Below are 54,373 nucleotides of genomic sequence, written 5' to 3'. Positions count from 1 at the left end.
TGCCTAAGCCGTATTTTTTAATTTGGAGCGACACACGAGGTTCCCGATATTGTAAACTCAGGCGTGACCTCAACCTTGGCAAGGTTGCGCTCTACCAACTGAGCTAGTGTCGCATGTTCTCAAAAGAGAATGGAGGCGCGTCCCGGAGTCGAACCGAGGTACACGGATTTGCAATCCGCTGCATAGCCACTCTGCCAACGCGCCATTTTCGTAAAGAACCTAATCCTTACTTACCTTAGCAAGTCACCCCGCTGCGGTATGTGGTGTAATTTACTGATTTTACGGGCTGAGTCAACGAAAAATTATGACTTTTTATTTAAGTGGTTATTTTCCGTTACATCCACCTAAAAATCAGCCCATTGTTGATCAAATTCCACTCACCTAAAATTTCATGGGTGATATTGAAATATTATCAACGCATTAATTAACCATCTCTTTTATATAGTCAGTACTGATATTTATCATTATGGCTTAAATACCGATAACCTTAACTGTAATCGTAATTACACTCGCCCTTCTTTATTTTTCTTTAAATATAATTGATTAACAAAGTGAATTTTAACCTCTAATTATCTGATTTTAAAGCATACCTCTTTAGGGTTATTTAAAGTTCGACTTGATTTGTATCATATATATTCTAGTTAACACTCAATAAGCTTGTGGTAATTCACGATATTGTTAAGAGGATCTATGAGCAAAGTCAAAATAGCAATTATTGGTAACGGTATGGTTGGTCATCGCTATATCGAAGAGCTAATCGATAAAGCAGATATGAACAATTATGACGTTACTGTCTTTTGTGAAGAACCACGTGTTGCTTATGATAGAGTTCACCTCTCATCTTATTTCTCTCATCACACTGCAGAAGAATTATCTCTTGTTAAGCAAGGTTTTTATCAAAAGCATGGTATTAACGTCTTATTAGGTGAACGTGCCATTACGGTTAATCGAGATCAAAAGCTCATTTATTCTAGTAGTGGTCGTGAAATTCATTACGATAAATTGATTATGGCAACAGGATCCTACCCTTGGGTTCCACCTATTAAAGGTAATGAATCCAAAGACTGTTTTGTTTATCGAACCATTGAAGATCTTAAAGCAATAGAAGCAACGGCTAAACACAGTAAAAGTGGCGTTGTTGTCGGTGGTGGCCTTCTTGGGCTAGAAGCCGCTGGTGCACTTAAAGCATTAGGTGTTGATACTCATGTGATTGAATTTGCTCCAGTGTTAATGGCTGAGCAACTAGACCCTCATGGCGGCGCTCAACTAAGAAAAAAAATCGAGCAACTCGGTGTTGTTGTCCATACGGGGAAAAATACCCAAGAAATTATAGCTAAAGGCCAACACGCTCGCAATACTCTCATATTTGCCGACGGCACATCCCTCGAAGTCGACTTCATCGTATTCTCTACCGGCATTCGCCCACAAGATAAGCTCGCCCACCATTGTAATTTAACGCTAGGTGATCGTGGTGGTATTGCGATTAATAGCTTCTGCCAGACATCTGATGATGATATTTATGCCATTGGTGAGTGTGCATCTTGGAACAATATGTTCTTTGGCCTTGTTGCCCCGGGTTATAAAATGGCACAAATTGCTGCCGGCCACTTACTCGGCGAGACTCATACCTTTGAAGGTGCTGACATGAGCGCCAAACTAAAATTATTAGGCGTAAAGGTTGGCAGTATTGGTGATGCGAATGGCCGTACACCTAACAGTAAAAGCTATGTTTACCTTAACGAACAACAGGACGTTTATAAACGTATTATTGTTTCAGAGGATGGTAAGCAGCTATTAGGAGCCGTATTAGTTGGCGATACCACTGATTATGGTAATTTATTACAGCTTAAATTAAATAATATTGAATTACCTGAAAATCCAGACAGTTTGATTCTACCTACTCATACTGGCGCAGAAAAACCAGCAATGGGGGCAGATTCATTACCTGATAGTGCCGTCATTTGCTCATGTTTTGATGTTACTAAAGGTAAAATAGCTGCCGCCGTTGCTGAAGGTTATACAACACTTGGTGATATTAAAGCGATAACAAAAGCAGGCACAGGCTGTGGGGGATGTGTACCACTGATCACTCAAGTCCTTAATAGTGAACTTGCAAAGGCTGGCGTTGAAGTTAAAAATCACCTTTGTGAGCATTTTGAATACTCTCGTCAAGAACTCTTCCATCTTATTCGCGTTGAAGAAATCACCTCTTTTGATGCTTTACTGGCTAAATATGGTAAAGGTTACGGTTGTGAGGTCTGTAAACCCGCTATTGGTTCTATTTTAGCGTCATGCTGGAATGAATACGCCCTCAGTCCTAAAAATACACCACTACAAGATACTAATGATATTTTCCTTGGCAACATGCAAAAAGATGGTACCTACTCTGTTATTCCTCGCATGGCCGGTGGTGAAGTAACGCCTACTGGATTATTAGCATTAGCTCAAATTGCAAGTGATTATCAGCTTTATACCAAGGTAACTGGTGCTCAACGTATAGGTCTTTTTGGTGCCCATAAAGACGATTTACCACAAATTTGGCAACGTCTGATTGATGCCGGATTTGAAACAGGTCAAGCCTATGCCAAAGCATTACGCATGGCAAAAACATGTGTTGGTAGCACTTGGTGTCGTTTTGGTGTGCAAGACAGTGTCGGTTTAGGCGTCCAACTAGAAAACCGTTACAAAGGTATTCGTACTCCTCATAAAATGAAGTTTGGTGTTTCTGGTTGTACTCGAGAATGTGCCGAAGCTCAAGGTAAAGATTTAGGTATTATTGCAACAGATGCGGGTTGGAATATGTATGTCGGAGGTAATGGTGGCATGAAGCCCCGCCATGCTGATTTATTAGCCGCAGATCTTGATACTGCAACATTAATTAAATATATCGACCGCTACTTGATGTTTTATGTTCGCACTGCCGACAAATTACAGCGTACTTCAACATGGCTAACCAGCTTAGACGGCGGTGTAGACTATCTAAAAGATGTCATCATCAATGATAAATTAGGCCTTAACCAACAACTTGAAGCTGATGCAGAACGGTTGATTGCAAGTTATCACTGTGAGTGGCAAGCCACACTAACTAATGAACAGCAATTAAAACGTTTTTCTCATTTTATTAATAGCACAGAACGTGATAGCAATGTTGTTTTTGTACCCGAACGAGAACAGCACCGCCCTGCGGCTATTAGTGAAAAAACAATCAATAATGAACAAGATACAACCTTTATTATTTCATTGGAGGAAAAAGCATGAGTCAGTGGATCTCTGTATGTAATCTTGATGATTTGATCCCCGGCACAGGCGTTTGTGCCCTAGTTGGCGATCAGCAAGTCGCTATTTTCCGTCCAGACAATAGTGAGCAATTATTTGCCCTCAATAATAAAGACCCCTTTGCACAATCAAATGTCCTCTCTCGTGGAATTATTTGCCAACATCAGAATCAGCTATGGATCGCGAGTCCATTAAAGAAACAACGCTTTTCATTAGTTGATGGCCATTGTTTAGAACAACCTGATATCAAAATTACTTGTTATCAGATTCAAGTTCATCAGGGTCAAGTGCAGGTGCGCTTGTAATTAGAGCAGTAATGAGTTTGGCAGAGAGTGCCAAACTCTTCTTTGCCATAAGTTAATACGACAATTTCTCTATTAGCTTATGACAAACAGTTTTAATTTCTACAGGGAAAATGTATGTACGCTGATACCATCAAAAAATGCTCCGCTAATGCGGCACGTATTGTTGAATTTGCACAAAAAGAGAAACTCGGTTTTTGGTTAAGCTCTGCTATGGCTGGCGCTTATGTTGGCTTAGGTATTATTTTAATTTTTACACTGGGCAATATGGTCGACCCAAGTATTAGACCTCTTGTTATGGGCTCAACCTTTGGTATCGCCTTAACTTTAGTGATCATTGCAGGATCTGAGCTTTACACTGGCCATACTATGTTTTTAACCTTTGGTGTAAAAACAGGCCAAATCACCGTTGCTGACACATTACGTGTATTACCCCAAACATGGATAGGAAACCTATTAGGCTCGGTTGGTGTTGCCCTACTTTTCTTTTATGCCGGTGGTGGCAAACTTTTAAATGATAGTAACAGTCTATTAAATAATGTCGCGATGGCAAAAACAGCTGCTCCAGCATCGGTATTACTATTTAAAGGCATGCTATGTAACTGGCTTGTTTGTTTAGCTATTTGGATGTGCCAGCGCGTCGAAGGTTCAGCAAAATTCATTGCGATTTGGTGGTGTTTATTGGCTTTCATTGCTTCAGGCTTTGAACACTCAATTGCTAATATGACTATTTTTGCCCTATCTTGGTTTGGAGAGCATAAAGACACATTTACCCTTATTGGCATTAGCCATAACTTATTGTGGGTAACAATCGGTAATACGCTTTCTGGTGTGGTATTTATGGGTTTAGGCTATTGGTTTACAACACCAAAAGCACAACGTCCACTAATTAAGTCAACCACAACCGCGACTCAAGTACAGTAATCATGCCCACTATAATGACACAGCTTTGGAGTAAACTTATGTGCCCGTCAGACACTTTATATACGTTATCTACCCCAACTAAGATCGGCAATGTGATCCTTGTTGGTGCAGGCCCTGGTGATCCTGATTTACTTACAGTCAAAGCCCTACGCTTAATTCAACAGGCTGATGTCATTATTTATGATCGCTTAGTTTCACAAGAAATCGTTGAACTATTTCCTTCTTGTTGCCAAGCTATTTTTGTCGGCAAAGAAGCCGGTAATCATTGTGTACCTCAGCAACAAATTAATAATCTGTTAGTTAAACATGCCCTCGCGGGTAAACAGGTGGTACGTTTAAAAGGCGGCGATCCGTTTATTTTTGGCCGCGGTGGTGAGGAATTAGAAGCATTACAACCCTTTAATATTCCTTTTGAAGTTGTGCCTGGAATCACCGCTGCATCGGGATGTGCAGCATATGCAGGCATTCCATTGACCCATCGCGATCACGCTCAAAGCGTGCAGTTTATTACCGGACATTTAAAGCAAGGCCAAGATCAGATCGATTGGCTATCACTGGCGCGCGCTAAACATACGTTGGTATTTTATATGGGATTAAATCAAAGTAATGTTATTCGTCATAAATTAAGTGCTTACGGTATGCCATTAACAACACCTATTGCGATTATTGAACAAGGCACAACGCCCCACCAGCGCGTATTAACAGGGGAGCTCGCCAAAATAGAAGAACTTGCCCAACAAGCAGCTAGCCCCGCTTTAATAATTATCGGTAGCGTTACTCAATTATCACAACAACTAAATTGGTTTAATCAACAACCAGATGCACTAACCAATATAGAACAAGAGATGCAACGTTATGGTTAAGTTAGGCTAACTTACTAAGTTATGAATACAAAAAAGCGAGCTATGAGCTCGCTTTTTTATTTGTTAATCAATACGTAACGTGTATTAGTGATTGTCTGCGTTTAACAAGTCACCTTTTGCTGCTTTAAGATACTGCACCATTGACCAGTAAGTTAGCACCATTGCAATATAAAGTGATGCATAGCCTAGCCATACAACATATTGATGTGGATGCCATAGTAATAATAATAAGGCAAACATTTGTGATGCTGTCTTTACTTTACCAACCCATGAAACGGCAACACTGGCACGTTTGCCGAGTTCAGCCATCCACTCTCGTAGTGCTGAAATAATAATTTCACGGCCAATCATAGTAATAGCAGGAACAGTTACCCATAAAGTATGGTAGTGCTCAACAACTAGCACCATTGCAGTTACAACCATTAATTTATCAGCGACGGGATCAATAAACGCACCGAAACGTGTGGTCTGATTAAGCTTACGTGCAAGATAACCATCAAACCAATCTGTTACGCCTGCCACCCAAAAGATTAACGCAGTAGCAAACGCCGACCATTCATAAGGTAAATAAAAGGCAATAACGAAAAATGGAATAAGAATGAGCCGGATAAAACTTAAAATATTTGGGATTGATAAACGCATAATTTTATTCTTATGTTCAAGATCTGGGCCTAACATACAATCTAGACTACCCTAAAAAAGTAAAAGAGTGTGCCTTTTCTGTAAATTTAACCAATAAAGTACTGTAGCAATGATGACCTTCAAAGCGACAGACTAACCATGTTGCAATGCATCGACTATTTTTTCAGCTAAAGCTAAACTGATACCAGGTACTTTAGCAATTTCTTCTTTACTTGCTTTTTTTAGTTCTTGCATTCCACCCATATATTTTAATAAAGCCTGACGCCGTTTAGGTCCAACTCCCTCGACATCTTCAAGAGTACTACGTTTTCTTACTTTTGCTCTCTGGGCACGGTGGCCACTGATTGCATGATCATGACTTTCATCGCGAATATGTTGTATTAAATGTAACGCGGGAGAATCGCTTGGCATAGAAAATTCTTCACCAGTAACAAAAATTAGCGTTTCTAATCCAGGTTTTCGCGTCGTTCCCTTTGCAACACCTACTAACATTGGTCGTTTTGGCCAATCAGCGATATAAGGTTTAACAACATCATACGCTCTTGATAATTGACCTCTACCCCCATCAATGAAAATTATGTCTGGAATTTTATCTAATTCCATGTTTTTACTATATCTACGCTCTAATACTTGTGCCATCGCAGCATAATCATCTCCCCCCGTTATACCAGTAATATTATAACGACGGTATTCTTGCTTTAATGGGCCTTCATGATTAAAGACAACACAAGATGCCACGGTTTTTTCACCCATGGTATGACTAATATCAAAACATTCCATTCGAGAGATAGGTTTTAAGTTTAATGCTTGTTGCAGTGCAAAGAAACGCTCTTGAATTGTCATTCTATGATTTAATTTACTGGTTAACGCTGTTTCCGCGTTAGTTTGCGCTAATTGTAGATATTTTGCTCGTGTTCCTCGCGGATGATATTTAATCGTAATTTTACGACCAGCAAGGTCAGACAAAGCAGTTAAAATAGCCTCACTATCATCCCCAAGTTCTTCACTTAATAAAATAAGGCTCGGTATAACACGGCCTTCAGCTTGATTAAAATAAAACTGGGTGACAAAGCTTGATAGCACTTCGGTTAACGATGCATCAACAGGCATTTTAGGAAAATAACTGCGACTACCTAAAATCTTCCCCTGACGAATATACAAACCATGAATACACGCCATGCCGTTTTGATGTGCAATACCAATAACGTCTAAATCATCTTCATTATCTTGACTAACAAATTGTTGCTCTTGAATTCGACGTAGAGCTTGAATCTGATCGCGATATATAGCTGCTCGCTCAAAATCAAGCGCCATACTCGCCTGCTCCATTTTCTCCACCATGGTATTGATCACTTGGCGATCTTTACCTTGAAGAAATAAACGCACCCACTGAACTTGCTGTTGATAATCATCATCAGAGATTAATCCAGCGACACAAGGACCAGAACAACGACCAATTTGATACATTAAACAAGGACGACTACGATTAGCGTAAACCGAATCTTCACATTGACGAATTGGAAATATTTTCTGCATCAAGTGCAAACTGTCACGCACGGCAGAAACATCAGGATAAGGACCGAAATATTCACCTTTGCGACGTTTAACACCACGATGAATAGATAAACGAGGATGTTTACTGGCACTTAACAAAATATAAGGATAAGACTTATCATCACGTAACAAGACATTATATTTGGGTAAATACTGTTTGATATAATTGTGTTCAAGGATCAATGCTTCAGTTTCAGTGTGAGTTACTGTTACATCGACTTTACAAATATTTTTAACTAACGCGCGTGTTTTTTCGCCCGCAACATTGGTTCGAAAATAACTTGATAAGCGTTTTTTGAGATCTTTCGCCTTACCAACATAAATTACTTCACCGCTGGCGTCATACATACGGTAGACGCCAGGTTGGTGAGTTACCGTTTTGAGAAAACTTTGCGCATCAAAAACGGTATCATCGACATGATTAGACACTATAGCGTCTCAGTATCAAGCATGCCGTGACGAATCGCTAGATGTGTTAACTCAACATCACCACTAATATTTAACTTATTAAATAAACGATAACGGTAACTATTTACAGTTTTAGGACTTAAGCTTAATTGCTCGGATATATCAGTAACTTTTTGTCCTTTAGTGATCATCATCATGATCTGTAATTCACGCTCGGACAGCTCTTTAAATGGGTTTTCTGAATCTGGCGCGAACTGACTTAAAGCCATTTGTTGAGCAATTTCAGAAGAAATATATCGCTGACCACTGTTAACCATACGAATGGCATTCACCATCTCATCAGGCCCAGCTCCCTTGGTTAAATAACCCGAGGCACCGGCTTGCATAACTTTTGTTGGGAATGGATTTTCAGTATGTACGGTTAATACAATAATTTTAATCTCGGGATTGAAGCGTAATATTTTACGAGTAGCTTCAAGACCACCAATACCTGGCATATTCATATCCATAAGAATAATGTCGGCATGATTACTACGACACCATTTTACGGCATCCTCACCACTGACGGCTTCCCCTACCACTTTAATACCACGGACATCTTCAAGAAGACGTCGGATCCCTGTGCGAACCAGTTCGTGATCATCTACAAGGAATACATTAATCAAGCTGTATCTCCAATATGATTTGGCTCTGCACCCTGCCACTATGGCGGGACAGCTAACTTACTAATACTTATAATTCTACCTTAACTTAACCATGAACCTCATACTGATTCTGTGTATCAGCGCAAAGTTTCACATAAAGTTAAGACTTGACAGTTTACGGTTATCTATTTTTTACGAGCTGTAAAATAATGACCGTTGTTCGATTATTGTCTATTTTATAATAAAAATAAAGCCCCAAAAAATACCTATATCCAGAAGTGAGTTATACAATGATAAAAAATAACCAAATCAGTAAGATATAACAATTTATTAACCTTGTTTTGATAAGGTTAATTAATGCTGATTAATCCTTAGCCGTCTAGATGTAAAGCATTCCTTTCCGAGAAAGATTACGTTATCATAGCGCCGCTTTTGGTTTCACATTCTATATATACGACGTTTTCACATTAAAAAGACTTACACCGCTCTTGCTTAATAATGGATTATTAATGCTGAGTTACCACTAATGATAGTGATTACTATCACGGTACTCTGCAGATTGGCATGGTCTATCTAATCTGTAATACGATGATTATAACCATTAGTATCTATTATCCAATTATTGCATTGCATCGATGACAGCGTGTCTCGATGACTGAGTTAACAAGGTTAAGTTATGAGTCTTTCTGCTAAAACAGTTGTTGTTATTGCAATTGGTGCAGCCCTATATGGTATTGGTGGTTTGCCTATGTTTGGTATTCCTATCTTTGCTAACACCACACTTAAACCTGCGATGGCAGTCTTAGCCTTATTCGCCGTTCTCTTTGGGCCTTTAGTTGGCTTTCTTGTCGGTATTATAGGTCACTGGGTGACAGACCTTTTTGCTGGCTGGGGCGTATGGTTCACATGGGAATTAGGCTCAGGCATTGTTGGCTTAATTATTGGACTCTATCCGATGCTAACCCGTGGTCGCTTAGAAATGGGACGCTTTTCTAATCTAGATTTCAGTCTTTTTGTTGTTCTCGCTTTTGTTGCCAATGTTGTAGGTTATGGCACCTCCGCCTTTCTTGACGCTATTCTCTATGCCGAACCATTTATTAAAGTATTGGTACAATTAGTGATTATTGCACTCAGTAATACCGTTATTATTGCTGTCGTTGGCCATTTGATTTTAACGTCAGTGGCTAAACGTAAGCAGCAAGGCTTCAACTTAAAAGAGGCTTACTAATAATGAGTATCGTTTTTAATAACTTTTCGTTTAAATATTGGGCACTTGAAAATCCGACGTTAAAAAATATTAACCTAACAATTAATAAGGGCGAAAAGATTGCCATTATTGGTCCAAGTGGTTGTGGTAAATCAACCTTAGGCCAATGTCTTAATGGGCTTATTCCTCATGCGATCAAAGGTGACTGTAGTGGTGAGCTTTACATTAATGGTAAAAATACTCGTCAGCTAGATCTGGATCACTGCACCAGTATGGTCGGTACAGTACTGCAAGATACCGATGGTCAATTTGTAGGATTAAGTGTGGGAGAAGATATTGCCTTTGCACTTGAAAACCAAATGATTCCACAGCAAAAAATGCGTGAAATTGTACAAGCCACAGCTGACATGGTCGACTTAAACAGCATTTTATACCACTCTCCTTTTGATTTAAGTGGCGGCCAAAAACAGCGGGTTTCACTTGCTGGCGTGATGGTTGATGACGTTGATATTTTGTTATTTGATGAACCTTTAGCAAGCCTTGATCCTAAAACAGGTAAAGCTGCAATTGAAATCATTGATAACCTCCATAAAGATTCAAACAAAACGGTAATCATCATTGAGCACCGTTTGGAAGATGTATTACATCGCCCAATTGATCGTATTATTATGATGGAGCGTGGTGAAATCATTGCAGATATGACACCCGATGAGCTATTGGCAAGTCCATTACTGCAGCAACATGGTATTCGTGAGCCGCTCTATATCTCGGCAATAAAAGCGGCAGGATGTACAATCACAGCTGAAGATAAACCCGCTTATTTTTCAACCATTAAACTTGATAAATTTAAACCTCAAATTGAGTCATGGTTTCATCAAATTAAACAGCCTCAGATCGAGCCAAAGCAAGACGTTCTCTTGAGTATTAAAGACCTTAGCTACTCTTACGATGGTGTTCGTAATACGTTAGATAATGTCAGCTTTGATATCCATAAAGGTGAGTTTGTTGCCATTATGGGAAAAAATGGCTCAGGTAAATCGACGATCACCCGTTTAATCATGGGTGTATTAGACGCCGATCAAGGCACGATTGCCCTTAATGGTCACAATTTAGCTGATCAATCTATTTTTGAACGTAGCCAGCATATCGGTGTAGTGATGCAAAACCCTAATCATATGATCTCGCATCATATGATTTTTGATGAAGTCGCATCAGGCCTACGTAACCGAGGTATGGATGAAGCACAGATCAAAACAAAAGTAGAAGCAACTCTCAAATTATGTGGCCTTGGTCGTTACCATCACTGGCCAATTGATGCGCTGAGCTTTGGTCAGAAAAAACGCGTTACTATTGCAACAATGTTAGTCCTTGAACCAGAATTACTTATCTTAGATGAGCCAACTGCTGGACAAGATTATCATCACTACGCAGCGATGATGGCCTTTATTCAAGAGCTTAATCAAAAGCTTGGACTAACTATTGTGATTATTTCACATGATATGCACTTAGTCCTTGAATATACTCAACGTGCGATTGTTATTGCAGATAATCACTTATTAGCTGACGACCAGGTTAATCATATTTTTAGCCAGCCAACTTTATTAGATCAAGCAAACTTAACCGTTACTAGCTTATACTCACTGGCCCAAGCTGTTGGTATTGAACATATTGATCAATTTATTCGCTGTTTTATCGCCCACGAAGTAAAAAATAAATAACCATGAAAAGCAAACATTTAAAATTTGGCATCAGTTATGTCAACACCCACTCTTGGCTACACGCCTTAAACGGTATAACCAAGTTTGTGTTATTTATGGCCTGGGTAACAATGGTGTTAATCACTTTTGATCTACGTGTTATTTGTGGATTAATTATCGTAGGTTTATTGCTACTTAAAGCCACAAAGATTCCATTTGCTGTTTATAAACCATTATTAGTTGGTACGGCTGTAGTGTTATTAATGAATGCGTTATTTATGTTTTTAATTGCCCCTCAGCAAGGCACTGACTACATGCATTCAACCACCGTGTTAGTACACCTTTTTGGGCACTACAATATTACCCTTGAGACAGTATTTTACTTACTGACAGTAACACTTAAATATTTCAGTATGTTCCCAATTGCATTAGTGTTTGTATTCACGACTCACCCAACAGAGTTTTCGGCCAGTTTAAACAAATTAGGTGTACCTTATCGTATAGCTTATGCTGTCAGCCTTACTTTGCGTTATTTGCCAGAAGTAATGAAAGATTTCACCAATATCATGCACGCTCAACAAGCACGTGGTGTGGATATTTCAAAAAAAGCGCCAGTCATGACACGTATTCGTAACGTTGCAAAAATTCTTGGACCATTAATCTTCTCAAGTTTAGATCGTGCTGATGTTATCTCCAATGCAATGACACTGCGTGGTTTTGGACGCAATAAAAAACGTACTTGGTATAGCTTAAAGCCGATGACCAAAAATGATGTTATGGCATTAGTCATCATTGCGTTAGTACTTGGACTTGGCATTCTGCACCGTTATCAATCAGCAACCTTATTCTGGTATCCTTTTCACTAAGGTAACCTCTAAAGCATAATAAAAACCGTCATTTATTGGCGGTTTTTTCGTTTAATCCTCTATAAATATTCACTTCATTTATTTGTTGTCATCGCTATTTTAATTTCATCTTTTGTTAACAATATCGTTCAATTTCTCACACTATAAGAAAAGCAATTTTTTACTTATTGTCAGCACATTAATTAAACCGTACTTTAAATTAACAAAAAACAAACTTAACGCTTACGTGTAAAACAACAAGACACGTTTTTATAACTAAAAATCATTAAAAAACACAACATACATAATCAGAAATACAAAAATAGCACAAATACCTCGATGATAAAGAAAATGACAATTATCACTCTGTAATAATCATTAAAAGGATCTTAAAATGAAACTACTCGCTATTATTAGTGCATTGGGCGGAATATTTTGCTCAACTTTCGCCACAGCTGCTGACACTTTTATCTCGATAGGTACTGGTGGTCAAACGGGAGTTTATTACATTGCTGGCCAATCTATTTGTCGATTTGTAAACCGTACTACGGATAGTCACCACATCAAATGTAATGCGCCAACCAGTGGCGGTGGCGTTGCTAATGTAAATGGCCTTCGCAGCCACGAATACAATTTTGGCATTATGCAGTCTGATCATCAGTTTAAAGCACTCAACGGCTTATCTCCTTTTCAAGATCATGGCAAAATGTCTGATATTCGTGCGGTTTTCTCTCTACAAAGTGAAGTATTTACCATCCTTGCTCGTGAAGATTCAGGCATTAAAACCTTTGATGATTTAAAAAATAAACGTGTAAATCTCGGTAATCCAGGATCAGGTCAACGTGATACGTTTGAGCAGATTTTAACAGTGAAAAATTGGAATAGTGATATTTTCAGTTTGGTCTCCGATCTCAAACCCGCAGAACAAGCGCCTGCAATGAGTGATAACAAAATAGACGCAATGAGTTACTTTGTTGGTCACCCAAATGGTGCAATTCAAGAAGCTTCTACCACAACAGATACTCGTTTAATTGCGGTTACAGGCCCTGAAATTGATGCGCTACTAAAAGAAAAGAGCTATTTCACAAAAGCGATTATTCCTGGTGGCATGTACCGTGGTAACCCTAATGATACTGTTTCAATTGGGGGTAAAGCCGTATTATCAACCAACGCTGACACTGATCCTGAAATGGTGTACCAATTGGTGAAGTCAGTCTTTACTAATATCGATCGCTTCAAACGTCTGCACCCTGCTTTTGCAGAGTTACAAGAAACTGACATGATAAAAGCAGGCTTAACCGCTCCACTGCATGACGGTGCTATTCGCTACTACAAAGAACGTGGCTGGATGTAATGTTGCCACCAAGCGAGATAATTCTGTTATCTCGCTTACCTTTCTTTTATTAATGAAAATAGATAACAAATTATCACTTTAATTGTGTTCCTTGTTTTCATTAGTACCTACTTGTAAGTGAATACATATGGTTCAACATAATCTAATGCCAGATACCCCTCTTTCAACAGAAGATCTGATAGCTAAAGATGTCGGTGCGCGTTTACCAACAGGGATCATGGCAAAAATAATTACTTTGCTCGCGATTTCATGGTCACTATTTCAATTATGGATTGCATCTCCTTTACCTTTTATTATTGGTATTGGAGTTTTTAATGACACTGAAACCCGTGCTATTCATTTAGCCTTTGCACTTATTCTTGCTTTTTTAGTCTTCCCCGCCAGACATTCGTCAGCAACGGATAGGGTTCCCTATAGCGATATCGCTTTAGGTATGATTGCCGCTGCCACTTCATTGTATTTATTTGTTATGTACCATGAATTAGCCCAACGCCCAGGCAGTTTAACCCAACTGGATCTCGTGGTGGCCTGTATTGGTTTACCGTTATTATTAGAAGCAGCTCGACGAGTGTTAGGCCCAGCATTGCCTCTTATTGCACTAGGCTTTATTGGGTATAGTTTTGCAGGTCCTTGGATGCCAGGGCTACTTGCTCATCGCGGAGTACAATTTGCATCTCTTGCCAACCATCAATGGATCACTACCGAAGGTGTCTTTGGAATCGCATTGGGTGTGTCCACCAGCTTTGTTTTTTTGTTCGTTCTATTTGGCGCTTTACTTGAACGTGCAGGCGCTGGTCATTACTTTATTCAACTCGCCTTTAGCTTACTTGGTCATCTTCGTGGTGGGCCAGCAAAAGCCGCAGTAGTTGCATCAGGGCTAACTGGATTAATATCTGGGTCATCAATTGCTAACGTTGTCACAACTGGTACATTTACTATTCCAATGATGCGCAAAGTCGGGTTTAGCAAGGAAAAAGCGGGCGCAATAGAAGTTGCTTCATCAGTAAATGGGCAGATTATGCCGCCTGTTATGGGCGCAGCAGCCTTCTTAATGGTGGAATATGTCGGCATTCCTTATATAGATATTATTAAGCATGCCTTTTTGCCTGCGGCTATTTCATATATTACTTTGCTTTATATTGTTCACTTAGAAGCCCTAAAACTGGGAATGACCGCGATTGAACCTAAACACCATAAGCCATGGCTAGTTCGCGTAACCAGCTTTAGCTTTGGTTGTCTGCTAATCAGTGGATTTTCATTAGTTGTCTATTATGGCTTAGGATGGATCAAACCGTTATTGGGTAATTATGCCGCTTATGCTATCGGAGTATTATTGACCGCAGTCTATATTGGTCTACTAAAAGTAGCAGCTACTCATCCACCATTAGCTGATGATGATCCTGATGCGCCATTAGATGAATTACCAGAAACACGCAGCGTCTTATTAGCAGGGTTACATTTTATTTTACCTGTTGTCGTTCTTGTTTGGTGTTTAATGGTCGAACGTTTATCTCCAGGGTTATCAGCCTTCTGGGGCTCAGTGATGCTGGTTGGTATTATTGTCACTCAACGTCCATTACTAAGCTTGTTACGTAAAGATGGTTATCATTATGGTAATTTTGTTGATGGTAAAAATGATCTGATTGAAGCCTTAATTGCAGGCTCACGCAATATGATCGGCATTGGTATCGCGACGGCTACCGCGGGTATTATTGTGGGTGCAGTCTCTCAAACAGGAGTCGGATTAATTTTAGCTGATTTAGTTGAGATGCTATCAATGGGGAATTTAATGCTGATGCTAATTTTATCAGCACTATTAAGCCTTATTCTTGGAATGGGGCTACCCACTACGGCTAACTATATTGTTGTTTCAAGCTTATTAGCACCAGTGATAGTGACACTTGGTCAACAAAATGGCTTAATTGTACCGTTAATCGCTGTACATTTATTTGTGTTCTACTTTGGCATTATGGCCGATGTAACTCCTCCAGTTGGGTTAGCCTCATTTGCCGCTGCCGCCGTATCAAAAGGCGATCCAATAAAAACTGGGATCACAGCGTTTTATTACAGCTTACGTACTGCTGCATTACCGTTTTTGTTTATCTTTAATACGGATTTATTATTAATCGATGTCACTGTGAGTCATGGCATTATTATCTTCATTATTGCGACTATTGCGATGCTTATTTTTGCGATGGCAACCCAAGGTTGGTTTATTACGCGTAATCGTTGGTATGAAAATATCGGATTATTATTGATCTCCTTTACTCTATTCCGTCCCGGTTTTTGGCAAGACTTAATAGTGGATCCTTTTCAAAATGTTGCCCCTACCCACTTAGTTAGTACACTCGATAATATTCCAGCTGGCGATGTTATCCGCATGCGAGTTGCAGGAGAAGATGCTATCGGTAAGCATAGAGAATTTAGTGTGTTATTTACAGTTCCTGAAGGCGATTCTGGCCAACAGAAGCTAGCAAATATTGGTATTGAAACCTATCAAAGCCAAGGCAAAACATTGATTGATATGGTAACTTTTGGCAGTCCTGCAGCCAAAGAACAATTACAATTTGATCAACAAATTGTTGATATTAGAGTTCCGGTTGAACGCTGGCGTAAAGAATGGTTATGGCTACCCGCAATATTATTGTTTGGGATTATTATTCAAAATCAACGTCGACGTTTGATGTCGGTACCAATTGCAAAAACACCACAAAAATCCGCTATCGTATAAACAAAAAAAGCCGATCATCTGATCGGCTTTTTATTGTCTCTTTTTAAAGTATTAGATTAACTATTTTTAGCATGTTGTAAACGACGTTCTCTTTGGCCTTTAATTACCAAATAGATACCCACTAAAATAAATGGGATACTTAATAACTGACCGGTATTAATCACCATATCGGTTGAGTAATCCGCTTGGTGTTCCTTAATAAATTCAAGTAAGAATCGTACTGTCATCACCAAGACTAAGAACCAACCCAACAGCAATCCTTTATACTTACCGATATCGGTTTTTCTATATAAAGCAAATAATAAGAAGAATATTGCTAAGTAAGAAAAGCCTTCATAAAGCATAACTGGATGACGTGGCACTAAATCAACACGTTCAAACACAACCGCCCATGGCAAGTTACTTGGCGTACCTAAAATTTCAGAGTTAAAGAAATTACCAAAACGGACAAAGAAGCCAAATAATGCGGTTGCTATTGCTAATCGATCAAGCAGCCACATACGGTCAATAGCATACTTTTTACTGTAATAGTAAACTGCAATAATTAAACCTAAACCGCCACCATGACTAGCAAGTCCACCTTCCCACACAGCAAAGATTTTCGCTGGATGTGCCCAGTAGTAATCTGGATCATAGAACACTACATGAAATAATCGAGCGCCAACAATGATACCGACAACGGCATACATAAGTAATGAATCTAAGCTTTCAATTGGCTTATTTTCACGTTGATAAATTGACTTCATAACTTGGAAGCCAAACGTAATAGCGAGCGCAAATAGCACGCCATACCAATGTATCTTTAAACCAAAGAATGACACTAGTATTGGATTAACATCCCAAACAAAATGATTCAAACAAGATTACCTTCTGAGTGAACAATAGCCAAAAACAATAGATGCTATCGAGAATGATTACAGATTAGCAAGAAAAACCAGTGGGGTGAATAAACCGCAGCTTAATTTCTCAAACTATTTATGATAAATACGATTAATAATTCAGCAAATAAAAATTACCAAACAATATAACTAATATTTTAATGCATTATATTTGGCATTTTATGCCTTAATAACACACCACATTATAATTAATGCTTGACGTCAAATAGTAATAATTGCATATAATAACGTCTAACTTTACTTAAAGGCTTAAGATGTATACTAAACGTCTTCGCACAATTTGGATTACAAGCTTTACGCTTATAGCATTATTGCTATCAAGTGTTGCTTCCAGTGCACCTTTAATGTCGATAAAAATGCTCAGCATGAATAATTCAATAATGATGATGTCATCAACGATGGATTGCTGTGATGATGAATCAATGGCACCTCATCAACACCACCAAGCACAACAATCGACAGCACATTGCGATAAAATGGGCGGCGTTGATAATTGCTGCTCTATCGCATGTTTAAGTAATGTTGCTTTTCTTCCAAGCCAATTTGAAAACTTATTCCAACCATCAAATCTAACGCTCATCGCGATAGAAAAAACACACCAACTAAACACTACTACTCCAACATTATATCGCCCTCCAATAGCATAAATCCGTTTAATCTATTTTTACTCACGACACATTATTATTGTCCGTGATAGATTAATTGTATCTTATGATCTGTATTTAATTATTTTGCAGCAGATCTAAGATCACCATAAGCCTTATTTAATTCAATGACTGTTCTAGGCCGTTATTACTTAACTAACTGCGTAATAATAATTAGATCATCACTTATATTGTTTTATATTCGCTTGTGGAAGATTGGATTACGTTATGAACGTTACAACTTCTATGCTAGTTCTGGCTATCAGTGCTAGCGCGATAACACCTACAACCCTGTTTGCTTCACCATCAACAACTGCAGCGACAAAAACACAGCAATTGACACAACTGATCACTAAAGCGATTAAAAACGATGCCAATATGGCTCAAATTAGTGCTCAACAACATGCAATGCAGGAAACCAGCTTTGGTACTAACAGCTTACCTGATCCCAAATTAAAACTGGGTATCGGTGGTTTACCAACGGACAGTTTTTCTCTTAACACTGATCCAATGACCACGCTATCAATTGGTTTAATGCAACAATTTGACCGTGGTAATACCCTTGATTTACAACAACAAAAAGGTGAGATTCAGGCACAAGCAATAGGTACTCAACAAGCAGTTCGTGAACTTGATATTACCAATAAAATGACCCAATTATGGTTAGAATTAGGTTACCAGCAATCCGTTTACCGCACCTTACAACGTAACCATCGCCTAGTAATGGAATTAGCTAATTTCACCAAGACTAATTACGCTATCGGTAGTGGTGAAGCACAAGACTTACTCCAAGTTAAACTGCAAATCGTTAAGATAGAAGACAAATTACACACAAGCCTACAAACACAACATCGTATCATGGCACAATTGTCTGAATGGCTGGGCGCGGATTGGCTTACTACTCAAACAATAGTCCAAGCATCAAACCAGTTATCTTGGCAACGTCTTAACCAATTAATGCCGCGTTTAACCGCCACAAACCAACATTATTCATTACTGAAACAACATCCAATGGTGCTTATTGCCAATAGTGCTATTTCAGCTAATGAAACCCAAGTTGCTATTAGCCAACAAGCCTATAAACCTCAATTTGGTATTGAAGTTATGTATGCCTCTCGCCAAGCCAATGGTATGTCAGGCAAACCAGCCTCTGATCTAGTGAGTGCCTATCTCACCATGGATTTACCGCTATTTACTGATAACCGTCAAGATCACCATTATGCGGCTGCGCAATATCAAGTGGGAGCAGCAAAGTCACAACGAGATCTGTTGCTCAATCAAATGAACGCCAACGTTAATGCCTTATTGGTTGAACGCGATAATTTAAGCCAGCGCTTATCGCGTTATACAACCACCCTACTTACTCAAGCAAAAGCACGTACGCAAGCTGTTGAGCGTGGTTATCAAAATAATACAGCGCAATTTAGCAATGTTATTACCGCAGCGACTGATGAACTCGCCTTAGTCATTGAACAAGCACGGGTTATTACCGACTTAAACATCACTAACAGTAAGTTAGCCTCATTAGTCAATGGTTTTGATGTTCAACCACACTCGTTACAGCTTCAACACTCAACAACCATCAATAATAACAATCAATAAGTAGGTAATATCATGACGTCACAAAATACCGTTAAAATTGCGGCTGTTGCCTTACTTATTGGTACAGCTATTGGAGTTAGTGCTACATATTATATGTCACATCACTCTGTATCGATGGACTCAAAAGCGACCACTTCAAACAGTGAACCCTTGTATTGGGTTGCGCCAATGGATCCCAATTACCAACGTGATAAACCGGGTAAATCACCAATGGGGATGGATCTCATTCCTGTTTATGCAGAAAAAGATGCTGCAAAAGAAAATGTTGCCGGTACGGTTATTATTGATGCCGCGGTTGAAAATAACTTAGGCGTAAAAACTGCTGCTGTTATTAAGCAAAAACTAACACCTAAGATCGACACTATTGGTTACGTTGATTTTGATGAAAGTCAGCTTTGGCAAACCAATATTCGAGTCAGTGGTTGGGTTCAAAAATTATACGTCAATGCTGTTGGTGAACAGGTACATAAAGGCGATGTGTTATTTACTCTTTATTCATCTGAATTAGTCAAATCTCAGCAAGAATTACTGAATGCTTATCGCACAGGTCGTAGTGGTTTAATGCAAGGTGCCCGTGATCGTTTAGCCGCTCTTGGCGTCGACAAACAACAAATTAAACACATTATCAAAACGGGGAAAGCAACGAAGACCATTGAAGTCAAAGCTATCGCTGATGGTGTTATTGCAAGCCTAAATATTCGTGAAGGTGGGTACTTATCACCCGCACAAGCTGCTATTAGTGCAGGGCCTCTTAATGAAGTCTGGGTCAATGCTGAAATATTTGAGCGCCAAGCACATTGGATAACCACAGGCAGCAAAGCAAATATGACACTAGACGCTATTCCCGGCCAACAATGGCAAGGGAAAGTTGATTATGTTTACCCTATTTTAGATCCAAAAACGCGTACATTACGGATGCGGTTAAAGTTTGCTAATCATAATGAGCAATTAAAACCCAATATGTTCGCCAATATCACCCTCACCCCAAAAACAGACACAGCTGTTCTTACTATTCCGACTCAAGCAGTGATTCGATCAGGCAATATGACCCGCGTTGTACTCGCTGAAGGTAATGGAAAATACCGATCAGTAAAGATCCGTATTGGTCGTGAAGCTGATAATCTCGTGGAAGTTATCGCAGGATTAACCACGGCTGATCGTATTGTCACCTCAGCACAATTTATGCTTGATTCCGAATCCAGTAAAAGTGCCGATCTCTCACGTATTAATGGTATCGACAGTGTCGATAAAGCCACCACCATCACTTGGGCTCAAGGAGAGATCACTGCGATCAATGCTGATCAAACAATATTAACCATCAACCACCAGCCAGTCAGTACTTGGAATTGGCCTGCGATGACAATGGATTTTAATATTGATAAAAATATAAAAATTAAAGACTTAGTCGTTGGTCAACAGATTAAATTTGAGCTACAAAAAACAGCCGATAATCAATATAACATCATTGATTATAAAAAACAGAAGCACAGCATTGCTAATGAAGTATGGGTAAACGGTGAGATCTCAATGTTAATGGCCGCATTTAATATGATCACGGTTAACCACCAAGCAGTACCTGAATGGAAATGGCCTGCGAGTGAAATGAATTTTACTGTCGACGATAATATTGCATTAACCGATCTTAAACAGGGGCAATCAATTCGATTCAAGCTGGTTAAGAATGGCAGTGATTATACTCTGAAAGATATTAAACCAATGGAGAATAAATAATGATCCCAGCTATTATTCGTTGGTCAATCAATAACCGTTTATTGGTGTTAATTGCGGCCTTATTTTTAACCATTGGTGGCTTATACAGTGTTAAAAATACTCCCGTCGATGCCCTACCGGATCTGTCTGATGTTCAAGTCATCATTAAGACCAGCTATCCCGGCCAAGCACCACAAGTGGTCGAAGATCAAGTCACTTACCCATTAACAACGGCCATGTTAGCCGTACCAGGTGCTGAAACTGTTCGAGGCTATTCTTTCTTTGGCGATTCTTATGTCTACATTATCTTTAATGATAAAACAGATATGTATTGGGCTCGCTCTCGTGTGCTGGAATATTTAAGCCAAGTGGCCCCCAAGTTACCCGCGAATGCAAAACCAACCTTAGGGCCAGATGCGACTGGTGTGGGCTGGATTTATAGTTATGTATTACAAGATAAAACAGGTAAGCATGATTTAGCCGAATTACGTAGTTTACAAGATTGGTTTCTAAAGTATGAACTTCAAACTGTTGCAGGTGTTTCTGAAGTTGCAACCGTTGGTGGTATGGTCAAACAATACCAAGTTCAAATCGATCCTTCCAAACTACGGGCCTATAACCTCACATTACAGCAAGTGAATATGGCGATTCAAAACGGTAACCAAGAAACTGGTGCTTCCGTTATTGAAATGGCTGAAGCTGAACATATGGTGCGTACTACGGGTTATTTGACCAATATCGAGGACATAAAGTCACTGCCATTAAAAGTGACCGAAAATGGTACGCCACTGTTATTAGGAGATATCACAGACATTAATCTTGGGCCGCAAATGCGCCGAGGCATTTCTGAATTTAATGGTGAAGGTGAAGCTGTCGGTGGTGTGATTGTGATGCGCTTTGGCGAAAATGCCAGTCAAGTCATCGCCAACATCAAAACTAAACTGGCACAATTACAACAAGGCTTACCCGCTGGTGTTGAGATTGTAGCCACTTATGATCGCTCAACATTAATTGACCATGCGGTGAAGAATCTGTGGCAAAAACTCGCTGAAGAATTCCTTGTGGTTGCCATTGTCTGTGCGCTATTTCTATTCCACATTCGTTCTTCATTAGTGATAGCGATTAGCTTACCAATTGGTATTTTATCTGCTTTTATCATCATGCATTGGCAAAGTATTAATGCCAATATCATGTCACTAGGCGGTATCGCAATCGCTATTGGTGCAATGGTTGACGGTGCAATTGTAATGATAGAAAACGTCCATAAACACATTGAACGAACTCCCCTCACCGATAAAAACCGTTGGCAAGTGATAGGTAAAGCGGCAGAAGAAGTCGGTACGCCCTTATTCTTCTCATTGCTGATCATTACCTTAAGTTTTGTTCCCGTGTTCGCGCTCGAAGGACAAGAAGGCAAGATGTTCTCACCATTAGCATCAACTAAAACCTACGCTATGGCTGCAGCGGCAGGCTTAGCGATTACTCTAGTTCCCGTATTAATGGGCTATTTTGTTCGCGGTAAAATTTTACCTGAGCATAAAAATCCAGTGAATCAGGCTGTAATTGCACTTTACCGTCCATTATTGAATGTAAGCCTTAAGTTTCCAAAAACAATCATCGTTATTGCAGTGTGTTTAATGGCTTCTTCATATTACCCATTAACAAAACTAGGCAGTGAATTCATTCCACCGTTAGACGAAGGTGATTTGATGTATATGCCAACCACCTATCCGGGGATCTCTATCGGTAAAGCGCGTCAGTTATTACAACAAACCAATAAACTGATTAAAACAGTACCAGAAGTCGCTACGGTCTGGGGCAAAGTGGGTCGAGCAGATACAGCAACCGATCCTGCACCATTAACCATGATAGAAACAGTGATCCAATTCAAGCCACGAGATCAATGGCGAGCAGGGGTCACCACTGAGTCTTTACGCAAACAATTAGATCAATTGACCCAATTTCCCGGGTTAACAAACGCATGGGTAATGCCGATCAAAACCCGTATTGATATGTTAGCGACGGGTATCAAAACACCTATCGGGATCAAAATAGCAGGTCCTGATCTAAAAGTTATCGAAAAGATCGGCGCAGAACTTGAGCCTATTTTAAATAACATCAAAGGCACTACCTCGGTTTATGCCGAACGTGTAGCAGGAGGCCGTTATATCACAGTTGATATTAATCGCCGCCAAGCAGCACGGTATGGGTTAGCCATTAAAGATATTCAACAGATAGTTTCGACCGCTGTTGGTGGAATGAACGTGGGTGAAACCATTGAAGGTTTAGAGCGCTATCCTATTAATGTCCGTTACCCACAATCCTACCGTAATTCAGCGGTTAAATTGCAAAATCTACCGTTAATTACCCCCAATGGTGCCCGTATCGCATTGGCCGATGTTGCAAATATTCGTTATGAAGATGGACCGCCAATGATCAAAACTGAAAATGCACGTCCAAATGGATGGGTTTTTGTCGATATTGATCAACGAGATTTAGGTTCTTACGTTGCCGAAGCACAACAAGTAGTTACGAAACAATTAAAACTACCCGCAGGTTATTCATTAGCATGGTCTGGTCAGTATGAATATATGGAACGCGCAAAAGCCCGTTTGAGTATTGTTACCCCAATTACTCTCGCCATTATCATGTTACTGCTTTATTTCAGTTTCCGCCGCGTGCAAGAAGTCTTCATTATTATGGCTACCCTACCATTAGCCATGGTGGGTGGTTTATGGCTGATGCTCATGCTTGGATTTAATTTCTCAATTGCTGTTGGCGTTGGCTTTATCGCACTCTCAGGTGTCGCGGTTGAAATTGGCGTGATTATGTTGGTGTACCTCAATCAGTCATGGGTATTTAAAAAACAAGATGCTCAAGAGCAACAACGTCCATTAACAGCGGATGATTTACAACAAGCGATCAGTGAAGGGGCCGGATTACGTGTCCGCCCAGTTATGATGACAGTCTTAACCGTTATCATTGGTTTGATTCCGATAATGTATGGCTCAGGTACGGGCTCTGAAGTCATGCAACGTATTGCCGCACCTATGATTGGCGGAATGGCATCTGCACTGTTACTGACGTTATTAGTATTACCAGCCACCTTCAAGCTTTGGAAAAGTCGCGAGCTTAATACCAAGACCACAACATCATTAAATTCATCATCAATTACAAAGGAATGAGTCATGAAAAAAACACTACTTACTTTAATGTTAGCTTTTACAACGCCAATGACTATGGCTGCAATGGATCATAATGGAATGGATCACTCACAAATGGATACCACTAAAATGGACCATCAAATGATGAATATGAAAAGTATGTCTGATGTCGGCATGCCAGCCCTAGGGTCAAAACCGAATAAAGTAGTTTATGTTACCCTTACTGACGATATGACAATCACTCTTAAAAAAGCAGCCGATATTCAACCTAATGATGTGGTGCAATTTGTGGTTATGAATACAGGGAAAATGGATCATAATTTCACTATTGGCTCAGCCAAAGAACAAGTAAAACATCGAAAAATGATGGTTGAAATGGATCACCGTAATCATGAACATAATCACGATGATGGCAGTAGTATCACCGTTGCACCAGGCAAAGCAAAACATATTCTATGGCATTTCCACGGTGATAAAAACGTTGAATTTTCTTGTAATATGCCGGGTCATCCTGAAGCAGGTATGACAAAAACTATTATTTTATAGTCAATGAAACAATAATAAAATAAAACGAGGTCGATAATATTATCTTCCTCGTTTTTTACATCTTAGTGATTAAAAATCAGAATAATAATCTGCTAATTTTCGCGCTATTATTTTATCTAACAGACTAATATCTCTATAAATATCAATACCTAAAGCAGCCAACTTTGACTCAACATCCGTTGCTGATACTGAAAAGAATAATGTCGGCAAATGAAAATAACTTCCAGCAAGACTCTGATTACGCTCAGTTAAATAATCCACCGTATAATCAAAAATACGCTGCTGAATCATAATCGCTTGCTCTAATGAGCTAACATTAAAAGCCAGCGGCGTTGCCCAATCTAAGTACTGTCCTTGGTAGGTTATCAAAGGTTGAATTAATGCTTCATTTTGCCCTTGAGTAAACACTAATGCTTGTGCTAATGCCATTGATGCGTCAATAACTTCAACATTTAACGGCAACATCCCTTGTGCTTTAAATCGCTGACAACTGGAGGCTGTTAAAGCTAATGGTAATTCAGTACAACCCAATATCACTTTAGTACAACCCTGCTTGGCTATCTCATCACATATAACATCACATAATAATGTTTCTGCTTGCTGAGTGATTTTAGCGGTTTTAATACCAAAATCAGGATTATAAATGGCTTCCATTATCTTAGCTTGGTTTTCAACTGTAGGCTGTGTCGCTTTAATTCCTTGCTCAATTAAAGCTGTTTGATATAAGCCAGACTCTATCAAGCTATTAACGCCCATGACTAATACCGTATCTTGACAACCTTGTAACGACATTGCCGTTTGTTTAATCATATCAACAAAAGTTACTGGTATATCAGGCAATATTCGTCGAAATAATTCATGCGCGCTATTGCAAGCAAGACCAAGGCGATCAACCGCTAAATATTGCATTAAGCGTAGTGTGTATACCGCAGTATCAAACTTACGTAATTCAGGTATATCTGTTGGTAGCCACTGCTGCATCACTTCTTGAGGTTTATACGCCAAACGTGCATTACCGAAAGCAACAAATTGACATTCTTTATGTGCTGGTAACGATGAAATTTTAGCCATTAAATCAACCATCGCTTCATTGCCCATTCCACCAATGATACCAATACGTGATTGTTTAAAATCATCCTTAATTTTCATAAGCTCAATGACTCATATTTATAATAGAAGTCGACAACTTATAGAGTAACGAACGTTTTTACTTTGATAAGTATAATGAAGAGTGCAAATATATTGATTAATATGTTAGTAAATATTTCAAAAATATAAACCGTTAATAACACCTATATTGATCAAATGACAGCCAATAAAAAAGCAGCTTTAATAAAAGCTGCTTTTTTGTCGTAAGTATCAACTAAAACAATTATTTATCGTCAATTGCTTCTTCTGATGGCTCAACGCCACGGTGGTTGATCTGCAATGCCTGTAAAAAATTACGTAGCACCTGATCTTTACAGTCACGGTAATGTTTATGATCAACTTTACGGAAAAAAGCACTTAATTCATGCTTACTTAAACGGAAATCAACCAGTTTAAACAAATCAAGTACGTCATCTGCTTTCAGGTTTAATGCAATTTGTAATTTTCTAAAAATAATATTATTTGTGATTTTTTGCTCTGGCGCAGGCTGTTCACCTTCTTTCTTGCCACGCTTTTGATTAATAAAGCCATTTAAGAAAGTAGCAACTTGTTCATCAGAACAGCTCTTATAACCTTCTGCATCATCAGCTTTTAACCAACTGCAAACTTGCTCACGCGTTACTTCACAATCAGCAGCAGCAAAAATAGCGATCATTTCGCTATCATTTAAATCAAAAGTATAGCGAACACGGCGCAAAACATCGTTATTAGTCACAATTTATCCAATTTAGTATGCTGTGGTTGTAATAATCACAGCGAAATTATCAGCGCAGAATAACAGATAATTCATCGCTATTCACTCGAATCAAGCAGCTTTTGTACATCAAGCGTAGCAATTAATGCTTTATTGAGTGGCGTTTTCTCTGTTGTGATTAATAACTTTCCAGCACCATACCAATGAATTCCTTCCCATTGTGAATAATTACCTAATCGCATTATAAGTGCCAATGTTGCTAGTTGAGCTTTTTTGCTCTATTTTATAAATAACATCACCGTTGCGTACAGTATGTTTATTATCACCAACAGTAATAATACCACTAACAATCCAACCATAATTTTCTTTTTTATCATAAGATTAACCATAAAGATCTAATGTAAAAAATAAGAATAAATCATACAAATCTAATATAAATAAGCAAATTTCACCATTACCAACCATAATTAATCTTAAACATATAAATTCCGTTTACTTCGGTATGGCAGCTAAATAATGATTAATATTCCACACCTCATTAAATATAAATACGGGCTCGCCGCACTGTGTTTACTATTAGTAAGTTTCCAGACTCATGCTGTTCAATTAGCACCACTTAGTGGCTCTGAATATATGGGTGATTTAGCTAAATTGGAAGAAAAGCGGGTATTGCGAGTATTGGTTGCAGCCGATCTTGGTTTTTACTATATAGAAGATGGTATTACTAAAGGTATTATTGCGGATTTATTACAGCATTTTGAAAAAGATATTCATAAAAAACACCCAAAAATGCACTTACAAATTATTCCTGTACATCGAGATAAGTTATTACCTTATATTACTAAGGGTTTGGGTGACTTAGCTATAGCCAATATTACAATAACGACTGAGCGTAAAAAACAAGTCGCTTTTAGTCAACCTGTGCTTACCGATATTTCAGAAGTCCTGATAAACAATATAAAACAACCGCCCTTTAACAAAGTCACCGATTTAAGCGGTAAAACAATTTGGGTGAGAAAAAGCTCAAGTTATTATCAAAGTTTGCTCAAAATTAATAATAAGTTACGTATGCAAAACTTACCTCCCGCATCAATATTGTTTATTGATGAAACACTACAAGACTATGAATTATTGGAGCTTATAAATTTAGAACTGCTCAATGCAACAGTGATAGATAATCACAAAATAAAAATCTGGCAACCCATATTAAAAAATATCCGTGTTAATGATCATTTTGTTTTACGCAATGACGGTCAAATAGCATGGGCAATGCGAAAAGACAGTCCCAATCTAATGGCTTTGGTTAATCGCTATATTGATACAGTTAAAGAAGGGACATTAATCGGTAATATTATTTACAGTAAATACATTGAAAATCATCGTTGGCTTAATACGCTACTCGATCCTAATAATATTGATAAAATGGAAAGCTTATCGCATATTTTCTTTCGCTATTCAAAACAATACGACTTTGATTATTTAATGTTAATGGCGCAAGGTTTTCAAGAATCAGGGCTAAATCAACATAAAGTATCAAACAAAGGTGCTGTCGGTATTATGCAGGTACTGCCCAGCACGGCCCGTGATCCTAGTGTTGATATTCCTAATATATACACATCAAAAAATAATATTCACGCTGGTGTAAAATATATGCGTTACTTACAAGATCAATATTTTAGTAGTGATGAAATTGACTATGATAATAAAATTTATCTTTCACTCGCCGCTTATAACGCAGGTCCTGGCAATATCAATAAAATGCGGCGTTATGCTAAAGAACAAGGTTATAACCCTAATATTTGGTTTAATAATGTTGAAATTATTACCCGTAAACATATTGGATCACAACCGATTGTCTATGTGAATAACATCAATCGCTATTTCATTGTTTATAAGCAAATAATGAAATTACAACGTTTCCGTGATTCAGGTATTCGCCCTTTTATACCACCGTATAGATTTGATGCTCCGGTGTTATTTAAATAGTCTGTCAGCCGTCATAAACCATTCATAATCACCATGAACATCATGGTGATTATGATTTAAGGTTAGGTAGAGATAAATGCTTAGTTCGACGATCATGTTTATGGAAATACCATAATTTACGGTTTTTAGACGATTTTTTCATTACAGCACCTGTAACAAGACTAATAGAGTACATATCGCCTTATTATCTGTTGATTATGTAAATTAATGCTAGCCTCAATCATTACTCATATTTCCAATATTACATTTTAATATTAAAACTATAAATTAATACGGCCTATTAAGATTGATGTGCATCTCAAAAAGCAGCTAACACTTAATTAAAACAATTAGTTTTCATAATAAACCACTCTAACTTGATAATTATATACATTTCAACTAAATAACTTGAAACAAATCACAAAATAGAGTGAGTCCTATTACGATCCCTCATTAACATTATTATTTTTATCACCGTATTCATACAAATAGCAAGCGATTGCGCAAACGTGGAAAATTAGTTTCTGTCAAATACAAAAAAAACTACTGGATTAAAAATGCGATATACATCACTTTATCGAAGCATGAAATCATTCAGCATACACACATAAACAGATAATAATCACACTGAGCACAATCCAATATGGTCTATTTACACTTTATACTCGGGTTAGTCGTTATTGCAGTATTAGCTTTACTTGCTAGTAACAACCGAAAGAACATCAAATATCGCTATATTATTCAGCTACTTATAATAGAACTAGCTCTTGCTTACTTCCTACTTAACTCATCTGCTGGTACTGGCATCGTAAAAGAGTTTGCAGACGGATTTAATGGCTTACTCTCATTTGCAGGTGATGGTACTAATTTTGTGTTCGGTAATTTATCGAATAACAATGATTTTAACTTCTTCCTGAGTGTATTAATGCCGATTGTTTTCATTTCTGCATTAATTGGTATTCTGCAACATATCAAAGTACTGCCATACATAATCAAAGCATTAGGTTTCTTATTATCTAAAGTAAATGGTATGGGTAAATTAGAATCATTTAATGCAATCAGTGCATTAATGGTTGGTCAGTCTGAAAACTTTATCACTTACAAAAACATTTTAGGTGGTATGTCTGAGCGTCGTATGTACACCCTTGCAGCGACAGCGATGTCAACAGTTTCTATGTCTATCGTTGGCTCATACATGAAGCTTATCGATCCTAAATATGTTGTTGCTGCATTATTTTTAAACATGTTTAGTACTTTCATCATTCTGTCTATTATCAACCCTTATGATCATGAAGCAGAGATGGATATTGATGAAATGATGGCTGCTGAAAGTGGTGAAACTCTAACTTTCTTTGAAATGCTAGGTGAATACATTTTAATGGGCTTTAAAGTTGCCGTTATTGTTGCCGCCATGCTAATCGGTTTCATTGCGCTTATTTCAATGATTAACGCAGGCTTTAATGCAGCCTTTGGTATTAGCTTCCAAAACTTAATTGGTTACTTGTTCTACCCTGTTGCATGGTTGATGGGTGTTCCTGCTCACGAAGCATTACAAGCAGGTAGTATTATGGCAACCAAACTTGTTACGAATGAATTCGTTGCAATGATGGATCTCCAAAAACAAGTCGGTAGCTTATCAGCACACACGGTTGGTACAGTTTCAATCTTCCTTGTTTCATTCGCTAACTTTAGTTCTATCGGTATTATTGCTGGTGCAGTTAAAGGCGTGAATGAAGAAAAAGGTAATATGGTTGCTCGCTTTGGCTTACGTCTACTTTATGGTTCGACTTTAGTTAGTATTTTATCAGCACTAATTGCTAACATCATGCTTTAGTAATAGTGTTAATTGCAGAGCTACTTTTAGTGGCTCTGCAGTTTTTAATAATATATAAATCAATACCTTTAATTCTCCTCGACTACATTAATAGCTACGCCGCCTCTTCTGTGCAATCAATTCCACTGCAATTAATTAAATAAGTAAAATTAACTTCCAGTTTTAGCCCCTTTTATTTGTATGATAAATAATTTAGATTTTATGCCACTCATCACATTAAATTCGATTTAGCGAAAACATGTCCTGAGCAGATCAATAATTATAACCATGAGGCTTATATGTCAAATAAAACCATTTCAGGTGCAGAGCTTGTCGTTGAAACCCTAAAGGCACATGACGTTCCCCATATTTTTGGTATTCCAGGTGCTAAAATCGATGCTGTATTTGATGCCGTATGTGATAACGGTCCTGAAATCATTATTTGTCACCATGAACAAAACGCAGCTTTCATGGCAGCCGCAACAGGTCGTTTAACCGGTAAAGCAGGTGTTTGTCTTGCCACCTCAGGTCCTGGTGCATCAAACTTAGTTACTGGTGTTGCGACAGCAAATAGTGAAGGTGATCCAGTTGTTGCACTTGCTGGTGCGGTTCCACTTTCGATGTATTCTCATAATACGCACCAATCAATGGATACTCGTTCTCTGTTCAACCCTATTACTAAATTTTCAGCTGAAGTAATGGACAGTGCGTCAGTACCTGATGTAGTACATAAAGCTTTTCGAATTTCAGAACAACCAACTCAAGGGGCAAGCTTTGTTAGTCTTCCTCAAGATGTACTAACCAACCAAATTCCTTTTATTCCAGTGCAACAACCAAAACCAATTTTATTTGGTGGTGCTCATCCACAAGCTATCCGTCAAGCGGCTGATCTTATTAATGCAGCTAAAAATCCCGTGTTATTATTAGGTATGGATGCAAGTCAGCCTTTTGTTGCTGGTGCCATTCGTCAGTTGCTTGAACAAACTAAAATTGCCGTAGTTAACACCTTTGCAGCTGCTGGTGTCATTTCACATAATTTATATGATTGCTTTCTTGGACGTGTAGGGTTATTTAAAAATCAGCCCGGAGATATTGCATTAAATAATGCAGATTTAATTATTACTATTGGTTACAGCCCAATAGAATATGATCCAATCTTATGGAATAAAGACGGCAAAACACCCATTATCCATGTTGGCTATCAACAAGCAGATTTAGAAGCTAGCTATAATCCAATATCAGAAGTCGTTGGTGATCTTGCTGTCTCTGTTGCTTCTATTGCTGCGGAATTAGATCAGCGTGAATCACTAGAAAACAATCAAAAATTTCAAGAATTACGTCAAGATCTACAACATATTATGCGCATGGGTGTTAATAAAACATCATCTATGGGTGTCCATCCATTACGCTTTGTTCATGATCTACGCCGATTTGTAAGTGATGATACGACAGTATGTTGCGATGTAGGCTCTATCTACATTTGGATGGCTCGTTATTTCCATAGTTTTGAGCCACGCCGTTTACTGTTTAGTAACGGCCAACAAACATTAGGTGTGGCTTTACCTTGGGCTATAGCAGCATCACTACTGACACCAAATGAAAAAGTTATTTCAATGTCTGGTGATGGTGGCTTCTTATTTTCATCTATGGAATTAGCAACCGCAGTTCGTCACAAATGTAATATTGTGCACTTTGTTTGGACAGATCACAGCTATGACATGGTTAAAATTCAACAGCTTAAAAAATATGGCCGTGAAAGTGCCGTTAGCTTCATGGGACCAGATATTGTTAAGTATGCAGAGAGTTTTGGCGCGCATGGTTTAGCGATTAATACTGCTGATGATATTGAACCTGTACTACGCAAAGCAATGGCATTAAGTGGTCCTGTGCTAGTTAACGTTAATGTCGACTACCGCGATAACAGTCGTTTACTTGATCAACTACACCCTTGTCAACAAGATTAGATTAATAGGAAAGCATCATGAATCATCAACATAGCGAAAAAACGTTTTATCAAACATCAATGATGAGTGCCTTAATTGCAGGTTTATATCAGGGTGATTTCACCATTGGTCAACTACTTGATCATGGTAACTTTGGTATTGGTACTTTCAATGACCTTGACGGTGAAATGGTTGTTTTAGGCGACGAGGTATACCAACTTACCAGTACTGGTGAAATACATTTAGTTAACCATGATATAACGACACCTTTTGCTTCAGTTGTTAATTTTGAACCGACTGAAAAAGTGAGTTTAATTGAACAAAGTAAAGCTGAATTTGAAGCATGTTTAGAAAAGGATTTTGTGGCTAATAATGCTATTAACGCGATCCGTTTAACAGGTAAGTTTTCATACGTTAAAACCCGTACAGTACCTGCACAACATCGCCCTTATCCACCCATGGTGGAAGTCGTGAAACATCAGCCTATCGCAGAGATGACTCACGTTTCAGGTGTCATGATCGGTTTTAAAATTCCAGAATATATGATTGGGATTAATGTTCCTGGTTTCCATTTCCATTTCATTAGTGATGATCGAACTCAAGGTGGTCATGTCAGTGACTTTATTTTGACCGAAGGTACTGCCGAAGTTGAGATCTTCAAAGATTTCCATTTACGTATGCCAGCCTCTCAAGAATTCGATCGCGCTGATTTAAATCCAGATGATCTAAAAGCTGCAATTCATACCACTGAAAAATAATTTACAAATAATATACCCTTGGGCTCTATTATTTAAAATAATAGAGCTTTTTTTAACTCATTTAAAAAACATTATTGACAATATCTAAGACTCTCTCTACTATCTGCGCCAACTAAAGCAATCGATTACATTTTGTTGCTTTTTTTGAAAAAAGACACCACAAACGTACAGCTGATCCCCATCAGTTGTCTTTCTATTTTTATAAATATGAGAGACTTTGATTTTGGGATTGATTATGCAAACAGACACACAAACAACCAACACCTCCCCTTGCCACACTAATTGGCAAAATAAAGCTATTTTAAGCGTTGCTTTTTTAATGGCGACAACTTCTGTTGGACCTGGCTTTTTAACGCAAACAGCTGTATTTACCAATATCTATAATATTGATATGGCCTTCCCCGTTTTTGCTTCAATGTTTATTACCTTTGGTATCGTCATGAACTTATGGCGCATCGTTGGTGTATCAGGTTTGCGCATTCAAGATATTGCCAATAAAGTTGCACCTGGTATGGGATATGTTATTGGTATTCTATTAGCGCTTGGAGCCGTTGCATTCAATTTTGGTAATGTAAGTGGCTCAGCACTAGGTATGAATGTTCTAATGGGGCTAGACACCACTTGGGGCGCTATTTTCACAGGTATCATCGGTAGTCTGCTGTTTATTGTTCATAATGCATCAAAACGAATGGATCAAATGGCACGTTACTTAGGGCTATTAATGATCGTACTCATTGCCTATGTTGCCCTTACTAATCTACCACCTTTGGCTCCTACCGTCTTAGCTGCAGTCGCCCCTTCTGACTTTTCCAATTTACTTTTACCAACATTAACAATTGTTGGCGGTGCTGTTGGTGGTTATTACACCGGTGCTCAGCGTTTAATTGATGTTAAGTTACAAGGTATAGAAAACACAAAAATCGTAACGAAAGCAGCATGGGCTGGTATATCGATTGCTGTAATTATTCGTATTTTATTATTTTGTGCAGTATTAGGTATAATCACAACGGGTGTGACATTAGATCCAGCCAACCCTGCGGCAGATGCTTTTCGCCATGGTGCAGGAGATGTTGGTTACTTTATCTTTGGGCTCGTGTTATTTGTCGCCTCAATTACCTCTGTGGTAGGTAATTCATACATGGCTATATCATTAATTAAAACTCTTTTTCCTATCGTTGCTCGTAATGAGAAATCATGGTGTGTTGGATTTATTATCCTGACAACATTAGGCACTGTATTGATGAATATGCCAATTTTATTACTGATGCTAGCAGGCCTTGTTAACAGTATTATCCTTCCAATAGTACTCGCCACCATGCTGGCAGCAACACGACAGAAAAAGATTGTTGGTGATTACAAACATCCACTTTACCTGACTGTAATTGGCGTCACTATTGTGATTGTTATGAGCTTAGCTAGCCTATCAAATATCAGTGGTTTTATTACTAAATTCATAAGTTAATTTTTGGTTACTATACAAATATATATTTAATCCTATAAAGTAATTTATAGTTGTTATTATATAGGTTTTAGTTATATTAAAGGTACATCCTTGTAGTCATTCTTATGTAATTAGATAAGATGTGGCATATATCCATAATAATAAATTAAGATAAATCACTAAATAATGAATATAAAGATTGAAACTCTTAGCTCATTTATTGCTGCTGCCGAATATGGTTCGTTTAGTGCTGCTGCACGCCAGCTAAATAAGACACAAGCGGCAGTTAGCCTTACTATCCAAAATTTTGAAATTGACCTAGGATTTCAAGTATTTGACCGTTCAAGTAAATGCCCTCGCCTTACTGAAAAAGGGGAGCATGTACTGAAGAATGCAAAAATAATGATGGCACAATATCAAACATTTCTTGAGCGTTCTTTATCTATATATCATATGAATGATGTGAAAATAAAAGTTGGCATTGATCCTCTCGTTTGCAATGAGAAAATTCTTTCAATTATCAAGAAGCTATCATCAGATCTTCCTAATATTGAATTATTCATTATGCAACAAAACAGTAAACGTTTAGCAGAAGAGATCAAGGCAAAAAATCTTGATATTGCACTGGGTATTTTTGATCAAGAAAATAAAATCAATCTAGAATACACACAAGCATTCAATATCAATGTAAGTTGGGTTGCAACTCAATCTTACCTTGATAAATTTAATGACGGAGCAACGACATTAAGTTACCAAGACTTCTGCCAGCAACGTCTATTAATTCCTGCCTCTTTAGATTCATTACCATTTGAAGAAGCAAAAGCAGCATTACAGTTATGGCATGTTGAAGATATTCATACGATTTTATCACTATGCCGCGAAGACATTGGTATCTGTTGCCTACCTGATTTTGTATTACGGCACGATCTTAAAAATGAACTAGTAAAAAAACTGAACCTTTCGTTTAGTAAAATCACCAGCAATGTATGGTCAGCATCACTTATCTACCCTATTGGTTCGCAATTAAGCCCTGCCATCCACTGGCTTCAGGGACAATTTACTGACATTGAATCATTTTAAATAATTGCCGTTTAGCATGAGCTTCCTCGCTCATGCTATTTTTCTTTTATAATCCCATGCCTCCGCTTTACGTTCTTACACTGTAAGAATTGTTACTATTTATCTAATCGCTTTACCTCCTCTTATTTCGTTTACTATCTATATAATTATGCATATAAATTGCAGACATAACTTACTTCTTTTTATAAGTAAATTAGCGTCGTTATTCTTTGTAAGAATCTATTCTTACGCATAATTATTACCACACGGTAAAGGTTATTTGTTTTCCAACACCATTATCATTACCTTAGTTGGTAATATAATGGTCGTTATTGGCTCAACCGATATATTTTAAAAAAAATACCCGTGTTTAGTTCACAAAACTTGAATTTTGATTGATTTAATTGTCTTATATCAAAGAAATTCATCACATATAAGATATCAGGTAGCCGCCCTGCGTATTGGGGCTAATAAAAAATCATTTTGTAGCAACGGATCAGCTCATAGCTTTAATGATGGAAAGACCATCCCCTGAGAATGATGTCTAGGGTTCACTTTTTGAGGTATTCGTTATGTCACGAATCGTTATTGTAGGTGGCGGTGCTGCCGGTATAGAACTATCGACTTTGTTAGCTAAAGCTAATAGTAAAAAACACGAAATCATTCTGGTTGAGCCAGAAACGGATCACTATTGGAAGCCGCGTTTGCATGAAATTGCAGCAGGTACTTTTGATCGCGAATTAGATGCTGTTTGCTATTTCACTCATGGTGCAATCAATGGTTACCAACATTACCAAGCTGCAATGACTGATATTGATCGTGAAAATAAAATGCTTGTTGTTCGCCGTAATGACGGCACAGAGGCCATGGTTAAATACGATTACCTTGTTGTTGCTGTTGGCGCAGTAAGTAATGATTTTAATACAACAGGTGCTCGCGATAACTGTATCTTCCTTGATTCAGCAAGCCAAGCACGTCACGCATGGCGTAAAATCAGTCAATTATTACGCGAAGGTAATGATCGTACTGTCAATATTGTTGGTGCTGGTGCAACGGGTGTCGAGCTTGCTGCTGAGCTTGCACGAGTAAGCCATAAACTACAACGTTATAATGCTGCCAAACTGACAATTAACTTAATTGAAGCAGCAGATCGTGTGCTACCAAATAGCCCACTAAAGATGTCAGAAAAAGTATTAAAAGAACTTAAACGTACTAATATTAATGTACTACTTAATACTCGTATCAGTGAAGTATCAGATCACGGTATGGTTACTGCAGATAGCCAAATATTGGAAGCAGACATTCAATTTTGGGCTGCTGGCGTAAAAGCACCTGATTGGTTAAACGGCCTTGGTGGTTTAGAGTATAATCGTATGAACCAAATTATGGTGAATGCGAACCTTACGACTACCGTTGATAACAGCATCTTCTCTTTAGGCGATTGTGCATCAATTCCACAAGCTGACGGTAGTTTTGTTCCACCCAAGGCACAAGCAGCTAACCGCGCAGCAGTACACTTAACGAAAAGTTTAACTAATTTATTACGCGGCAAAGAATTGACTGACTTTGAATTCAAAGATGGCGGTATGGTTGTTGCTGTTGGTCACCACTTTGCTGTTGGCTCATTTGCCCCACAATCAAAAATGGCAAATAAATTAGTCTTTAAAGGTCGTATTATTCGTCGTCTTTACGATACGATTTTCCGTCTTCATCAACGTACCGTTGAAGGCTTATTTACCGTGTCTCGCTTAATTATTACTAAACGTTTAAAAGCATTGTTCCAACCAAGTGGCATGCTATAAACCAGTATAATAAATATTCGGCTAATCTTTATTAGCCGAATATCATTACCAAAACTTCAATTTCACAGTTAAATATTTCACACTTCATATTTATTTTTATAATAATAATTTAATATATCTACCCTACATATAAGACAATATAATGAAAAAATTCTTTACTAAACTATTCGGTAATAATACTGAATATTCAACTACATCTTTTATTAAATTACACCCTGCAATTGATAACGGAATTAAACCAACTAAAAAGGTATTTAAAGGTGGTTTAATTAGTTGTCATTGTAAAAAAAATAAAGTGACTATTAAATTAACAGGTCAAACAGCACATAATCATATTTGTGGATGTTCGAAATGTTGGAAACCTAAAGATGCCTTATTTTCACAAATAGCGGTTATTGAACGAGATAATATTAAAGTAATAGCAAATGATAAAAAGCTTATTATTATTGATGAAGCAGCAACTATTCAACGACATGCTTGTAAAGAGTGTGGGGTTCATATGTATGGCCGTATACAAAATAATAACCACCCATTTTATGGCTTAGACTTTGTTCACACTGAGCTATCTAATGAACAAGGTTGGTCTGCGCCTGCATTTGCTGCTTTTGTCTCATCAATTATAGAAACCGGTACAGATCCTAAATCAATGTCTGCTATTCGTGAGCGTTTCAATGCCCTAGGCTTGAATAGTTACGATTGCTTATCTCCTGATTTAATGGATGCCATTGCAATCCACATCAGTAAGCAGAGCCATTAATATCGCTATCATCATATAATAAAAGTAATAAGCCCTATTAAGCATTTCGCTTTAATAGGGCTTTTTTTATCCATTTTTATTGTTTCCATTCAGTAATAATCAATTACTATATTCAATATTGTGTAATAATTAATTAAGCATAGAATACGCCTTATCAACTCACCTACTGTTGATTATCTTAATTAAATATAAAATTATTATTCCCAATTAAATAAACAATAATAGTTTTATTTAATTCAGCTCCTCGAATTTATAATTATTATCCTATAACAATTAAAAGAGAAACATTATGTCTATATCTCTACACCCTGCAATTGATAACGGTTTCGCTGCAACTAAAGAAAACTTCCAAGGTGGCGTATTAAATTGTAATTGTGAATCAAACACTGTTCGCGTAAAACTATCAGGCCAAACGGCACACAACCATGCTTGTGGTTGTTCTAAGTGCTGGAAACCTGAAGGTGCCGTTTTTTCACAAATCGCAGTTATTTCTCGTGACAATGTTGAAGTCATTGCTAACGCAGAAAAGCTAGTTATTATCGATGAATCTGCAGCAATTCAGCGTCATGCTTGTAAAGAATGTGGCGTTCACATGTACGGTCGTATCGAAAATGCTAATCACCCATTCTTCGGTTTAGATTTTGTTCACACAGAACTATCAACTGACAAAGGTTGGTCTGCACCTGAGTTTGCTGCATTTGTTTCATCTATCATTGAAACAGGTACTGATCCTAAAGATATGACAGCTATCCGTGCTCGCCTTAACGAACTTGGTCTTAATACCTACGATTGCCTATCTCCAGCACTTATGGATGCAATTGCAACACACGCTTACGCTCAAAACCATCCACAAGCATAATCTACATCGCAACAACTAATAAATAGAATGATAAGCAATACCTTTCTGAGGTATTGCTTTTTTGTTTGAGTTTTTAATAACAAAAAAAATACCAGCAATATCACACTTAAGAAACAATTCTGCTGATGCTCATCAGTAATAATCTAATCTAATCTAAGTAGTGATTCCAATTACTGTTAGAAACGATATTTAAACTCCAAACCACCATATTATTACACTTGAGTAATAATGATTTTCCATATTGAGGGATTATCAATATTTAAGAAACAAATATAATAGCAGCATCAAGTCAACATGATGACATTAAATCAGTGACTATAATTAACAACCAACACCATGCTTAACATGGGTTAATAATATTTTAAGAGAGCGAACGATGACTGACAAATTTATCAAATCAAAAGCGGCTATCGCATGGGGACCTAAACAACCTCTTTCTGTTGAAGAAATTGATGTAATGTTACCTCGCGCTGGTGAAGTATTAGTTCGTATCGTTGCAACTGGCGTATGTCACACAGATGCATTTACATTATCTGGTGACGATCCAGAAGGTATCTTCCCTGCGATCCTTGGTCACGAAGGTGGCGGTATTGTTGAAATGGTGGGTGAAGGTGTAACAAGTGTTGAAGTTGGCGATCACGTTATTCCTCTTTACACTGCTGAGTGTGGCAAATGTAAATACTGCCTATCTGGTAAAACTAACCTTTGTCAGGCAGTACGTGAAACTCAAGGTAAAGGCCTAATGCCAGACGGCACCACCCGTTTCTACAAAGACGGTCAGCCAATCTTCCATTACATGGGTTGCTCTACGTTCTCTGAGTACACTGTACTTCCAGAAATCTCTTTAGCTAAAATCAGCAAAGAAGCACCACTTGAAGAAGTCTGTCTTCTTGGTTGTGGCGTAACAACCGGTATGGGCGCAGTACTTAACACAGCTAAAGTTAAAGAAGGCGACACTATCGCTGTATTTGGTCTTGGTGGTATTGGTCTTGCGGCTATCATCGGTGGCACTATGGCGAAAGCTAGCCGTATCATTGCGATTGATATCAACGAAAGTAAGTTCGACTTAGCAATGAAACTAGGCGCGACTGAATGTATCAACCCAATGAAATTCGACAAGCCAATTCAAGAAGTGATTGTTGAAATGACTGACGGCGGCGTTGATTACTCATTTGAATGTATTGGTAACGTTAATGTAATGCGTTCTGCACTTGAGTGTTGCCACAAAGGTTGGGGCGAATCAGTGATCATTGGTGTTGCTGGTGCAGGTCAAGAGATCTCTACTCGTCCATTCCAACTCGTGACTGGTCGTGTATGGCGTGGTTCTGCATTCGGTGGTGTTAAAGGCCGTTCAGAGCTTCCAGGTATCGTTGACCGTTACATGGCGGGTGAATTCAAACTTGATGATTTCATCTCATTTAACATGGGTCTAGACGACATCAACAAGTCATTTGACCTACTACACGAAGGTAAGAGTATCCGTACGGTTATTCACTTCGATAAGTAATCACTGTCACGATTACAATCTACATTCCCTTTACTGAATCATATGTAAAGGGAATCGATTATTTTCACTTGTTCAATACCATATGCTAATGGATTAGCAATTAACTCTTTAACGATACTATATTTAAGTTTTACTTCTACCTTATTTAGATAGCGTCCAAATAATCGTTAATTGAGAATGGCAATTGCCACGCTCTGACATTCTATGTCAGAGCGTTTTTATTTTTACACTACACTTTATATTTAACGTATCCCTTGGACTAGGCGCTCTATATGTAACCCAAAATAACTAATAAGCCTTTTAATACCAAGTTCTTCTTTTTATATTCTCGTTACGATACGAACCCAGAACAGAGACCTTTTCTATGAACCGTCGTCTATTCAAGTCGTTACCTTTTCAATTGATGATAGCAGCGCTTTTAGCATGGGGAATTGCTTCATTCTTACCCTTACAAGCAGGTTTTGAAGATACCACTGCTTTTAAATTATTAATGTTAACTAAAACAACTTATATCGGCTTACTCAAAATGCTCGTCGGTATTGTAGTGCTATTCTCATTGCTACAAGGCATTACAAGTATTGGCTCAACATCACGATTAAAAACATTAGGTTATAAGACGATTGCTTTCTATAGCTTAACATCAACACTTGCTATCTGTTTAGGTCTTGGTGTTTCACTTGCAATCCCCAAATGGCCACACTTAATTGATACAGCCCAAGTAACGGTTGGTAACCACGTACAATTAATTGATAATAGTGCTTCTTCTGGCGGCGCTATTACTGAGAAATTATTTAACATGGCGCTAGTCAACCCGTTTCAAGCACTAGCAACGACAAATTTATTAGCGATTGTTGTATTTGCACTATTATTAGGTATTGCCTTATTAGCCAGTTTACCAGCTAAGCACCCTATTTTTGAGCTTATTTCAGGGTTCAACATTGCAATTAATCGAGTCGTATCTGCCGTTATTAAGCTAGCACCTTTAGCTGTATTTGCAATTGTATTTCAATTTACAATACAAAGCGGAAACAGTATTTTTGGCGAATTAGCCTTATTTGCTTTATTGGTCTTTTTGCTGACCTTAATCCACGGTGGTGTCGTATTACCTTTGCTAGCGAAGATGTTTACAGGAATTAAATATTCAACGTTATTCCGCGCCCTTTCAGCCCCGATGGCAATGGCATTTGCGACCTCATCAAGTTCAGCGACGTTACCACTTTCATTGCAAACAGCACAAGAAGATTTAGGGGTATCTCAACCCACCAGCAGTATGGTATTGCCATTAGGCTCAATCATGAATATGGATGGTACAGCGCTGTTTGAAGGGGTTGCCGCTATTTTCTTAGCTCAACTATATGGTATTGATCTTGGAACATCAGGACTTATTATCATTTTTATTATGGCAATGGTGTCATCCATTGGTGCTCCAGGCATGCCATCAGGTTCAATGTCAGGTATGCAACTCGTATTGCTCGCAGTAGGTATTCCACTTGAAGCAATCGCTATATTACTTATTATTGAGCGCCCACTGGATACTTTCCGTACAGCTGTCAATGTTGAAGGTGATTTAATTGCCGCTTTAGTGGTTGATAAATGGCAAAACCAGTCAACAAAAGTGTGATCAGGGTCTTTTTTAGCATCTTATCTCCTTCTTACCTTGAAGCTTAATATTACTTTGACACTAAAAAAACATGCAATAAAATCAACCAATAAGCTTAATATTTAAACACTACTTTGTTCGTTATGCTTATTTAAATTTTAACATCCTTTATATCAATAGGGTCCTGTATAGTTAAAACAGACGATATAATGGAGCAATAGGAAGCTCAAGGACGATGTTAATTATCTAATAATTTAAGACAATTAGACTCATACTAGTTGCGAGTAATTAATTGTCTTAATGTAAATTAATAGGTTTTAATCATGGTCAGAAAATTATTACAATCGTTAGGATTTAGAAGTACTGAAATCAAATCTCGTCAATTGCGCGAGCGACTTGAATTCGCTATTCAACAAAATCTTGGCCAACGTGAAGCACGAGCAAACCGAAAATATTAAGGTTTGGGCAGTAATGTTTTTCTCTCCCATAAAGAGTTAGCTATATTTACGCGCCTTGGCACGGGCTACAACAATAAGGCGATTAACCAATACTTTTTGTTTCTCCGTGCCGGCTTGTTTTAACTCTCGAATAATACGCACCACTTCGGTTTCTAAATATTTAGCCGTTTTTGTTTGTACCATACTTCGAATCAATTTCTCTGCTTTATTCGGTATAGGTTGCTGTAATGCCCATTCATAACTGTAAGCACTTTCTCCTGCTGTATTTATCTCAGGCAAAGTAATAGCGGTGACCTTCGGTGGTAATTGCATATCATCAATACGGGCTAAGCGACGATAATATCCCTGCACAACAGGTGATTTATGGTACGGCAGTTCTCCCTCATGATAAAGATGTGATCCAATTTCCTGCGCAACATCGGCCTTGGCTTCTAGAATAAACTGACTGGCATTTTTGTCTTTACGCACATATTGATCTTTCTTAGTATTCTCAACGGTATAGTATATTTTAGCGCTATGTTTCGCTCGTGTTATTGCAACATAAGCCAGTCGGCGTTCTTCTTCTGTATCCGCTGAAATACCTAATGATGAACGATTAACATAAGGGAAGGCATCTTTATCCCAATAAGGTAAATGGACCTGACTATACTCACACCCTTTAGCTCTAAAAATAGTGGTTAGTTGTACACTGTTATTGTATTGTGATTGGTTTTCAACCGCAGACTGTCGAGTATAATACTCAAAATACTGTAAGGCTTTATCACAATTTTGATCCATTGATTCTAACACGGTTTCCACACTGTCTAAGCGTTCAACAGCTTCTTCAATTTCCGTAGCTGTTGCTTCTGTTTTCCAAATCCAATTATCAAGCTCACTGTCTCGACGATATTGTTTATAAACCATCAGCGCTTTAAAATTGCCTTTACGCTGCAACATTAATAATAATTCAATACGATCAGTAAAAGTTTCTAAATTAAGTGTCGGTTGAATTTTTTCAGTTTGTTTTATTAAACTCAGCCATTCAATACTTGGTCGCTGTGATAAAGACTCACACAATGGTCGTAGACTTTTATTTGGCACATAGCAATGTGGAAATGATAATAAGTTAAACAGTAAATTAGCTTTATCGTTATTTGCTAATGTTAAAAAACGCCCAGTGGCTAATGTCATAATATCCATCAGCAACTTTACTTCACGACTATGCGTTAACACTGAACCGATCGGCATATGATAAGAAATTTTTTTAGTTAAAAAAGCCAACTCAAATAGCATTGCTTGTGACCAACGTCTAACTAAAATAGCCACTTCAGCAGGTTGACCACCTTGCTCAATAAAATCAGCCACTGATTGTGCTATCTCCCCGACTTGACGAGCAGTACCAATAACATCGACAGAAGTATTCGCGACAGATGCATGTGCAATAGTTTGAAAATCATGGAAACGTTGTTTATTATTTGCAATTAAATGGCTAGCTGCCAGTGCTAAGCTATGTCCAAATCGAAACGTATGCGACAAACTGTAAGTCGTTGCTGGCGCAAAATCTTGTTCAAAATTAAGCATAAATTGTGGAGCGCTACCACGCCATTTATAAATACACTGATCCACATCCCCCACTGCAACTAATTGAGCTTGTGGTGATAACAGTAATTTCAACAATTGATATTGCGCAGTGTTGATATCTTGAAATTCATCAACCATTATAAATTTAATCTGCTGATGGTAGTACTGACATAGAGCTTGATCATTTTTTAATAATTGTATGGTTTCCACTAGCCAATCATCAAAAAATAGCTGTTTACGCTCTTTACGTACGGTTTCAAAATTCCAAAACGCCTCAATGATAAAAGCATATTCTCTATTAATTTCTGAGAGATCAAAGACTTCTTTGGGTGGCAACATATGCGCTTTGACTAACCCAATAAAACTCATTAATAATTCTATTGTACGAGGGTCTTTAAACGTTTGTTGCTTTTGATACGACTTTTCTTGGGCCGCCATCTGACGTAACACAAGTTTAGCTATAGTTTTATCACTGTCACCATTATTAAAATCGATTTGATAGCCTGTTGTAGATAAATACCCCGACTGTCTTAATAACTGAAAACAAAAGCTATGAAAAGTATGGACGGGCACCCGTGCAGCTAACGGAATCTGTGCCAATTTTTCCTTAAAATCGGTGCGAATATCACGGTTAAACATTAACACCAGCATCTGTTCTGCTGCTATTGATTGCAATTTATGCTCAACAACACCGACTAAGGTTGTTGTTTTTCCCGTTCCTGCGCCAGCCACACAAAGTGCGTTACCTGACTGATGATGAATAAAAGCAGTTTGTTCAACAGTAAAACGGGTCATTAAAAATACTCAGTAAGGCAATAAACGCATAGCAAGCGAGTATAGCAATTGCCATATAAAGTTTAAATCGTAAAACCTGACATTACATTCGTACTCATTTATCTATCAAACATCTTGCAATCTAATATGTTATAACCCAGCAAAATCTGGCATTGGTCACTATCTATTGTTAAAATTCGGCTCCATTATTGGTGCTCTGCGCCATTGACTGTCTTTATTTACCGTTTCAATCGGTGTTACTACTAAGAACTACATTATGATAAAAAATAAAAGTTTAATGACCAATGTGCTCTCTCTTCTTCTCCTATTCATTGGTTATATTAGCAACCAACATATCATTCTTTACTGTGGCTTATTTGCCTTTTCTGGCGCACTAACTAACTGGCTTGCCATTTATATGTTGTTTGAAAAAGTACCTGGTCTTTATGGTTCTGGTGTTATTCCTGCTCGCTTTGAAGCATTTAAATTAGCCATTAAAAACTTAATGATGGAGCAGTTTTTTACTCAACAAAATATTAGTCGTTTTTTAAACCAAGATACTGACCAATCAACCTCATTAGATATGCAGCCAATTATCAGTAAAATTGATTTTGCTCCAACTTTTGACTCATTACTGGATGTGATCATGAGTTCATCCTTTGGTGGCATGATCACCATGATGGGTGGGCCTGAAGCAATGGAACCACTACGCGAACCTTTTATTGAAAAAATGCAGCAATCAGTAACAGAAATTAGTCAGCAAGATAACTTCAAAACAGCTCTTAAGCAGCAATTAGTTAAACCTGAAACATTACATGATATTGAAAGTAAAATTGAAGATATTATTGACCAACGCTTAAATGAACTCACTCCTAAAATGGTCAAAGAAATGGTACAAAAAATGATCAGCGAACATCTTGGTTGGCTGGTTATTTGGGGCGGAGTCTTTGGTGGTATTATCGGCATCATTTCAGCATTAATTACAGGTTAAGATCACCTGCTTTAATTTTAAGTAGCTGTGACCTTTAAAGCGGATACAGCTACTCTCTTTACTCCTTTCAGCTTCAAATTGAGAAAGCAATTTATTCACCTTAATTGCAACTAAAAACTAAAATGATTCTTTTTCACTCAATCACTTTCATAAATTACATTAAAAGTGTGATAAATATTGAACTAAGATAACTAACAGTGATAAATACCTGTATATGTATCCAGTTGGAATTCATTTTTCTTGGCAAATTTCTCGACCCATTTCACAATTGCAGCAATTGTTAGTGGTTTAACAGCAACTACATTATTGTCGGCTGATCATATTAGCCCCAGCATTGCACTATGGATGACCTTCTTTGGTACCATCGGTGGACTTTTACCTGATATAGATTCAGACCATTCAACGTCAATGAAAGCATTGTTTACACTTCTGGCGGGGTTTTGTTGTTTTTTACTCATCAGCCATATCTACACCCGCGTCGCAATGCTTGAGCTGATTCTATATGTCATCTCATTGTTTATTACTATTCGTTATTTTGGCAAGGCCGTATTTGACCGTTGTACGGTTCACCGTGGCGCATGTCACTCAATTTCATTTGTGACTCTTATTGCACTATGCTGTGTCCATATTTGCGTCTTATTAGGGCACACGGCAACTGACAGTTGGTTTGCGGGTGGATTTGTTCTGCTTGGCGGCATCGTACATTTAATCCTAGATGAGATATACAGCGTCGATCTATCAAACAAACGCTTTAAATCCTCATTTGGTACCGCACTTAAACCCTTTGCCTTTACTAAACCATTCATTAGTCTTGCTCAAGTTATTGCCATTGTGATCTTATTTGATCTAGCGCCAAGCTATGATGGGGCGCTACAAGTTGTTACCAATTGGAGTCATTTCCAATTTACACCAGTCTGGTTCAATTTAGACGACACTAAGCAATGGTTCTTACACATGTTTTATATTACTCCTCGTGATTTACATGCCTTCTATCAACGTTTTTAATCCTTAATAAAACACCTCTCAATATGTAAAGTATGGTCTTTCATCACCATACTTTACATTTAAGACTATTTTAAAATCAAAAAGCAATCGTTTGCTTTTTTGCTGGTAGTCATACAATGAACCGAGTATTATGCACAATAAGATGAGTGCTTGAGGTAATGTTTATCTTAAACACTCTGTATTTCGATGCCATCATTTTGAAATAGGAATTTCACCATGAGTCTTGCTGATCAAGTTCTTGCCGTCAATGACGACCTTCCCATCCGCACCGATAAACCCATTCACAGTGGAAAAGTACGATCTGTTTATTGGCTAACAGACACAGACAGCCGTCGTCTTATTCAACAAAAAGGCTATAACGTTCAACCTGATGCACCTTTAGCAATAATGATCATCAGTGATCGAATTTCTGCATTTGATTGTATTTGGCATGGTGAAGGTGGTTTGAAAGGTGTTCCCGGTAAAGGCGCGGCACTTAATGCAATCTCAAATCATTGGTTTAAACTATTTAAAGATAATGGCTTAGCCGACAGCCATATTCTTGATATTCCCCATCCTTTTGTATGGATTGTACAAAAAGCAAAACCAGTAATGGTAGAAGCTATTTGTCGTCAATATATTACAGGTTCAATGTGGCGTGCATACACGCAAGGCGAACGTCAGTTCTGTGGTATTCAATTACCGGAAGGATTGAAAAAAGATCAAAAACTACCACAACTCCTGATGACACCATCAACGAAAGGTATTCTAAAAGGCATTCCTAATGTACCAGAAGCTGACGATATTAATGTAACTCGTGATGATCTCATTAATAATTATCAGGCTTTCAATTTCCGTCATATTGATGATATTAGCTACTATGAAAAACTATTAGCTGATGGTTTTACAGTTATTAGTAATGAATTAGCGCAATTAGACCAAATTTTTGTCGATACTAAATTTGAATTTGGCTACGTAACAGATGCTAGCGGAAATGAGAAACTTATCTATATGGATGAAGTGGGTACACCAGATTCCTCTCGAATTTGGGATGGAGCTGCATATCGTGATGGACAAATAGTTGAAAATTCAAAAGAAGATTTCCGCCAAGTATTACTTAATTATTTTCCTGAACCCGATATTTTATTAAATAAAGAACGTATGCCTGAACGTTTTGCATTAGCAGCAGAAAATGCACTCCCTCAAGATATATTAATGCAGATATCAAAAATATACACCAATATCGCAGAAAAGATCACTGGACACCCAATTATTCTGAGCCAAGATCCAAAAAATGAAATTATTGATATACTACGCCAAGAATATCAATTAATTGATTAAAACCTATTCGAGAGCTATGCAATAGCTCTCTCCTTACCCCCTTATATATTAACAACTCTATTCATATATCCCCTTTAATCGTCGTTTTATTAATATTTACATTAGTAATAGTTTTAACAAACTCAATTTCATATTACTTATCACACCATTTCATGCCACACAACATCACATCAAGCAACAATTTCACACAACAACAACCCATTAATAAAACAAAATGACAACACCACTGCAAGTTTGATTTTTATTTATTTTTTCACATAGTTATTTAATTAATAATTAAATGAAACATATGTATTTTAAACATTAACAACTCAGTTTAAATTCAAAAAAATACTATTTTAATAACAGAATTGCGCATTTAGTAATTGAATAAGTACAGCGGTCTACTTTATGATCATATTGAAATTAAAATTGATACAACTATTTATAAGAAATAACTTTCCCTTTAACCATATTTTAGGAGGTTTTATGAGCAGTATTACTGATTCTACTGCCAAGAAAACACGTAGCCGCGAATGGAAAATGTTCCTTTTTATTACCATTTTCCTGTTCCCTATTTTAAGTGTCATTTTCGTTGGTGGTTATGGTTTCACAGTTTGGATGTTGCAATTGTTTGTCTTTGGTCCTCCCGGTCACGGTGGTTGATCCCCTACTTCACACTACAAGCATCATTTAAAGAGAAACAATAATGAAAGCATTTTTAAAAAAAGCTTGGCTGACCCTATCACGCCCAAGTGTTCACATTAGCCTTGGTGTTTTAGCCCTTGGCGGTTTTGTTGCGGGTATTATTTTTTGGGGCGGATTTAATACTGCCCTTGAAAAAACGAATACTGAAGAATTTTGTGTAAGCTGTCATGCCGATAATGTCGTGCCTGAATACGTAAATACTATTCATGATAAGAACCGTTCGGGTGTTCGAGCAACGTGTCCTGATTGCCATGTTCCTCATGATTGGACAGACAAAATTTCACGCAAAATTCAAGCAAGTAAAGAAGTCTTTGCCCATTTTGCTGGGTTCATTGATACTCCTGAAAAATTTGAAGATCGTCGAATTGTGCTAGCGCAGCATGAATGGGAACGTTTTAAAGCCAATGGTTCACAGGAATGTCGTGATTGCCATGATTACAAAGGCATGGATTTCGAAAAAATGTCGCCTGTCGCACGCGTTCAAATGAAAAATGCGGCAGAGCGTGATCAAAGCTGTGTTGATTGTCATAAAGGCATTGCTCACCACTTACCAAAAGATATGGATACCAGTGGCGGCATGGTATCAGAGTTAGTCCAATTTTCTCATGGTACTAACTACAGTAAAGGTGAAGTGATTTATAGCGTTCGTTTCCTACCTGTTTATGAAGATAAAGCAATGACCGTTGAAGCCGGTATTCTAAATCCAGCATCAGCCGTTAAAGTTATCGATGAGACAGATAATGCCGTCGAGGTTGAGATTGCGGGTTGGCGTAAAGATAAAGGCTATGGCCGTGTGATTCAGGAAGATTTTGGTATGAATATTCCTGTTGCATCGCTTGTTAAAGAATCAGCACAAAACGATAAAGTTGTTGATAAATATGAAGAGAAAGTCGATGACTTAACAGGCTTACCTTGGCAGCGTGTTACAGCAAAGGTATGGATGCCTAAAGATTCATTAGTGAACGACATCACACCGGTATGGGCACAAGCAAAAACGGCTTACACCACTAACTGTTCAGTGTGCCACACTCAGCCAGCTGAAGCGCATTTTGATGCAAATACATGGCCGGGCATGTTTAACGGTATGTTGGCATTTGTAAACTTTGACCGTGATAGCGAAGCTATTGTATTGAAGTATCTACAGAAGCATTCATCTGATTTTTCTGATGCACAGCACTAAGTTTTGATGGAGTTAAAATAAATATGTCAGTATCGAGAAGAAGTTTTCTTAAAGGTCTTGCCACAACAAGTGCTGCAACTGTTATCGGTCCGAGCCTACTCGCATCATCAAAAGTGTTTGCAAACGATCAAATAGGTCAAGGAACATGGCGCTATTCTGGCTCTCACTGGGGTGCATTCCGCGCTCAAATATACGCAGGTAAAGTACAACAAATTGAAGCGATTGAAATAGATAAAAACCCTACCGAAATGCTAAAAGGCATCAAAGGTATTATCTATAATCCATCACGTGTTCGTTACCCAATGGTACGTCTAGACTGGCTTAAAAAACATAAGTTCAGTGGCGAAACACGCGGTAATAATCGTTTTGTACGTGTGACATGGGATGAAGCCTTAGATTTGTTCTACCGTGAACTAGAACGTATTCAAAAAGATTACGGTCCATGGGCACTCCACGCGGGTCAAACAGGTTGGCGTCAAACGGGTCAATTCCATAGCTGTACCAGCCACATGCAACGTGCTGTCGGTATGCACGGTAATTACATCACTAAAGTTGGCGACTACTCAACAGGTGCAGGTCAAACCATCATGCCTTACGTGCTAGGTTCGACTGAAGTATATGCTCAAGGTACGTCATGGTCTGAAATTTTAGACAACAGTAAAAACATTATTTTATGGGCTAACGATCCGGTTAAAAACCTCCAAGTAGGTTGGAACTGTGAAACACATGAGTCTTACCCTTACCTTGCACAGCTAAAAGAAAAAGTAGCGAAAGGTGAGATCAATGTTATTTCGGTTGATCCGGTTAAAAACAAGACCCAACGTTACTTAGAAAATACCCATCTTTACCTTCATCCGCAGACAGATGTACCGTTTATGCTGGGTGTAGCGCACACGCTTTACACTGAGAATCTTTATGATAAAGAATTCATCAAAATGTACTGCCTGGGCTTTGATGAGTTTATTGGTTACGTCAAAGGCGAAACCAAAGATAACGTTGAAAAAACACCAGAATGGGCCGCTGAAATTTGTGGTGTACCCGCTGATCAAATCCGTGAATTTGCCCGTATGCTGGTTAAAGAGCGTACCCAAATTCTGTTTGGTTGGTGTATTCAACGCCAAGAACACGGTGAGCAACCTTACTGGATGGGTGCGGTTATTGCGGCTATGGTTGGACAAATTGGCTTACCTGGCGGTGGTATTTCTTATGGTCACCATTACTCAGGTATCGGTGTACCATCGACAGGTTTTGCAGCACCTGGCGGTTTCCCTCGTAACGTAGATGAGGGGCAAAAACCGAAATGGGATAACAACGACTTCAATGGTTATAGTCGTACGATCCCTGTCGCACGTTTCGTCGATTGTATTTTAGAACCGGGTAAAGAAATTAAATACAATGGTTCTAAAGTGATTCTACCTGATTACAAAATGATGGTAATCAGTGGTAACAATCCTTGGCATCACCACCAAGATCGCAACCGAATGAAGCAAGCGTTCCAAAAATTACAAACCGTGGTAACAATTGATTTTGCATGGACAGCAACCTGTCGCTTCTCTGATATTGTACTCCCTGCATGTACTCAGTTTGAACGTAACGATATTGACGTTATGGGCTCATACAGTGGCCGTGGCTTAATCGCAATGCAAAAGTTAGTTGACCCACTGTACCAATCAAAAACTGACTTTGATATTTTCACTGAATTATCTCGTCGTTTTGGTAAAAATAAAGAATACACCCGTGACATGGATGAAATGCAGTGGGTTCAAATGCTGTATAACGATTGCCGTAAAGCCAACGCAGGCAAATTCGACATGCCTGAATTTGATGTTTTCTGGAAGCAAGGATTCCTCGATTTTGGTACGGGTAAGCCCTGGGTTCGACATGCAGACTTCCGTCAAGATCCAGAAATTAATGCGCTAGGCACACCATCCGGTTTCATTGAAATATCAAGCCGTAAAATTGCTCGTTATGGCTATGAACACTGTCAAGGTCACCCAATGTGGTTTGAAAAGACAGAACGTTCACATGGTGGTCCTGGCTCAGATAAACACCCATTCTGGATGCAATCTTGTCACCCTGACAAACGCTTGCACTCACAAATGTGTGAATCCGATGAGTTCCGCGCAACCTACACCGTTCAAGGTCGTGAACCTGTCTACATCAACCCAAAAGATGCCGCAACAAAAGGCATTAAGAATGGCGATGTGGTACGTGTGTTTAACGATCGCGGTCAATTACTTGCAGGTGCGGTTATCACAGACAGCTATCCACAAGGTGTCGTTCGTATAGAGGAAGGTGCATGGTACGGGCCATTAAATGAGAAAATTGGTGCGATTGATACCTATGGCGATCCAAATACTTTAACCATGGATATACCAACATCTGAATTAGCGCAAGCGACCAGTGCTCAAACGTGTTTGGTCAATATTGAAAAATTCAAAGGCGAATTACCACCAGTAACAGCCTTTGGTGGGCCAATTGAAGTAAGTTAACCCCCACCTCAATACACAGCCCCCTTCACCGTATGGTGTTGGGGGCTTATTTATTTGATCCCTAGTCTCCCTCCACACAAGCAAACGCACAATAATCGATTTATAAATAAACACTTTTTATTAAAATGTCATTTTTTAGCAAACTTATTGTGTGAATATTGATCAACTTTAAATTGTAAGCGAAAATCACCTCATAGGCATGGAGGTTTATAACAATTGTATGTTTATGGATATTTGACTTTAAAGGTACAAAATATGTCAGGTTTCGCCTACCCCCACACTTGCCCATTAATTGATAAAGAAATCGGTCGCGCAAGAGGGGATTTAACAACGTATGCGCGTGATTTATTACGTTCTTATAATATTGAAATCAGTGGTAAAGAAATGCTACTTGCTGGAGAGGAATTATTCAGTGCGCTGAGCGATATTTTTGAAAAAACGCGAACAACAAATGAAAATATGCGCACAGAAGCCCATAAGCAAATAGTCGCACTTGAAGCTGAAAATATGGAATTACGAGCCCTACTATATTGCCAACGTAAAGCAAATTAATAAAGATAAGTCATTGTACAACTAGTATAAAAAAGCCACCTATACGGTGGCTTAATCATATCGATTACTTACATATTATACATCGTAAGTTGTCGATGCAGTATTACCACCAGTACCTGTCCAGTTCGTATGGAAGAACTGACCACGAGGCTGATCAATACGCTCATATGTGTGAGCACCGAAGTAGTCACGCTGCGCTTGAATCATATTTGCAGGCAAGCTTGCTGTTGTGTAGCCATCAAGGAATGTTAGTGCTGATGTCATGGTTGGCATTGGTAGACCAACTTCCATCGCCTTTGATGCAACTTTACGCCATGCAGGCATACTGCTTAATAGAATATCTTTGAAATACGTATCTGAACCAAGGAATTTAATATCAGGATTCACATCGTATGCATCACGAATATTACCAAGGAATGCACTACGAATAATACAACCACCACGCCACATAAGCGCAACGTTACCGTAGTTTAGATCCCAGTTAAATTCTTCAGATGCTTCACGGATTAACATAAAGCCCTGTGCATAAGAAATGATCTTTGATGCTAGTAGTGCTTGACGTAATGCATCAACCCACTCTTTCTTATCGCCATCAATCTTAGCAATAGTTTTACCAAACAGGCTCTCAGCTTCAACGCGTTGATCTTTCATTGAAGAAACACAACGCGCAAATACAGCTTCTGTAATTAGCGTTAGGGGAATACCTAAATCAAGTGCATTAATGCCTGTCCACTTACCCGTACCTTTTTGGCCAGCAGTATCAAGGATCTTCTCTACGAGAGGCTGACCATCTTCATCTTTATAGCCAAGGATTTCCGCAGTAATTTCAACTAAGTAACTATCTAACTCAGTTTTATTCCACTCTTGGAAAATCGCTTGCATTTCATCATGAGATAGCTCAAGACCCGATTTCATAAAGTGGTATGCTTCACTAATTAATTGCATGTCACCGTATTCGATGCCATTGTGAACCATCTTAACAAAGTGACCCGCAC

At 38.2% G+C, this 54,373-nt stretch carries 42 protein-coding genes and 2 tRNA genes (1 of these 44 running past the window's edge); 33 read left to right on the top strand and 11 right to left on the bottom strand.

Going from position 1 to position 54,373, the window contains the following annotated elements; all coding sequences use genetic code 11:
* Nucleotides 1-23: 23 nt before the first annotated feature.
* Nucleotides 24-113 (bottom strand) — tRNA-Gly (locus tag VXS03_RS16375).
* 17 nt (nucleotides 114-130) lie between these two features.
* Nucleotides 131-204: transfer RNA gene (locus tag VXS03_RS16370), tRNA-Cys, on the bottom strand.
* 486 nt (nucleotides 205-690) lie between these two features.
* Here VXS03_RS16370 and nirB point away from each other — a divergent pair.
* The 4 genes from nirB to cobA all read left to right on the top strand — a co-directional run bounded on the left by nirB (nucleotide 691) and on the right by cobA (nucleotide 5,365).
* Nucleotides 691-3,258, top strand: a complete 2,568-nt coding sequence (gene nirB / locus VXS03_RS16365; protein WP_327764963.1) for a nitrite reductase large subunit NirB — start codon at nucleotides 691-693, stop codon at nucleotides 3,256-3,258.
* On the top strand, nucleotides 3,255-3,581 hold the full coding sequence (nirD, locus tag VXS03_RS16360) for a nitrite reductase small subunit NirD (protein WP_327764962.1): 327 nt from the start codon (nucleotides 3,255-3,257) through the stop codon (nucleotides 3,579-3,581). The genes nirB and nirD overlap by 4 nt, the downstream gene beginning before the upstream one ends.
* A gap of 114 nt (nucleotides 3,582-3,695) precedes the next feature.
* Nucleotides 3,696-4,502, top strand: coding sequence for a nitrite transporter NirC (gene nirC / locus VXS03_RS16355; RefSeq protein WP_327764961.1), 807 nt, complete (start codon nucleotides 3,696-3,698; stop codon nucleotides 4,500-4,502).
* A gap of 38 nt (nucleotides 4,503-4,540) precedes the next feature.
* Nucleotides 4,541-5,365, top strand: a complete 825-nt coding sequence (gene cobA / locus VXS03_RS16350) for a uroporphyrinogen-III C-methyltransferase (RefSeq protein WP_327764960.1) — start codon at nucleotides 4,541-4,543, stop codon at nucleotides 5,363-5,365.
* A gap of 84 nt (nucleotides 5,366-5,449) precedes the next feature.
* On the opposite strand, the gene pgsA is transcribed toward cobA, so the two are convergent.
* From pgsA to uvrY, 3 genes are all read right to left on the bottom strand, one after another.
* Entirely contained in the window at nucleotides 5,450-6,007 is a 558-nt protein-coding gene (pgsA, locus tag VXS03_RS16345) for a CDP-diacylglycerol--glycerol-3-phosphate 3-phosphatidyltransferase (RefSeq protein ID WP_080157780.1), read from the bottom strand.
* Between the two features lie 132 nt (nucleotides 6,008-6,139).
* Entirely contained in the window at nucleotides 6,140-7,990 is a 1,851-nt protein-coding gene (gene uvrC / locus VXS03_RS16340) for an excinuclease ABC subunit UvrC (RefSeq protein ID WP_327764959.1), read from the bottom strand.
* On the bottom strand, nucleotides 7,990-8,634 hold the full coding sequence (gene uvrY, locus VXS03_RS16335; RefSeq protein ID WP_080157737.1) for a UvrY/SirA/GacA family response regulator transcription factor: 645 nt from the start codon (nucleotides 8,632-8,634) through the stop codon (nucleotides 7,990-7,992). The genes uvrC and uvrY overlap by 1 nt, the downstream gene beginning before the upstream one ends.
* Nucleotides 8,635-9,289: 655 nt before the next feature.
* Here uvrY and VXS03_RS16330 point away from each other — a divergent pair.
* From VXS03_RS16330 to VXS03_RS16310, 5 genes are all read left to right on the top strand, one after another.
* Entirely contained in the window at nucleotides 9,290-9,841 is a 552-nt protein-coding gene (locus VXS03_RS16330; protein WP_327764958.1) for an ECF-type riboflavin transporter substrate-binding protein, read from the top strand.
* A gap of 2 nt (nucleotides 9,842-9,843) precedes the next feature.
* The gene (locus VXS03_RS16325) at nucleotides 9,844-11,538 is read left to right on the top strand and encodes an ABC transporter ATP-binding protein (protein WP_327764957.1); all 1,695 of its coding nucleotides are present in this window, start codon (nucleotides 9,844-9,846) and stop codon (nucleotides 11,536-11,538) included.
* 2 nt (nucleotides 11,539-11,540) lie between these two features.
* On the top strand, nucleotides 11,541-12,383 hold the full coding sequence (locus VXS03_RS16320; protein WP_327764956.1) for an energy-coupling factor transporter transmembrane component T family protein: 843 nt from the start codon (nucleotides 11,541-11,543) through the stop codon (nucleotides 12,381-12,383).
* Nucleotides 12,384-12,756: 373 nt separating this feature from the next.
* Nucleotides 12,757-13,716 carry a TAXI family TRAP transporter solute-binding subunit gene (locus VXS03_RS16315; protein ID WP_327764955.1) on the top strand — a complete coding sequence of 320 codons (960 nt, stop codon included), beginning with the start codon at nucleotides 12,757-12,759 and terminating at the stop codon, nucleotides 13,714-13,716.
* Between the two features lie 127 nt (nucleotides 13,717-13,843).
* On the top strand, nucleotides 13,844-16,447 hold the full coding sequence (locus tag VXS03_RS16310; RefSeq protein ID WP_327764954.1) for a TRAP transporter permease: 2,604 nt from the start codon (nucleotides 13,844-13,846) through the stop codon (nucleotides 16,445-16,447).
* Between the two features lie 56 nt (nucleotides 16,448-16,503).
* Here VXS03_RS16310 and lgt read toward each other — a convergent pair whose 3' ends face one another.
* Nucleotides 16,504-17,304 (bottom strand): prolipoprotein diacylglyceryl transferase, encoded by an 801-nt coding sequence (gene lgt / locus VXS03_RS16305; protein ID WP_327764953.1) that lies wholly within the window; start codon nucleotides 17,302-17,304, stop codon nucleotides 16,504-16,506.
* 296 nt (nucleotides 17,305-17,600) lie between these two features.
* On the opposite strand from lgt, the gene VXS03_RS16300 reads away from it, so the two are divergent.
* The 5 genes from VXS03_RS16300 to copI all read left to right on the top strand — a co-directional run bounded on the left by VXS03_RS16300 (nucleotide 17,601) and on the right by copI (nucleotide 25,012).
* Nucleotides 17,601-17,993, top strand: coding sequence for a hypothetical protein (locus VXS03_RS16300; protein WP_327764952.1), 393 nt, complete (start codon nucleotides 17,601-17,603; stop codon nucleotides 17,991-17,993).
* 225 nt (nucleotides 17,994-18,218) lie between these two features.
* On the top strand, nucleotides 18,219-19,592 hold the full coding sequence (locus VXS03_RS16295; RefSeq protein ID WP_327764951.1) for a TolC family protein: 1,374 nt from the start codon (nucleotides 18,219-18,221) through the stop codon (nucleotides 19,590-19,592).
* A gap of 12 nt (nucleotides 19,593-19,604) precedes the next feature.
* Nucleotides 19,605-21,323 carry an efflux RND transporter periplasmic adaptor subunit gene (locus tag VXS03_RS16290; protein WP_327764950.1) on the top strand — a complete coding sequence of 573 codons (1,719 nt, stop codon included), beginning with the start codon at nucleotides 19,605-19,607 and terminating at the stop codon, nucleotides 21,321-21,323.
* Nucleotides 21,323-24,487, top strand: a complete 3,165-nt coding sequence (locus VXS03_RS16285) for an efflux RND transporter permease subunit (RefSeq protein WP_327764949.1) — start codon at nucleotides 21,323-21,325, stop codon at nucleotides 24,485-24,487. The genes VXS03_RS16290 and VXS03_RS16285 overlap by 1 nt, the downstream gene beginning before the upstream one ends.
* A gap of 3 nt (nucleotides 24,488-24,490) precedes the next feature.
* Nucleotides 24,491-25,012: a copper-resistant cuproprotein CopI gene (copI, locus tag VXS03_RS16280; protein WP_327764948.1), complete on the top strand. Its 522-nt coding sequence runs from the start codon at nucleotides 24,491-24,493 to the stop codon at nucleotides 25,010-25,012.
* 69 nt (nucleotides 25,013-25,081) lie between these two features.
* Here the strand turns inward: copI and VXS03_RS16275 are convergent, their stop codons facing one another.
* The 3 genes from VXS03_RS16275 to VXS03_RS16265 all read right to left on the bottom strand — a co-directional run bounded on the left by VXS03_RS16275 (nucleotide 25,082) and on the right by VXS03_RS16265 (nucleotide 27,097).
* Nucleotides 25,082-26,161 (bottom strand): aspartate/glutamate racemase family protein, encoded by a 1,080-nt coding sequence (locus VXS03_RS16275; protein ID WP_327764947.1) that lies wholly within the window; start codon nucleotides 26,159-26,161, stop codon nucleotides 25,082-25,084.
* Between the two features lie 223 nt (nucleotides 26,162-26,384).
* The gene (locus VXS03_RS16270) at nucleotides 26,385-26,876 is read right to left on the bottom strand and encodes a DUF1456 family protein (RefSeq protein WP_327764946.1); all 492 of its coding nucleotides are present in this window, start codon (nucleotides 26,874-26,876) and stop codon (nucleotides 26,385-26,387) included.
* Nucleotides 26,877-26,953: 77 nt separating this feature from the next.
* Nucleotides 26,954-27,097: a hypothetical protein gene (locus tag VXS03_RS16265; RefSeq protein ID WP_327764945.1), complete on the bottom strand. Its 144-nt coding sequence runs from the start codon at nucleotides 27,095-27,097 to the stop codon at nucleotides 26,954-26,956.
* 274 nt (nucleotides 27,098-27,371) lie between these two features.
* Here VXS03_RS16265 and VXS03_RS16260 point away from each other — a divergent pair, with 274 nt between their 5' ends.
* The 12 genes from VXS03_RS16260 (at nucleotide 27,372) to VXS03_RS16205 (ending at nucleotide 42,817) form a co-directional block, all read left to right on the top strand.
* The gene (locus VXS03_RS16260; RefSeq protein ID WP_327764944.1) at nucleotides 27,372-28,841 is read left to right on the top strand and encodes a lytic transglycosylase F; all 1,470 of its coding nucleotides are present in this window, start codon (nucleotides 27,372-27,374) and stop codon (nucleotides 28,839-28,841) included.
* 622 nt (nucleotides 28,842-29,463) lie between these two features.
* Complete coding sequence (locus tag VXS03_RS16255; protein WP_327764943.1) at nucleotides 29,464-30,654, top strand: NupC/NupG family nucleoside CNT transporter; 1,191 nt, start codon at nucleotides 29,464-29,466, stop codon at nucleotides 30,652-30,654.
* Nucleotides 30,655-30,932: 278 nt separating this feature from the next.
* A complete protein-coding gene (gene alsS, locus VXS03_RS16250) occupies nucleotides 30,933-32,597 on the top strand; it encodes an acetolactate synthase AlsS (RefSeq protein WP_327764942.1) in 1,665 nt (554 codons plus the stop codon).
* A 17-nt stretch (nucleotides 32,598-32,614) separates the two neighbouring features.
* Complete coding sequence (gene budA, locus VXS03_RS16245) at nucleotides 32,615-33,334, top strand: acetolactate decarboxylase (RefSeq protein WP_327764941.1); 720 nt, start codon at nucleotides 32,615-32,617, stop codon at nucleotides 33,332-33,334.
* A 235-nt stretch (nucleotides 33,335-33,569) separates the two neighbouring features.
* Entirely contained in the window at nucleotides 33,570-34,796 is a 1,227-nt protein-coding gene (locus VXS03_RS16240; protein WP_327764940.1) for an NRAMP family divalent metal transporter, read from the top strand.
* Nucleotides 34,797-34,961: 165 nt separating this feature from the next.
* Nucleotides 34,962-35,855 (top strand): LysR family transcriptional regulator, encoded by an 894-nt coding sequence (locus VXS03_RS16235; protein ID WP_327764939.1) that lies wholly within the window; start codon nucleotides 34,962-34,964, stop codon nucleotides 35,853-35,855.
* 551 nt (nucleotides 35,856-36,406) lie between these two features.
* Nucleotides 36,407-37,636 (top strand): NAD(P)/FAD-dependent oxidoreductase, encoded by a 1,230-nt coding sequence (locus VXS03_RS16230; protein WP_327764938.1) that lies wholly within the window; start codon nucleotides 36,407-36,409, stop codon nucleotides 37,634-37,636.
* 142 nt (nucleotides 37,637-37,778) lie between these two features.
* On the top strand, nucleotides 37,779-38,393 hold the full coding sequence (gene gfa / locus VXS03_RS16225; protein WP_327764937.1) for an S-(hydroxymethyl)glutathione synthase: 615 nt from the start codon (nucleotides 37,779-37,781) through the stop codon (nucleotides 38,391-38,393).
* Nucleotides 38,394-38,682: 289 nt separating this feature from the next.
* Nucleotides 38,683-39,252, top strand: a complete 570-nt coding sequence (gfa, locus tag VXS03_RS16220) for an S-(hydroxymethyl)glutathione synthase (protein WP_327764936.1) — start codon at nucleotides 38,683-38,685, stop codon at nucleotides 39,250-39,252.
* A 376-nt stretch (nucleotides 39,253-39,628) separates the two neighbouring features.
* On the top strand, nucleotides 39,629-40,759 hold the full coding sequence (locus VXS03_RS16215) for an S-(hydroxymethyl)glutathione dehydrogenase/class III alcohol dehydrogenase (RefSeq protein ID WP_327764935.1): 1,131 nt from the start codon (nucleotides 39,629-39,631) through the stop codon (nucleotides 40,757-40,759).
* Nucleotides 40,760-41,123: 364 nt separating this feature from the next.
* Entirely contained in the window at nucleotides 41,124-42,380 is a 1,257-nt protein-coding gene (locus VXS03_RS16210; protein ID WP_327764934.1) for a dicarboxylate/amino acid:cation symporter, read from the top strand.
* 302 nt (nucleotides 42,381-42,682) lie between these two features.
* On the top strand, nucleotides 42,683-42,817 hold the full coding sequence (locus VXS03_RS16205; protein ID WP_327764933.1) for a hypothetical protein: 135 nt from the start codon (nucleotides 42,683-42,685) through the stop codon (nucleotides 42,815-42,817).
* A 36-nt stretch (nucleotides 42,818-42,853) separates the two neighbouring features.
* On the opposite strand, the gene VXS03_RS16200 is transcribed toward VXS03_RS16205, so the two are convergent.
* On the bottom strand, nucleotides 42,854-45,172 hold the full coding sequence (locus VXS03_RS16200; RefSeq protein WP_327764932.1) for an ATP-dependent helicase: 2,319 nt from the start codon (nucleotides 45,170-45,172) through the stop codon (nucleotides 42,854-42,856).
* 256 nt (nucleotides 45,173-45,428) lie between these two features.
* Between VXS03_RS16200 and VXS03_RS16195 the strand changes: the two genes are divergently transcribed.
* The 7 genes from VXS03_RS16195 to VXS03_RS16165 all read left to right on the top strand — a co-directional run bounded on the left by VXS03_RS16195 (nucleotide 45,429) and on the right by VXS03_RS16165 (nucleotide 53,378).
* On the top strand, nucleotides 45,429-46,142 hold the full coding sequence (locus VXS03_RS16195; protein ID WP_327764931.1) for a DUF445 family protein: 714 nt from the start codon (nucleotides 45,429-45,431) through the stop codon (nucleotides 46,140-46,142).
* A 240-nt stretch (nucleotides 46,143-46,382) separates the two neighbouring features.
* On the top strand, nucleotides 46,383-47,147 hold the full coding sequence (locus tag VXS03_RS16190; RefSeq protein ID WP_327764930.1) for a metal-dependent hydrolase: 765 nt from the start codon (nucleotides 46,383-46,385) through the stop codon (nucleotides 47,145-47,147).
* Nucleotides 47,148-47,363: 216 nt separating this feature from the next.
* Nucleotides 47,364-48,467 carry a phosphoribosylaminoimidazolesuccinocarboxamide synthase gene (locus VXS03_RS16185; RefSeq protein ID WP_327764929.1) on the top strand — a complete coding sequence of 368 codons (1,104 nt, stop codon included), beginning with the start codon at nucleotides 47,364-47,366 and terminating at the stop codon, nucleotides 48,465-48,467.
* A gap of 468 nt (nucleotides 48,468-48,935) precedes the next feature.
* On the top strand, nucleotides 48,936-49,112 hold the full coding sequence (torE, locus tag VXS03_RS16180) for a trimethylamine N-oxide reductase system protein TorE (protein ID WP_327764928.1): 177 nt from the start codon (nucleotides 48,936-48,938) through the stop codon (nucleotides 49,110-49,112).
* Nucleotides 49,113-49,155: 43 nt separating this feature from the next.
* On the top strand, nucleotides 49,156-50,334 hold the full coding sequence (gene torC / locus VXS03_RS16175; protein WP_327764927.1) for a pentaheme c-type cytochrome TorC: 1,179 nt from the start codon (nucleotides 49,156-49,158) through the stop codon (nucleotides 50,332-50,334).
* A 23-nt stretch (nucleotides 50,335-50,357) separates the two neighbouring features.
* Entirely contained in the window at nucleotides 50,358-52,826 is a 2,469-nt protein-coding gene (torA, locus tag VXS03_RS16170) for a trimethylamine-N-oxide reductase TorA (protein WP_327764926.1), read from the top strand.
* A gap of 255 nt (nucleotides 52,827-53,081) precedes the next feature.
* Complete coding sequence (locus VXS03_RS16165) at nucleotides 53,082-53,378, top strand: hypothetical protein (protein WP_327764925.1); 297 nt, start codon at nucleotides 53,082-53,084, stop codon at nucleotides 53,376-53,378.
* A gap of 75 nt (nucleotides 53,379-53,453) precedes the next feature.
* Here VXS03_RS16165 and gnd read toward each other — a convergent pair whose 3' ends face one another.
* On the bottom strand, nucleotides 53,454-54,373 hold the 3' portion of the coding sequence (gnd, locus tag VXS03_RS16160) for a decarboxylating NADP(+)-dependent phosphogluconate dehydrogenase (protein WP_327764924.1). 529 nt of this gene lie beyond the right edge of the window; the window shows 920 of its 1,449 coding nt (coding positions 530-1,449); its start codon lies off the right edge, out of view; its stop codon occupies nucleotides 53,454-53,456.

It is taken from the genome of Photobacterium sp. S4TG1 (assembly GCF_036040035.1).
Taxonomy (GTDB): Bacteria; Pseudomonadota; Gammaproteobacteria; order Enterobacterales; family Vibrionaceae; genus Photobacterium.
Note: the sequence above shows the minus strand (reverse complement) of the source record. Positions and strands in the feature narration are given on the sequence as shown.

Bases quoted from the DNA above. Each gene is read 5' to 3' on its own strand.
- nirB (WP_327764963.1), top strand. From the start codon at position 691: ATGAGCAAAGTCAAAATAGCAATTATTGGTAACGGTATGGTTGGTCAT.
- nirD (WP_327764962.1), top strand. From the start codon at position 3,255: ATGAGTCAGTGGATCTCTGTATGTAATCTTGATGATTTGATCCCCGGC.
- nirC (WP_327764961.1), top strand. From the start codon at position 3,696: ATGTACGCTGATACCATCAAAAAATGCTCCGCTAATGCGGCACGTATT.
- cobA (WP_327764960.1), top strand. From the start codon at position 4,541: ATGTGCCCGTCAGACACTTTATATACGTTATCTACCCCAACTAAGATC.
- pgsA (WP_080157780.1), bottom strand. From the start codon at position 6,007: ATGCGTTTATCAATCCCAAATATTTTAAGTTTTATCCGGCTCATTCTT.
- VXS03_RS16330 (WP_327764958.1), top strand. From the start codon at position 9,290: ATGAGTCTTTCTGCTAAAACAGTTGTTGTTATTGCAATTGGTGCAGCC.
- VXS03_RS16325 (WP_327764957.1), top strand. From the start codon at position 9,844: ATGAGTATCGTTTTTAATAACTTTTCGTTTAAATATTGGGCACTTGAA.
- VXS03_RS16320 (WP_327764956.1), top strand. From the start codon at position 11,541: ATGAAAAGCAAACATTTAAAATTTGGCATCAGTTATGTCAACACCCAC.
- VXS03_RS16315 (WP_327764955.1), top strand. From the start codon at position 12,757: ATGAAACTACTCGCTATTATTAGTGCATTGGGCGGAATATTTTGCTCA.
- VXS03_RS16310 (WP_327764954.1), top strand. From the start codon at position 13,844: ATGGTTCAACATAATCTAATGCCAGATACCCCTCTTTCAACAGAAGAT.
- VXS03_RS16300 (WP_327764952.1), top strand. From the start codon at position 17,601: ATGTATACTAAACGTCTTCGCACAATTTGGATTACAAGCTTTACGCTT.
- VXS03_RS16295 (WP_327764951.1), top strand. From the start codon at position 18,219: ATGAACGTTACAACTTCTATGCTAGTTCTGGCTATCAGTGCTAGCGCG.
- VXS03_RS16290 (WP_327764950.1), top strand. From the start codon at position 19,605: ATGACGTCACAAAATACCGTTAAAATTGCGGCTGTTGCCTTACTTATT.
- VXS03_RS16285 (WP_327764949.1), top strand. From the start codon at position 21,323: ATGATCCCAGCTATTATTCGTTGGTCAATCAATAACCGTTTATTGGTG.
- copI (WP_327764948.1), top strand. From the start codon at position 24,491: ATGAAAAAAACACTACTTACTTTAATGTTAGCTTTTACAACGCCAATG.
- VXS03_RS16275 (WP_327764947.1), bottom strand. From the start codon at position 26,161: ATGAAAATTAAGGATGATTTTAAACAATCACGTATTGGTATCATTGGT.
- VXS03_RS16265 (WP_327764945.1), bottom strand. From the start codon at position 27,097: ATGCGATTAGGTAATTATTCACAATGGGAAGGAATTCATTGGTATGGT.
- VXS03_RS16260 (WP_327764944.1), top strand. From the start codon at position 27,372: ATGATTAATATTCCACACCTCATTAAATATAAATACGGGCTCGCCGCA.
- VXS03_RS16255 (WP_327764943.1), top strand. From the start codon at position 29,464: ATGGTCTATTTACACTTTATACTCGGGTTAGTCGTTATTGCAGTATTA.
- alsS (WP_327764942.1), top strand. From the start codon at position 30,933: ATGTCAAATAAAACCATTTCAGGTGCAGAGCTTGTCGTTGAAACCCTA.
- budA (WP_327764941.1), top strand. From the start codon at position 32,615: ATGAATCATCAACATAGCGAAAAAACGTTTTATCAAACATCAATGATG.
- VXS03_RS16240 (WP_327764940.1), top strand. From the start codon at position 33,570: ATGCAAACAGACACACAAACAACCAACACCTCCCCTTGCCACACTAAT.
- VXS03_RS16235 (WP_327764939.1), top strand. From the start codon at position 34,962: ATGAATATAAAGATTGAAACTCTTAGCTCATTTATTGCTGCTGCCGAA.
- VXS03_RS16230 (WP_327764938.1), top strand. From the start codon at position 36,407: ATGTCACGAATCGTTATTGTAGGTGGCGGTGCTGCCGGTATAGAACTA.
- gfa (WP_327764937.1), top strand. From the start codon at position 37,779: ATGAAAAAATTCTTTACTAAACTATTCGGTAATAATACTGAATATTCA.
- gfa (WP_327764936.1), top strand. From the start codon at position 38,683: ATGTCTATATCTCTACACCCTGCAATTGATAACGGTTTCGCTGCAACT.
- VXS03_RS16215 (WP_327764935.1), top strand. From the start codon at position 39,629: ATGACTGACAAATTTATCAAATCAAAAGCGGCTATCGCATGGGGACCT.
- VXS03_RS16210 (WP_327764934.1), top strand. From the start codon at position 41,124: ATGAACCGTCGTCTATTCAAGTCGTTACCTTTTCAATTGATGATAGCA.
- VXS03_RS16205 (WP_327764933.1), top strand. From the start codon at position 42,683: ATGGTCAGAAAATTATTACAATCGTTAGGATTTAGAAGTACTGAAATC.
- VXS03_RS16200 (WP_327764932.1), bottom strand. From the start codon at position 45,172: ATGACCCGTTTTACTGTTGAACAAACTGCTTTTATTCATCATCAGTCA.
- VXS03_RS16195 (WP_327764931.1), top strand. From the start codon at position 45,429: ATGATAAAAAATAAAAGTTTAATGACCAATGTGCTCTCTCTTCTTCTC.
- VXS03_RS16185 (WP_327764929.1), top strand. From the start codon at position 47,364: ATGAGTCTTGCTGATCAAGTTCTTGCCGTCAATGACGACCTTCCCATC.
- torE (WP_327764928.1), top strand. From the start codon at position 48,936: ATGAGCAGTATTACTGATTCTACTGCCAAGAAAACACGTAGCCGCGAA.
- torC (WP_327764927.1), top strand. From the start codon at position 49,156: ATGAAAGCATTTTTAAAAAAAGCTTGGCTGACCCTATCACGCCCAAGT.
- torA (WP_327764926.1), top strand. From the start codon at position 50,358: ATGTCAGTATCGAGAAGAAGTTTTCTTAAAGGTCTTGCCACAACAAGT.
- VXS03_RS16165 (WP_327764925.1), top strand. From the start codon at position 53,082: ATGTCAGGTTTCGCCTACCCCCACACTTGCCCATTAATTGATAAAGAA.